Annotated in this window: 54 protein-coding genes (1 of these 54 running past the window's edge); 18 read left to right on the forward strand and 36 right to left on the reverse strand. The window is 43.4% G+C overall.

Annotation, left to right across the window (positions count from 1 at the left end):
• Positions 1–52: 52 nt before the first annotated feature.
• Positions 53–619 (reverse strand): D-glycero-beta-D-manno-heptose 1,7-bisphosphate 7-phosphatase, encoded by a 567-nt coding sequence (gene gmhB / locus PTE_RS04520; protein WP_036843690.1) that lies wholly within the window; start codon positions 617–619, stop codon positions 53–55.
• Positions 620–814: 195 nt separating this feature from the next.
• Here gmhB and metN point away from each other — a divergent pair, with 195 nt between their 5' ends.
• From metN to proS, 6 genes are all read left to right on the forward strand, one after another.
• Entirely contained in the window at positions 815–1,846 is a 1,032-nt protein-coding gene (metN, locus tag PTE_RS04525; RefSeq protein ID WP_036843692.1) for a methionine ABC transporter ATP-binding protein MetN, read from the forward strand.
• Complete coding sequence (locus PTE_RS04530; protein WP_036843693.1) at positions 1,839–2,492, forward strand: methionine ABC transporter permease MetI; 654 nt, start codon at positions 1,839–1,841, stop codon at positions 2,490–2,492. The genes metN and PTE_RS04530 overlap by 8 nt, the downstream gene beginning before the upstream one ends.
• 66 nt (positions 2,493–2,558) lie before the next feature.
• A complete protein-coding gene (locus tag PTE_RS04535) occupies positions 2,559–3,374 on the forward strand; it encodes a MetQ/NlpA family lipoprotein (RefSeq protein WP_036843695.1) in 816 nt (271 codons plus the stop codon).
• A gap of 196 nt (positions 3,375–3,570) precedes the next feature.
• A complete protein-coding gene (gene rcsF / locus PTE_RS04540) occupies positions 3,571–3,918 on the forward strand; it encodes an Rcs stress response system protein RcsF (RefSeq protein WP_269149801.1) in 348 nt (115 codons plus the stop codon).
• Positions 3,915–4,622 carry a tRNA (N6-threonylcarbamoyladenosine(37)-N6)-methyltransferase TrmO gene (gene tsaA, locus PTE_RS04545; protein WP_036843698.1) on the forward strand — a complete coding sequence of 236 codons (708 nt, stop codon included), beginning with the start codon at positions 3,915–3,917 and terminating at the stop codon, positions 4,620–4,622. Before rcsF ends, tsaA begins: the two co-directional genes overlap by 4 nt.
• A gap of 126 nt (positions 4,623–4,748) precedes the next feature.
• Positions 4,749–6,467 carry a proline--tRNA ligase gene (proS, locus tag PTE_RS04550; protein ID WP_036843700.1) on the forward strand — a complete coding sequence of 573 codons (1,719 nt, stop codon included), beginning with the start codon at positions 4,749–4,751 and terminating at the stop codon, positions 6,465–6,467.
• A 120-nt stretch (positions 6,468–6,587) separates the two neighbouring features.
• On the opposite strand, the gene nlpE is transcribed toward proS, so the two are convergent.
• Positions 6,588–7,250, reverse strand: coding sequence for an envelope stress response activation lipoprotein NlpE (nlpE, locus tag PTE_RS04555; RefSeq protein ID WP_036843702.1), 663 nt, complete (start codon positions 7,248–7,250; stop codon positions 6,588–6,590).
• Positions 7,251–7,583: 333 nt separating this feature from the next.
• Here nlpE and rof point away from each other — a divergent pair, with 333 nt between their 5' ends.
• Positions 7,584–7,850, forward strand: a complete 267-nt coding sequence (rof, locus tag PTE_RS04560; protein ID WP_036843704.1) for a Rho-binding antiterminator — start codon at positions 7,584–7,586, stop codon at positions 7,848–7,850.
• A 34-nt stretch (positions 7,851–7,884) separates the two neighbouring features.
• On the opposite strand, the gene tilS is transcribed toward rof, so the two are convergent.
• The 19 genes from tilS to PTE_RS04655 all read right to left on the reverse strand — a co-directional run bounded on the left by tilS (position 7,885) and on the right by PTE_RS04655 (position 30,555).
• Entirely contained in the window at positions 7,885–9,213 is a 1,329-nt protein-coding gene (gene tilS, locus PTE_RS04565) for a tRNA lysidine(34) synthetase TilS (protein WP_036843706.1), read from the reverse strand.
• Positions 9,214–9,416: 203 nt separating this feature from the next.
• Positions 9,417–10,376, reverse strand: coding sequence for an acetyl-CoA carboxylase carboxyl transferase subunit alpha (accA, locus tag PTE_RS04570; protein WP_036843708.1), 960 nt, complete (start codon positions 10,374–10,376; stop codon positions 9,417–9,419).
• A 12-nt stretch (positions 10,377–10,388) separates the two neighbouring features.
• The gene (dnaE, locus tag PTE_RS04575; RefSeq protein ID WP_036843710.1) at positions 10,389–13,871 is read right to left on the reverse strand and encodes a DNA polymerase III subunit alpha; all 3,483 of its coding nucleotides are present in this window, start codon (positions 13,869–13,871) and stop codon (positions 10,389–10,391) included.
• Between the two features lie 57 nt (positions 13,872–13,928).
• On the reverse strand, positions 13,929–14,519 hold the full coding sequence (gene rnhB / locus PTE_RS04580) for a ribonuclease HII (RefSeq protein WP_110742792.1): 591 nt from the start codon (positions 14,517–14,519) through the stop codon (positions 13,929–13,931).
• Entirely contained in the window at positions 14,516–15,700 is a 1,185-nt protein-coding gene (gene lpxB / locus PTE_RS04585) for a lipid-A-disaccharide synthase (RefSeq protein WP_036843716.1), read from the reverse strand. The genes rnhB and lpxB overlap by 4 nt, the downstream gene beginning before the upstream one ends.
• Positions 15,701–15,704: 4 nt before the next feature.
• A complete protein-coding gene (gene lpxA, locus PTE_RS24335; RefSeq protein ID WP_036843719.1) occupies positions 15,705–16,493 on the reverse strand; it encodes an acyl-ACP--UDP-N-acetylglucosamine O-acyltransferase in 789 nt (262 codons plus the stop codon).
• A 3-nt stretch (positions 16,494–16,496) separates the two neighbouring features.
• Complete coding sequence (gene fabZ / locus PTE_RS24340; RefSeq protein ID WP_021324819.1) at positions 16,497–16,949, reverse strand: 3-hydroxyacyl-ACP dehydratase FabZ; 453 nt, start codon at positions 16,947–16,949, stop codon at positions 16,497–16,499.
• A 120-nt stretch (positions 16,950–17,069) separates the two neighbouring features.
• Complete coding sequence (gene lpxD / locus PTE_RS04600) at positions 17,070–18,098, reverse strand: UDP-3-O-(3-hydroxymyristoyl)glucosamine N-acyltransferase (RefSeq protein ID WP_036843721.1); 1,029 nt, start codon at positions 18,096–18,098, stop codon at positions 17,070–17,072.
• A gap of 3 nt (positions 18,099–18,101) precedes the next feature.
• Positions 18,102–18,599 (reverse strand): molecular chaperone Skp, encoded by a 498-nt coding sequence (skp, locus tag PTE_RS04605; protein ID WP_021324817.1) that lies wholly within the window; start codon positions 18,597–18,599, stop codon positions 18,102–18,104.
• 126 nt (positions 18,600–18,725) lie between these two features.
• Complete coding sequence (bamA, locus tag PTE_RS04610) at positions 18,726–21,119, reverse strand: outer membrane protein assembly factor BamA (protein WP_036844239.1); 2,394 nt, start codon at positions 21,117–21,119, stop codon at positions 18,726–18,728.
• A gap of 34 nt (positions 21,120–21,153) precedes the next feature.
• Entirely contained in the window at positions 21,154–22,509 is a 1,356-nt protein-coding gene (rseP, locus tag PTE_RS04615) for a sigma E protease regulator RseP (protein WP_081738156.1), read from the reverse strand.
• A 29-nt stretch (positions 22,510–22,538) separates the two neighbouring features.
• On the reverse strand, positions 22,539–23,387 hold the full coding sequence (gene cdsA / locus PTE_RS04620) for a phosphatidate cytidylyltransferase (RefSeq protein WP_036843725.1): 849 nt from the start codon (positions 23,385–23,387) through the stop codon (positions 22,539–22,541).
• 9 nt (positions 23,388–23,396) lie between these two features.
• Complete coding sequence (gene ispU, locus PTE_RS04625; protein ID WP_240042274.1) at positions 23,397–24,092, reverse strand: (2E,6E)-farnesyl-diphosphate-specific ditrans,polycis-undecaprenyl-diphosphate synthase; 696 nt, start codon at positions 24,090–24,092, stop codon at positions 23,397–23,399.
• Between the two features lie 283 nt (positions 24,093–24,375).
• The gene (ispC, locus tag PTE_RS04630; protein ID WP_036843728.1) at positions 24,376–25,572 is read right to left on the reverse strand and encodes a 1-deoxy-D-xylulose-5-phosphate reductoisomerase; all 1,197 of its coding nucleotides are present in this window, start codon (positions 25,570–25,572) and stop codon (positions 24,376–24,378) included.
• 142 nt (positions 25,573–25,714) lie between these two features.
• On the reverse strand, positions 25,715–26,272 hold the full coding sequence (gene frr, locus PTE_RS04635; RefSeq protein WP_036843730.1) for a ribosome recycling factor: 558 nt from the start codon (positions 26,270–26,272) through the stop codon (positions 25,715–25,717).
• A 119-nt stretch (positions 26,273–26,391) separates the two neighbouring features.
• The gene (pyrH, locus tag PTE_RS04640; protein ID WP_036843733.1) at positions 26,392–27,120 is read right to left on the reverse strand and encodes a UMP kinase; all 729 of its coding nucleotides are present in this window, start codon (positions 27,118–27,120) and stop codon (positions 26,392–26,394) included.
• A gap of 148 nt (positions 27,121–27,268) precedes the next feature.
• Positions 27,269–28,126 (reverse strand): translation elongation factor Ts, encoded by an 858-nt coding sequence (gene tsf, locus PTE_RS04645; RefSeq protein WP_021324811.1) that lies wholly within the window; start codon positions 28,124–28,126, stop codon positions 27,269–27,271.
• 151 nt (positions 28,127–28,277) lie between these two features.
• Positions 28,278–29,003, reverse strand: coding sequence for a 30S ribosomal protein S2 (gene rpsB, locus PTE_RS04650; RefSeq protein WP_021324810.1), 726 nt, complete (start codon positions 29,001–29,003; stop codon positions 28,278–28,280).
• Positions 29,004–29,328: 325 nt separating this feature from the next.
• Positions 29,329–30,555: an RNA-guided endonuclease InsQ/TnpB family protein gene (locus tag PTE_RS04655; protein ID WP_036844248.1), complete on the reverse strand. Its 1,227-nt coding sequence runs from the start codon at positions 30,553–30,555 to the stop codon at positions 29,329–29,331.
• Between the two features lie 58 nt (positions 30,556–30,613).
• On the opposite strand from PTE_RS04655, the gene tnpA reads away from it, so the two are divergent.
• The 5 genes from tnpA (at position 30,614) to PTE_RS04680 (ending at position 36,287) form a co-directional block, all read left to right on the forward strand.
• Complete coding sequence (tnpA, locus tag PTE_RS04660) at positions 30,614–31,000, forward strand: IS200/IS605 family transposase (RefSeq protein WP_051477171.1); 387 nt, start codon at positions 30,614–30,616, stop codon at positions 30,998–31,000.
• A 232-nt stretch (positions 31,001–31,232) separates the two neighbouring features.
• Positions 31,233–32,030, forward strand: coding sequence for a type I methionyl aminopeptidase (gene map, locus PTE_RS04665; protein ID WP_036843737.1), 798 nt, complete (start codon positions 31,233–31,235; stop codon positions 32,028–32,030).
• Positions 32,031–32,168: 138 nt separating this feature from the next.
• Entirely contained in the window at positions 32,169–34,817 is a 2,649-nt protein-coding gene (glnD, locus tag PTE_RS04670) for a bifunctional uridylyltransferase/uridylyl-removing protein GlnD (RefSeq protein WP_036843739.1), read from the forward strand.
• 49 nt (positions 34,818–34,866) lie between these two features.
• Complete coding sequence (gene dapD / locus PTE_RS04675) at positions 34,867–35,691, forward strand: 2,3,4,5-tetrahydropyridine-2,6-dicarboxylate N-succinyltransferase (RefSeq protein ID WP_036843742.1); 825 nt, start codon at positions 34,867–34,869, stop codon at positions 35,689–35,691.
• 209 nt (positions 35,692–35,900) lie between these two features.
• Positions 35,901–36,287, forward strand: a complete 387-nt coding sequence (locus tag PTE_RS04680; protein WP_023044746.1) for a DUF3461 family protein — start codon at positions 35,901–35,903, stop codon at positions 36,285–36,287.
• A gap of 59 nt (positions 36,288–36,346) precedes the next feature.
• On the opposite strand, the gene PTE_RS04685 is transcribed toward PTE_RS04680, so the two are convergent.
• Complete coding sequence (locus PTE_RS04685) at positions 36,347–36,796, reverse strand: flavodoxin (protein ID WP_036843744.1); 450 nt, start codon at positions 36,794–36,796, stop codon at positions 36,347–36,349.
• 543 nt (positions 36,797–37,339) lie between these two features.
• Here PTE_RS04685 and PTE_RS04690 point away from each other — a divergent pair.
• A complete protein-coding gene (locus tag PTE_RS04690) occupies positions 37,340–37,702 on the forward strand; it encodes a hypothetical protein (protein WP_036843746.1) in 363 nt (120 codons plus the stop codon).
• A gap of 541 nt (positions 37,703–38,243) precedes the next feature.
• On the opposite strand, the gene truC is transcribed toward PTE_RS04690, so the two are convergent.
• The 4 genes from truC to PTE_RS04715 form a co-directional block, all read right to left on the reverse strand.
• Positions 38,244–38,990: a tRNA pseudouridine(65) synthase TruC gene (gene truC / locus PTE_RS04700; RefSeq protein ID WP_036843750.1), complete on the reverse strand. Its 747-nt coding sequence runs from the start codon at positions 38,988–38,990 to the stop codon at positions 38,244–38,246.
• Position 38,991: 1 nt separating this feature from the next.
• Entirely contained in the window at positions 38,992–39,324 is a 333-nt protein-coding gene (locus PTE_RS04705; RefSeq protein WP_036843752.1) for a YqcC family protein, read from the reverse strand.
• Positions 39,325–39,859: 535 nt separating this feature from the next.
• On the reverse strand, positions 39,860–40,411 hold the full coding sequence (gene syd / locus PTE_RS04710) for a SecY-interacting protein (protein ID WP_036843755.1): 552 nt from the start codon (positions 40,409–40,411) through the stop codon (positions 39,860–39,862).
• A gap of 118 nt (positions 40,412–40,529) precedes the next feature.
• Positions 40,530–40,739: a hypothetical protein gene (locus tag PTE_RS04715; RefSeq protein ID WP_036843757.1), complete on the reverse strand. Its 210-nt coding sequence runs from the start codon at positions 40,737–40,739 to the stop codon at positions 40,530–40,532.
• A gap of 197 nt (positions 40,740–40,936) precedes the next feature.
• Here PTE_RS04715 and queF point away from each other — a divergent pair, with 197 nt between their 5' ends.
• From queF to xni, 3 genes are all read left to right on the forward strand, one after another.
• On the forward strand, positions 40,937–41,785 hold the full coding sequence (gene queF, locus PTE_RS04720) for an NADPH-dependent 7-cyano-7-deazaguanine reductase QueF (RefSeq protein WP_036843760.1): 849 nt from the start codon (positions 40,937–40,939) through the stop codon (positions 41,783–41,785).
• Positions 41,786–41,894: 109 nt separating this feature from the next.
• Positions 41,895–43,262 (forward strand): nucleotide 5'-monophosphate nucleosidase PpnN, encoded by a 1,368-nt coding sequence (ppnN, locus tag PTE_RS04725; protein ID WP_036843762.1) that lies wholly within the window; start codon positions 41,895–41,897, stop codon positions 43,260–43,262.
• Positions 43,263–43,326: 64 nt separating this feature from the next.
• A complete protein-coding gene (gene xni, locus PTE_RS04730) occupies positions 43,327–44,085 on the forward strand; it encodes a flap endonuclease Xni (protein ID WP_036843763.1) in 759 nt (252 codons plus the stop codon).
• Here the strand turns inward: xni and PTE_RS04735 are convergent.
• From PTE_RS04735 to PTE_RS04770, 8 genes are all read right to left on the reverse strand, one after another.
• A complete protein-coding gene (locus PTE_RS04735; protein WP_036843764.1) occupies positions 44,082–45,458 on the reverse strand; it encodes a TolC family outer membrane protein in 1,377 nt (458 codons plus the stop codon). The genes xni and PTE_RS04735 overlap by 4 nt on opposite strands.
• Before the next feature lie 2 nt (positions 45,459–45,460).
• On the reverse strand, positions 45,461–46,789 hold the full coding sequence (locus tag PTE_RS04740; protein WP_036843765.1) for an HlyD family type I secretion periplasmic adaptor subunit: 1,329 nt from the start codon (positions 46,787–46,789) through the stop codon (positions 45,461–45,463).
• 66 nt (positions 46,790–46,855) lie between these two features.
• A complete protein-coding gene (locus PTE_RS04745; RefSeq protein WP_036843766.1) occupies positions 46,856–48,580 on the reverse strand; it encodes a type I secretion system permease/ATPase in 1,725 nt (574 codons plus the stop codon).
• Between the two features lie 77 nt (positions 48,581–48,657).
• Entirely contained in the window at positions 48,658–49,053 is a 396-nt protein-coding gene (locus PTE_RS04750; RefSeq protein WP_081738158.1) for a protease inhibitor Inh/omp19 family protein, read from the reverse strand.
• A 58-nt stretch (positions 49,054–49,111) separates the two neighbouring features.
• Positions 49,112–50,563, reverse strand: a complete 1,452-nt coding sequence (gene prtA / locus PTE_RS04755) for a serralysin (protein ID WP_274534119.1) — start codon at positions 50,561–50,563, stop codon at positions 49,112–49,114.
• 1,233 nt (positions 50,564–51,796) lie between these two features.
• Entirely contained in the window at positions 51,797–52,897 is a 1,101-nt protein-coding gene (gene rlmM, locus PTE_RS04760; RefSeq protein ID WP_036843768.1) for a 23S rRNA (cytidine(2498)-2'-O)-methyltransferase RlmM, read from the reverse strand.
• Positions 52,890–53,285 carry a DUF423 domain-containing protein gene (locus tag PTE_RS04765; RefSeq protein ID WP_036843770.1) on the reverse strand — a complete coding sequence of 132 codons (396 nt, stop codon included), beginning with the start codon at positions 53,283–53,285 and terminating at the stop codon, positions 52,890–52,892. The genes rlmM and PTE_RS04765 overlap by 8 nt, the downstream gene beginning before the upstream one ends.
• 63 nt (positions 53,286–53,348) lie before the next feature.
• A complete protein-coding gene (locus PTE_RS04770) occupies positions 53,349–54,269 on the reverse strand; it encodes a transcriptional regulator GcvA (protein WP_036843772.1) in 921 nt (306 codons plus the stop codon).
• A gap of 450 nt (positions 54,270–54,719) precedes the next feature.
• Here PTE_RS04770 and csdA point away from each other — a divergent pair, with 450 nt between their 5' ends.
• Together csdA and csdE are read left to right on the forward strand one after the other, a co-directional pair.
• Complete coding sequence (gene csdA, locus PTE_RS04775; RefSeq protein WP_036843774.1) at positions 54,720–55,928, forward strand: cysteine desulfurase CsdA; 1,209 nt, start codon at positions 54,720–54,722, stop codon at positions 55,926–55,928.
• Positions 55,929–55,931: 3 nt separating this feature from the next.
• Complete coding sequence (gene csdE / locus PTE_RS04780) at positions 55,932–56,411, forward strand: cysteine desulfurase sulfur acceptor subunit CsdE (protein WP_036843776.1); 480 nt, start codon at positions 55,932–55,934, stop codon at positions 56,409–56,411.
• Here csdE and tcdA read toward each other — a convergent pair.
• On the reverse strand, positions 56,383–57,195 hold the full coding sequence (tcdA, locus tag PTE_RS04785) for a tRNA cyclic N6-threonylcarbamoyladenosine(37) synthase TcdA (RefSeq protein ID WP_036843777.1): 813 nt from the start codon (positions 57,193–57,195) through the stop codon (positions 56,383–56,385). The genes csdE and tcdA overlap by 29 nt on opposite strands.
• A 48-nt stretch (positions 57,196–57,243) precedes the next feature.
• Positions 57,244–57,671 carry the 3' portion of a murein transglycosylase A gene (mltA, locus tag PTE_RS04790; RefSeq protein ID WP_036843780.1) on the reverse strand. Its footprint extends 670 nt past the window's final position, so the window shows 428 of its 1,098 coding nt (coding positions 671–1,098); its start codon lies beyond the right edge, outside the window; its stop codon occupies positions 57,244–57,246.

Raw genomic sequence — 57,671 nt, forward strand, 5'->3', positions numbered from 1 at the left:
CTTTTATTCGCACACTTTTTCAACAAGGTGATGATATAAAGAACAAAAAAGCCTACTTCCTGATGCTTTTAATCGCTTTAGGCAAGTCTGCAAGGCTATTTATTATCAAATCAGCCGCTTGTTCTGCTTCACTTGTAATTGGTTTACCTGTACGAACTAATACCTTAGTACCCACTTTCGCCATCACCGCCGCTTGCATATCTTCCAATTTGTCACCGACCATATAAGAAGCTGCCATATCAATGCCAAGCTCCTTCTGTGCATCCAGCAGCATACCTGGTTGTGGTTTACGGCAATCACAACTCTTCTTATATTGTTCTTTAGTCGCATCTGGATGATGGGGACAATAATAAATGCCATCCAAATCTACACCGCGATCTGCCAGTGACCAATCCATCCATTCTGTCAGTTGCAAGAATTGTTCTTCATTGAAAATGCCACGGGCAATACCTGACTGGTTTGTGACTAATACCAGTGCATACCCCATTTTTTTCAATTCAATCATGGTTTCAATGGCACCATCGATAAATTGAAAATCATCTACTTCGTGTACATAACCATGATCGATATTTATTGTTCCGTCACGATCTAAAAATACGGCAGGAATACCTTGTGTCACCCGATTGCTCCAAGCAATGTAAGAAGTTCTCAGTATCGCATGATTTAGCCATGAATGAGAATGCAGCAATTAATTTATTCCCAGTTGACTTAGACGTCTAGACACCTTAACATCCGATTTAACTAGTGGTTTGTTTTCTCAAAAATGTTCAAACTATTAATTTTCGAATTTTTATAAGAATAAATAAGAATAAAAATGATAAAACTGTCTCATATCAATAAAATATTCCAGCAGGGTGTCCGTTCTATCAACGCACTTTCAGATATCAGTCTGCATGTTCCGCAAGGGCAAATTTACGGTGTCATCGGCTCATCCGGTGCAGGCAAAAGTACGTTAATTCGCTGTGTGAATATGCTTGAGCGTCCAACTTCTGGGCAAATACTGGTTGATGGTCAGGATCTGACTATCCTATCTGATAGTGATTTGACCCATGCACGTCGTCGTATTGGCATGATTTTCCAACACTTTAATTTGCTGTCTTCGAGAACAGTTTTTGGCAACATAGCCTTACCTTTAGAATTAGATAATGTTCCAAAAGCGGAAATAAAAAAACGGGTAGACGAGTTATTAGAACTTGTTGGTCTTGCAGATAAACACGATGCTTATCCAGCAAATCTCTCTGGTGGACAGAAACAACGTGTTGCTATTGCCCGTGCTTTAGCTAATTCACCTAAAGTACTTTTATGTGATGAAGCAACCAGTGCGCTGGATCCAGCAACAACCCGGTCTATTCTGGAATTATTGAAAGATATTAATCGCCGTCTGGGTCTGACTATTCTGTTAATTACACATGAAATGGATGTCGTCAAACGTATATGTGACCAGGTTGCAGTTATCAGCGGTGGGCAACTGGTTGAACAGGATATTGTCAGTGAAGTGTTTTCTCATCCCAAAACACCTATCGCTCAGGCATTCATCCAGTCAACTTTGCATTTGGATATCCCTGAAGATTATGTGCAAAAAATGCAAAGCACCCCAGCCCCAGATCTTAGCCCATTATTGAAACTGGAGTTCACCGGTCAGTCTGTAGACGCACCTCTGATTTCAATGGCAGTACGTCGTTTTAATATTGATATGAATATATTAAGTTCCCAAATTGACTATGCCGGTGGAGTAAAATTTGGTGTGATGTTAGCGGAATTACACGGTGAAAATGGCGGCGTTGAATCAACAATTAAATTTTTACAAGACCATCATGTGAAAGTAGAGGTTCTCGGTTATGTCTGAAGGAATGATCTTATTGCTGGCTAAAGGCGTCTGGGAAACTCTGGTAATGACTTTTGTTTCTGGTTTCTTTGGCTTTATTATTGGGCTGCCGATAGGTGTCTTGTTATATGTCACCCGCCCTGGTCAGATTATGGAAAACAGTAAACTCTATCGTTTTCTTTCAGCGATAGTGAATGTTTTCCGTTCTATCCCATTTATTATTTTACTGGTATGGATGATTCCTTTTACCAGATTAATTGTTGGAACATCTATCGGTTTACAAGCCGCCATTGTTCCATTAACCATAGGTGCTGCACCATTTATTGCCCGTATGGTGGAAAATGCTTTACTGGAAATTCCATCAGGATTAATTGAAGCAGCTCGCGCAATGGGAGCGACTCCGTTCCAGATTGTGAAGAAAATTCTATTACCTGAAGCGTTACCAAGTTTGCTCAATGCAGCCACAATTACCCTGATTACGTTAGTAGGTTATTCCGCAATGGGCGGTGCTGTAGGTGCAGGCGGATTAGGACAGATTGGCTACCAATATGGTTATATCGGCTATAATGCAACAGTAATGAACACCGTATTAGTATTACTGGTTATTTTAGTTTACTTAATTCAATTAAGTGGTGACCGGTTAGTTAAAACCACAACACGCAAATAATAAAATTATTTTAATAGCAGCGCCGGTATCGGTGCTAATAAATCAGTATTCAATAGGGGTGAAAATATGTCTGTTAAATTAAGAACCATCGCAACTATCAGCGCTCTTTTAGGTTCATTAATTCTGGTTGGTTGCGGGCAGGAAAAACAAGATCCAAACCATATTAAAGTAGGTGTTATTGTTGGTGCAGAACAGGAAGTTGCTGAAATTGCAAAAAAAGTAGCTAAAGACAAATATGGTCTTGATGTAGAACTGGTCACTTTTAATGATTTTGTATTACCAAACGAGGCTCTGAGTAAAGGTGATATTGATCTGAATGCATACCAGCACAAACCTTACATGGATCAACAAATCAAAGATCGTGGTTACAAACTGGTCACTGTTGGCAACTCTTTTATTTATCCAATTGCTGGTTATTCCAAGAAAATTAAATCCCTGGATGAATTACAGGATGGTTCTCAAATTGCTCTACCAAATGATCCAACGAACTTAGGCCGTTCTTTATTACTGTTACAGAAACAAAACTTAATCAAACTGAAAGATAACATAGGATTATTACCAACAACTCTGGACATTGCTGAGAATCCTAAAAATCTAAAATTGGTTGAGCTAGAAGCACCACAATTACCACGTTCATTGGACGATCAAAAAATTGCTCTGGCAATCATTAATACGACATATGCCAGCCAAATCGGCCTGACTCCGGCAAAAGACGGTTTATTTGTCGAAAATAAAGATTCTCCCTATGTAAACCTGCTGGTTAGCCGTGAAGATAATAAGGACGCTGAAAACGTTAAGAAATTCGTTAAAGCATATCAATCCGATGAAGTTGATGAAGCTGCCAATAAAATTTTTAACGGTGGTGCGGTGAAAGGCTGGTAATCTTTCATATTACACTCATCGATATTAGAATAATCAGGCGGATAGATTGTCCGCCTGATTTGTTATGGCATCATGTTTTCGATATTTTTTTGTTAACCTGATTCTATTCTCTTAACTCTGACAGTAAAAATTCGAGGATCTATTAATGCGTAAGCTGTTTATCTCTTTGCTAACTCTATTCATAACAGGATGTTCAATGCAACAGACAGCATTTACTGACTCTTCTCAGTTATCGGATATGAGGCACAAACAAACATTAACCGAAGAAAAAAAGAATCTTTCCTCATCCGTAAAGTTGTATACCAAGAGTGAAGAGTTAATAAATACCGCATTTAAAGATTTAGGAATTGTTTCTGGTCAATCATGCCGTGGTTCTTTACAGGATCCACCAGCTAATATCGCCGTAGCACGTAACCAGATGATAACGAAGGCCGCTCATTTGAATGCTAACGCAGTTTTATTACATCAGTGCGAGATGTTATCAGGTCAAGGATGCTATCAGATAGCAATATGTGAAGGTTCAGCTCTGCTTATTACTCAATGACCGATTTTCATTTCACACAAATAGGGGTTATCCACTCCCCTTATAAAGAAAAATTTGCCGTTCCACGCCAACCAGGTCTTATTAAAGATGGAGGAGGGCAATTGGTACTTCTTCCACCCTATAATCAACCAGATGCAGTTCGTGGTTTGGAACAATTTAGTCATCTATGGGTTATTTTTATTTTCCACCAAACAATGGATGGCGGCTGGAAGCCAATGGTACGCCCTCCCCGTTTAGGCGGCAATGCAAAAATGGGCGTATTCGCAACCCGTTCAACTTTCAGACCGAACCCAATTGGTATGTCTCTGATTGAACTTAAAGGTATTAAATACAGAAAAGGCAGTGTTACTCTGGAATTGGGCAGCCTGGATTTAGTTGATGGCACACCGGTTATTGATATCAAGCCTTATCTGCCTTTCGCTGAATGTCAGCCGCACGCTGTGGCATGTTTTGCTCAAGAAGCACCTTCTGCCGGTATGAAAGTGATATTTTTACCTGCTGCCGAACAACAGCTCATCTCAGTTCAAAACACTTACCCAGATTTACGCCGTTTTATCAGTCAAGTCTTGGCCCAAGACCCTCGTCCTGCTTACCGGAGAGGAGAACAGGAAAATCGAGAATATGCCGTTCATTTACTGAATTTTAATGTACGCTGGAGAATCTATGGCACACTGACTGAAGTGTTTTCCATTGAATCCCTTTAAAAATCAGTATATGCCCTTTTGACATCTTAAACTCGCTGGTAGACTAAAGGCTTATTTTCGTTTTTTTATTAGCTGGCAAATTACTGCCAGTCAGAAGCAATTTGCTGCTCTAATGGAACCCTAACAATGCGCACTAGCCAATATCTGCTCTCTACATTAAAAGAGACTCCTGCCGATGCAGAGGTTGTCAGTCATAAACTGATGCTTCGTGCGGGCATGATCCGTAAGCTCGCTTCAGGTCTGTATAATTGGATGCCTACAGGTGTCCGCGTACTAAACAAAGTTGAGAAAATTGTTCGTGAAGAGATGAACAATGCCGGAGCAATTGAAATATCTATGCCCGTCGTACAGCCGGCAAATTTATGGCAGGAAAGTGGTCGCTGGGAACAATACGGCCCAGAGTTACTGCGTCTTGCTGACCGAGGTGATCGCCCTTTTGTGCTGGGTCCAACTCATGAGGAAGTCGTTACTGATCTGATCCGCAATGAAGTCAACTCATACAAACAGTTACCACTGACTTTATTCCAGATCCAGACTAAATTCCGGGACGAAGTTCGCCCTCGCTTTGGTGTAATGCGCTCCCGGGAATTTTTAATGAAAGATGCTTACTCTTTCCATGCTACCCAAGAGTCACTGCAAGAAACTTACGACAACATGTACAAAGCCTACAGCAAAATCTTTACCCGTATTGGTTTGGATTTCCGCGCTGTTCTGGCAGACACCGGTTCTATCGGCGGTAGTGCTTCCCATGAATTTCAGGTTCTGGCTGCCAGTGGAGAAGATGATATCGTTTTCTCCACTGAATCTAATTACGCAGCTAATATTGAATTGGCCGAAGCCGTCGCTCCTGCTTATGATCGTGCAACACCAACAGAAGAGATGCATCTGGTAGACACCCCAAATGCAAAAACAATCGCTGAACTAGTTGAACAATTCAATCTGCCAGTTGAAAAAACGGTTAAGACTCTGATGGTTCATGCAGCAGAAGATACAGGCCATAAATTGATCGCCTTACTGGTCCGCGGCGACCATGAACTTAATAAAATCAAAGCAGAGAAATTACCTTTGGTTGCCAACCCTCTGACTTTTGCTACCGAAGAAGAGATTCGTACAATTGTAGGTGCTGGTCCAGGCTCACTGGGACCTGTCAATCTGACAATACCTGTTATTATTGACCGCAGTGTGGCGGTGATGAATGACTTTGGCGCAGGTGCCAATATTGATGACAAACACTATTTCGGTATCAATTGGGGACGTGATTTACCAATACCAACAGTCGCTGATATCCGTAATGTTGTTGAAGGTGATACCAGCCCGGATGGTAAAGGAACATTGCTCATCAAACGCGGCATTGAAGTTGGTCATATTTTCCAGCTTGGCACCAAATATTCTGATGCAATGAAAGCAACCGTTCAAGGCGAAGACGGCCACAATCAGACCATCACTATGGGTTGTTATGGTATTGGCGTTACCCGTATTGTCGCCGCAGCGATTGAACAAAATCACGATGACCGCGGTATCATCTGGCCTGATGCAATTGCACCATTCCAAGTCGCTATTCTGCCAATGAATATGCATAAGTCATATCGTGTTAAGGAAGTTGCAGAGAAACTGTATGCTGATCTGCGCGCCAACGGCATTGATGTTATTTTCGATGATCGTAAAGAACGCCCAGGCATGATGTTTGCTGATATGGAGCTTATTGGCGTACCACACACTATCGTTATCGGTGACCGTAATCTTGATAATGGCGAAGTAGAATATAAATATCGTCGCAGTGATGAAAAACAGATACTGAAGCTAAACGATGTTGCTGATTATCTGAAGCAACAGCTTGGTTGTTAATTAGGGTTATTACAATAACTCATTGAGCAGTATGGTGATAATGGTCAGATCATAAAGACGCAGTAAGTGAACTCGTTTTACTCTTCTGGCTCATTATCACCATTCATATTGAAGCTAGAATTATTTCTTCATACAAGATTTCGATTTATCGAAATGAATTTTACCTGTCTGAACCAAGGCAGAATTAAATAGCCCATCCTCCATTGAAGGACTCACGCTATAATAGCCTTCAACTTCAACATAAACTGGTGTTCCACCTTCTACGCCAACTTGATGATAGCCTTGCTCCAAATCCAAACTTTCCGGCACGTCATAACGCTTACCTGTACTACAATCAGTAAATGAAGCAGCATCAGCCATGTAACTGTATTCACCCATCAATTTTTTCGGTTTTACCCGTTTCAGCTCATAGTTGAATGACGATTCAATTGTGTTGCCTTCCATATCCAGCATTACCAGATTTCCATCCTTCGGCAGATAGTAATATTTCTGGTCATCTGATTTTGCCAGACGGATTTTTTCTCCATCTTTCGCCCATTGCCCAAATTCAAAGAATGACTGATCACCATCACGAGAACCAAGATAAGTTTGTTCCAGAATATAAGTACCATCATCATCCAATAACAGTGTGGTATCAATACCAGAGCAATCAGCACAAGGAAGAACACCATGAAAAGTCTGATCCACTGGCTGTGAACTTGTTTGCTGTGCCAAGTTACCTTTACATCCCACCAGAGCAGATACGCCCACAGCAACTAACGCTGTTAAAAGTTTTTTATTCACATTTATCTCCAAACAGTATAATGAGCTCTGTGACTCATCTTAATTAGTAACACAATAGAACATAAGATTCTTGCAGCTTAATAACTCAAATACCGTCCTTTTTAAGGATGTTACCCAATAGTAGCGAAATACTATGAGCTGATTTTAATACTTTTGTCAGGAACTTGCTGTGAAATAAGACTTTTATTTATTTACCGTTCAAAGGAAACAACCAAAGTTATTCATTAATCACGATTGATTTCCTGTGCTATAGTCATTAATAGTGCTTTTGAGTTACAATTTTTAACAACCACAGGCGGCAATAACCGCCACTAACCATAGTGGTGAGCAAATATGTCTATAAATACTGAATATCAACCAATTAACTGTGACGACTATGACAACCTTGAGTTGGCTTGCCAACATCAGCTCCATCTACACATAAAATTACGAGGTGGTGAAGTTATTGAAGGGAAAGCCTGTGATTTGATTTTGAGAAAGAAAGTTGAATACCTGATAATCGAAGCAGCAGATAATCCCCGAGAATTGCGGTTGGATCATATCGCCAGTTTCAGTCACCCTGAAATCGGTACTGTTATTGTTGAACATTCCGAATCCTGAGAAGAAACAGCCGCCTCTGGCGGCTTATAACACTTTATTTTAACAACGTTTTATTCCAATTAATTGTCAATATTTTCTGCCCTTCTGCCGCTTTGCCTTCTTTGGTGATAAAAATACCTAATGCAGCTATCAGTAGTTCGTTGTAATAAAGCAATGGAATTCTCTCTCTAAGCCATGGAGCAACCCCAAACTCCTGCCACAATTTTTTACTGTGCCGGGAATGTTGACGACCCACAATACTCATCATTCCCTGAACACCAAAGCGGATAGTCACCCGCTCATTATTAGCTGGAGCCCTTACTTGAATACCACGATCAGAAATATTCAATTCTCCCAAACGATCCGGTAATACCAACGTATTGCAAATATCCCACTCAAGAATAGTGTCTCTCAAAGATTGTAATTGAGGAACCAACCAAAGTTTTTGCTTATAACGACGTACATTATATTGACCAAATTGTAGCTGGGGCTCAGCATCAGTGCGAGCAAGAGCCACCTCATACCAAAGCCTGTGAAGCTGCTCCCGTGAGGGCATTTTCATGTCATGGTAACCAAACCAACGGCGTAACAAAGCATTTCGTTTAGCTTCTGAGCACGTTGCCAAAGGCGAAATACCTAAAGCGCCATCCCGAGTTATCAGCGCTTTCAGAAACTCATTCAACAACTCATCCAGAAGCTGCTCCTGCTCACCACATAAACTAGCACTGCGAGCAACAGATTGTCGAAAATGCGGCCAGCGTTGATTCAGTAACGGCATAACATGTAAGCGCAGAAAATTCCTGTCATAACGATCATCCTGATTACTGTCGTCTTCAATCCAACTCAGACGATGTTCACTAGCATATATTTCCAACTCATTCCGACTATAACCAAGCAGTGGGCGAAATAATAAGGTATCAGCAAATATTGCGACTGGAGGCATAGAAGCAAGGCCAGCCGGGCCACTGCCACGCTTTAGTGCCAATAAAAAAGTTTCCGCCTGATCATCAAGATGCTGAGCAGTTACCAGAATTTCGTCTTTTTGTAATTCACGCCTGAACATCTGATATCTGGCATCACGAGCAGCAGCTTCAATGCCCTTTTCACGGGCATCTATCGTTACTCTTTCAAAACAAAATTCCACTTGCCAGTCATCACAAATCTGTTGGCAATGTTTAACCCATTGATCTGCTTTCGGATTTAAACCATGGTGAATATGCATTGCTCTCAGTTGAACTTCCTGATTGTGCTGACTACGCCAATTGACCAACAAATGCAGCAAAACTGAAGAATCCAGCCCACCACTGAATCCAACCAGGATTTTCTTATGTTCACCAAGCTGTTTAGCTAAAGTGAAGAATAATCGCTCATCAATTTTTGTCATTACAGACTCAAGAGTTCCTTAATTTGCAACAATCATGAATTCATTATCATCTGTGTTATTAATCAAAGAACCACTGCCTCTCAGATAATATTTTCCAACAATATGAAATAGCAAAAAAAGTTAGAAACAGTAAGGGATGGGAGTCGCTGAAATTTATCAATTCCAGTGACTCCCATCCCTTATGCAATCAGTTAGTTCAGATCTCAACAATAACCATATTGCATCAGGCGCTGATAACGACGGTTCACCAATTCTTCAGGTGCTAAATGATCAAGAGCTGCCAGATCAGCCAATAACTGAGCTTTTAGTGATGCTGATATTGCTTCGTAATTACGATGCGCACCACCTAATGGCTCTGGGATCACGGTATCGATTAATTCCAGCTCTTTCAAGCGAGGAGCAGTGATCCCCATTGCTTCTGCCGCCAGAGGCGCTTTTTCCGCACTTTTCCACAGAATAGAGGCACAGCCTTCCGGGGAGATAACAGAATAAGTACTGTATTGCAGCATATTCACTTTATCACCGACACCAATTGCTAACGCACCACCGGAACCACCTTCACCAATCACAGTACAAATAACAGGCACAGACAAACGGGACATTTCACGCAAATTGCGGGCAATAGCCTCAGACTGACCACGTTCTTCTGCACCAACGCCAGGATATGCGCCAGGAGTATCAATGAAAGTGATAATTGGCAGTTTAAAACGTTCCGCCATTTCCATCAGACGCAGAGCCTTACGATAGCCTTCCGGCGCCGGCATACCGAAATTACGGCGGATTTTTTCTTTCGTTTCACGGCCTTTTTGATGACCAATAATCATCACTGGACGCCCATCAATACGAGCCAAACCACCAACAATTGCTTTGTCATCAGCGTAAGCGCGATCACCCGCCAGCTCTTCAAAATCAGTAAAAATATGCTGAATATAGTCCAATGTATAAGGACGACGTGGATGACGGGCAAGTTGAGCAATTTGCCAAGCACCTAAATCTGAAAAGATTTTGCGAGTCAATTCCAGACTTTTTTCCCGCAAACGTTGTACTTCTTCATCCAGATTTATATCTAATTTTTCATCTTGACGGCTAACTGCGGTTAGCGAATCAATTTTCGCTTCCAGCTCGGCAATCGGCTGTTCAAATTCAAGAAAATTCAGACTCATAACATTCCTATTTTAGTCAAATTCTAATTCTACCTGCTCATTACCCAGCAGAGTTCGCAAATCTGTCAGAAGGTTATCCGTTGGCGTTACCCTCCACGTCGCGCCAAATCTTAAACGGGCGCGGGCGTCTTCCCTCTGGTAATAAAGATGAACCGGTATCGTTCCAGAACGATGTGGTTCCAAGGCACCACGAAGACGGTTCAACAATTGATCATCAATTTGCCTGTCTAACAGCGAGATAGCAAGCCCACGCGCATATTTTTCACGCGCTTCACTAATATCCATTAATTCACGGACTGTCATTTTAAGACCACCGTTGAAGTCATCAAAGCTGACCTGCCCCGTAGCTATCAATATCCGGTCCTGTTCCAACAAATGCCGGTATTTCTCCAAGGCATCGGAAAATAACATGACTTCCAGACGTCCTGAACGGTCGTCCAATGTACAAATACCAATCCGGTTACCCCGTTTGGTTATAATCACTTTGGACGCCAGCACTAAGCCTATCACCGTCGTTACTTGACCACGCGGTGTCGGATTCACATCTTTTAACCGTAATCCATTAGTATAGCGCTCAATTTCTTTTAAATAACGTGTGATCGGGTGCCCAGTTAAATAGAGTCCCAGCGTTTCCCGTTCACCATCAAGAACAACCTGTTCTGGCCATTGAGAAATATTGGCATAAGAACGCTCAACTTCTTCCGGCGCTTCAGCTAATACACCAAACATATCAGTCTGACCAATGGCTTCTGCCTTAGCATGCTGATCCGCTGCTTTCAGGGCATCTTCCAGAGAGGACATCAGTGCCGCACGGTGCGGCCCCAGACGGTCAAACGCCCCTGACATAATCAGCTTTTCCATCACCCGACGATTTAATTTCTTGGTGTCAACGCGGGCACATAAATCAAATAGCTCTCTAAAATAACCACCTTTCTGACGAGCCTCAATGATCGCTTCAATCGGCCCCTCACCAACCCCTTTAATGGCACCAATCCCATATACGATCTCCCCGTCATCATTAACGTGGAAATGATACAGGCCGCTATTAATATCAGGTGGTAATATTTTCAGCCCCATACGCCAACATTCATCAATCAGCCCAACGACTTTTTCTGTATTATCCATATCAGCCGTCATTACCGCAGCCATGAACTCAGCTGGATAATGTGCTTTCAGCCATAAAGTCTGATAAGAAACCAATGCATACGCAGCAGAGTGAGATTTGTTAAACCCATAACCAGCAAATTTCTCTACCAAGTCAAAGATTTTTATTGATAGTTCGCCATCAATGCCGAGTTTTTTGGCTCCATCCTCAAATACGGAACGCTGCTTCGCCATCTCCTCCGGCTTTTTCTTGCCCATTGCCCGTCGGAGCATATCTGCACCACCGAGAGTATATCCCGCCAGCACCTGAGCAATCTGCATCACTTGTTCCTGATAAAGGATAATGCCGTAGGTTGGCTCCAAAACAGGTTGTAAAGATTCGTGCTGCCATTGTGCATCTGGGTATGAGATCTCTTCCCGACCATGTTTGCGGTCAATGAAGTTGTCCACCATACCTGATTGTAAAGGACCCGGCCGAAACAGTGCCACAAGCGCAATCATGTCTTCGAAGCAGTCAGGACGCAGGCGCTTGATAAGATCCTTCATACCACGGGATTCGAGCTGGAATACCGCTGTTGTTTCAGCGCGTTGCAGCATATCGAAGCTGTTGACGTCGTTCAGCGGAATCGCTGCGATATCAATTGGGTCCAGATCTTTCTTTGCCCTGCGTGCGTTGATCATTTCCAACGCCCAATTGATGATAGTCAACGTCCTCAGTCCGAGGAAGTCGAATTTCACCAACCCAGCATATTCCACATCGTTTTTATCAAACTGAGTAACCGGGTTCAAACCTTCCGGGTCACAGTAGAGAGGCGCGAAATCCGTGATCTTAGTTGGGGCGATAACAACCCCACCCGCGTGTTTCCCCGCGTTACGAGTAACCCCTTCCAATTTACGCGCCATATCTATCAGCGCTTTAACTTCCTCATCCGCTTCATAAATTTCAGGAAGTTGTGGCTCTGCGATAAATGCCTTTTCCAATGTCATACCTGGATCAAGCGGTATCAATTTGGAAATTCTGTCAACAAACCCGTATGGATGCCCCAGCACACGGCCAACATCCCGAATGACGGCTTTCGCTGCCATAGTACCGAATGTGATGATCTGAGATACGGCATCACGACCATATATATCAGCCACATGATCAATCACCAGATCACGTTTTTCCATACAGAAATCAACGTCAAAATCGGGCATGGAAACACGTTCAGGATTAAGGAACCGTTCAAACAGCAGGTCGAACGCCAAAGGATCGAGATCAGTTATTTTCAGAGCATAAGCCACCAAAGAACCGGCACCAGAACCACGTCCTGGGCCGACAGGAACACTATTATCTTTCGACCACTGAATAAATTCCATCACGATCAGGAAGTAGCCAGGGAATCCCATCTGATTGATAACCCGAAGTTCAACATCAAGCCGCTCATCATATTCAGGACGCTTTTCTGCCCGTACTTTAGGATCCGGGTAGAGAAATGCCAAACGCTCTTCTAACCCTTGTTTAGATTTATCGACCAGATAATCTTCAGTGCTCATTTCTCCCGTCGGGAATTGCGGCAAGAAATACTCACCAAGGCGGATAGTGACATTACAACGCTTAGCAATTTCTACACTGTTTTCCAGTGCTTCGGGAATATCAGCAAATAGTTCACACATCTCCTGTTCACTACGCAGATATTGCTGAGGACTGTAATTTTTCGGGCGTTTTGGATCAACTAATGTATAGCCATCATGAATCGCCACGCGGATCTCATGAGCATCAAAATCTTCACTGTCGATGAAACACACATCATTAGTCGCAACAACAGGCAAGTTCTTTTCTGTCGCCAGTGCAACCGCTGCATGAAGATAACTTTCTTCATCTGCACGGCCAGTACGGATTAGCTCCAGATAATAACAGTCGGGGAAATGCTCCTGATAAAACTCAAGGCATTGGTCCACCATAACCTGATTACCACGTAACAGGAATTTGCCAACGTCTCCCATACGGCCACCAGAGAGCAGGATCAACCCTTCCTTATGGTTTATCAGCCATTCCTGTTTAATTGTCGGACCAACAGCACCATACCCCTTCTGATAAGCCTCTGATATCAGTAACGTCAGGTTATGATAGCCAGTATTATTGCGCGCAAGAATGGTCAGGTTAGCGTACTCATCACCGAGCAACTCGCTTTCCATATAGAAATCAGCACCAATAATCGGTTTTATTCCCGCCCCATGAGCACTGCCGTAAAATCTTACCAACCCACACAGGTTAGTAAAATCAGTGATCGCAAAAGCTGGCATACCTAATTGAGCAACCTTTTTCACTAAAGGGCTGGTTTTGGCTAAGCCATCAATCATTGAATAGTCGCTGTGGACACGTAAGTGTACAAAACGGGGTTCGGCCATGTGTTTGTCCAGATGATATTGATTTGAAGAATAGCTGTATTCAGTCAACAAGTTAACTTAAAGGCCAATTGCTCTTTTAACCGGCGCAAAACTTTTACGGTGATGTTTTGTCGCTCCCAACAGAGCCAGCTTTTCTAAATGAAATGCCGTTGGGTAGCCTTTATGTTTAGCAAATCCATATTCAGGAAATAATTGGTCAAGTTCAGCCATTTCCCGATCTCTAGTCACTTTCGCCACAATAGAAGCCGCACTGATTTCAGCAACCAGCCCATCACCTTTTATCACCGCTTGTGCAGGCATTGACAATTTAGGGCAACGATTGCCATCAATCAGCACATATTCAGGCGAAATAGACAAGCCAGCCACAGCCCTTTGCATCGCAAGCATAGTTGCGTGCAAAATATTCAGTTGATCAATTTCTTCTGGCTCTGCGCGCCCCAGGCTCCAACACAACGCTTTTTCTGTAATCTCCAGATACAATGCTTCACGGCGTTTCTCACTGAGTTTTTTAGAATCAGCCAGCCCGGCGATCGGCCTGGATGGATCTAAAATAACAGCCGCGGTCACAACTGCACCTACTAATGGGCCTCGGCCAACTTCGTCAACTCCGGCAATCAGATTTGCCTGAGGATATTTAAATTCCATCATTTTCCTGCTAATTCCAGTACAGCTTGTGCAGCTTGTTCATCAGCATTACAGCGGATGCTTTCGTGCAGATGTAAAAATGTCTGTTTCAATGCTTCAACTTTTTCACTACCTTGCAGTAATGACAACAATTCATCTGCAAGTTTCTGCGGCTGACACTTTTCCTGCAATAATTCTTTAACCAGCTCTTTACCGGATAGCAAGTTCGGCAATGAAACATAAGGTGTTTTTACAAGACGTTTTGCCAGCCAGAAAGTAAAGGGTTTCATCCGGTAACCCACGACCATCGGGCATTTTGCCAGCATACACTCCAGAGCAGCCGTGCCAGATGCCAAAAGTGCAGCATCACTTGCGATCATAATTTCACGCGCTTTACCATCCACAAGGTGGACATTCAGATCTGGCGTAGTTTCCTGTTTGATTCGCTCGAATTGTTCACGCCGTTTAGCATTCACTAACGGCACAACCACATGCAAATTTAGAATCTTTTGCCGCAATAACTGAGCTGTTTTAAGAAAATCAGCACCCAGCATCTCAACTTCAGAATGGCGGCTCCCTGGCAACAAAGCCAGGCAAACGGACTCTTGCGGGATACCTAATAGCTCACGTGCTGCCGCTTTATCCGGCTGTAACGGCATAGCATCCGCCATTGTATGCCCAATAAACCGGCAAGGGACATTAAACTTATCGTAAAACGCTTTTTCAAAAGGCAAGAAGGCCAGAACCATATCTGTGGCTTTACCAATTTTGAAAACACGTTTTTGACGCCAGGCCCATACCGACGGACTGACATAATGAAGAGTACGGATGCCCTGCTGTTTTAACCGGCCTTCCAATGTAATATTGAAATCCGGCGCATCAATGCCCACAAATACATCAGGTTTCAGTTCTGTGAAACGGGTTGTCAAATCCTTACGGATTTTCAGCAAACGAGGAAGACGTTCAAGAACTTCGACAATCCCCATTACAGCCAGCTCTTCCATCTCATACCAGGCTTTACAACCTTCAGCCTGCATAAGAGGGCCTGCAACACCAACAAAACGGGCATTGGGTATTTTGGCTTTTAATGCACGAATCAAACCTGCCCCAAGGATATCACCGGAGGTTTCTCCGGCGACTAATCCAATCGTCAGCGGGTGCAGACTATCAATAGAAGAAATGGTAGCCAAAGGAGTATCCTTCATCTACTTAACGGATAATGCCACGAGTAGAATTTGCCAGAAAATCGCTGAAGATTTTGACATGCTGATTATCTTCAGCCAACTTAGCAATTTCCTGCTGTGCTTCTTCTAAAGTTTTTCCATTACGATACAATAGCTTGTATGCACTTCTGATTAAATGTAATGAATCTTTATCAAAGCCACGGCGTTTCAAGCCTTCAATATTAATGCCAAAAGGTGTTGCATGATTACCCTGAGCAATAACATATGGAGGAATATCCTGTACCACACCAGAACAACCACCCACCATAGCATGAGAGCCAATCTGACAAAACTGATGAATCGCGCTCATACCACCGATGATGACATAATCCCCCAGAATAACATGCCCCCCCAAAGTACCATTATTAGCAATGACACAACGATCACCGATAATACAGTCATGAGCGATATGAGCATTAATCATCAACAAATTATCATTGCCGACTTTCGTTAAACCACCACCTTGCTCAGTTCCACGATGAATGGTCACACTTTCGCGGATACGGTTACGATCACCAATTTCAACTCTGGTTGGTTCACCGTGATATTTCAGGTCCTGATTCATTTCCCCAACAGAGGCAAACTGAAAAATCTGATTATCACGGCCGATTTTAGTTATTCCATTGACAACAACATGAGATTTCAGCTCTGTACCTTCGCCAATTTCAACCTGAGAACCAATGCAACAAAATGGGCCAATACGAACATTGGCACCAATAACCGCGCCATCTTCTATAATAGCGCTAGGATGTATATAAGCGGTTTCATCAATCATAGACTAGACCTCACGACGGCGAGCGCACATCATTTCTGCTTCGCAAACTACTTCTCCATCGACTTTTGCTACGCCTCTGCAACGAGCAACCCCTCGACGCTCTTTTATAAATTCAACTTCTAAAATCATTTGGTCCCCAGGCACTACCGGGCGTTTAAAACGGGCACCATCGATAGCGGCAAAATAATAGAGTTCATTTGGCTCCAGTTTACCCACACTCTTAAATGCCAGAATTCCAGTGGCCTGTGCCATAGCTTCAAGGATCAAAACACCAGGGAAGATAGGTTTGCCTGGAAAATGCCCCTGAAAGAAGGGTTCGTTAAAAGATACATTTTTAACTGCACGTAGGAATTTACCTTCTTCAAAATCAAGAACGCGATCCACCAATAAAAACGGATAACGATGCGGAAGCAGATCTAAAATTTCTTCAATGTGCAGAGTATGATTATCACTCATCTAAATACTCTTCCTGTCTAAAAAGGACTAATTATATTAACGACACGGCCCGCTTAAACCCCAAATCCAGAGTTCCCAGGCAGGCCGCAAAAATAAAACACAACCAAAAATATAGTGCAATTACTCGTTTTTGCCTTCCAGCTTACTCTCCAGTGACTTAAGACGTTTATTCATTTCATTGATATTCATGACTAAAGCTGCTGTCTTACGCCAAACTTTATTTGGTTGTAACGGAATGCCAGAGGAGTATACACCAGGTTCGGTGATTGGGCGCATCACCATACTCATCCCCGTGACGGTTACCTTATCACAGATTTCCATATGTCCATTAATGACACTGGCACCACCAATCATACAATAACGACCAATTTTCAGACTACCGGCCATGATCACACCGCCAGCAACTGCGGTGTGATCACCAATGATAACATTATGGGCAATCTGACACTGGTTATCGATAATGACGCCATTACCGATAATGGTATTATCCAGAGCTCCCCGATCGATAGTTGTGCAGGCACCAATCTCAACCCGGTCACCAATAATGACTGAACCTAATTGAGGGATTTTAACCCAATTACCGCGATCATTCGCATAGCCAAAGCCATCAGATCCGATAACAGCCCCTGACTGAATCAAACACTGCTCACCAATTTCAACATTATGGTAAACAGAGACATTCGCCCAAAAGCGACTTCCCGCACCAATATGTGTATTTTTGCCAATAAAGCAACCCGCACCGATAACAACGTTGTCGCCAAGAACAACGCCGGATTCGACAACAGCATTAGCGCCAACAGCAACATTTTCACCCAGTGTTGCCTGAGGTGAAATCACTGCGGAAGGGTGAATATCCTGTGCGGGAACCGGTGTTGTATCCATAATCTGAGCCATATAGGCATAGGCCAGATAAGGATTGGCAACAACCAATGCCGGAACATTACAATAAGGAAGATCTGACTCGCGGAGAACGACAGCGGCAGCCTGACATTCCCCTAAACGTTCACGGTAACGGCTGTCAGACAAAAAAGTGATCTGTTGGTTATTGGCCGAATGCATTGGGGCAATACTGGTGATGACCACATCGCCATCACCATGTAATTGTGCATTCAACTGCTGAGCTAAATCAGCCAATCGAATTGAAGACATCTATTATTTAACCTGTTTCAATACACTTGCCGTAATGTCTTTGCCAGATACTGAATAAGCAACAGCATTCGCATCAACCACAACGTCATAGCCTTCTTTACCTGCAACTACTTTGATTGCGTCCTGAATACGGCTCAGAATTTTGTTGCGCTCTTCCATTTGGCGACGACGATTATCTTGCTCAAAAGCCTGGGCTTTTTTGCCGAATTCTTCACGTTTAGCCATAACATCTTTTTCCAGATTAGCGCGCTCGCTGGATTTCATGGTAGAACCATCGCGCTGTAATTTCTGAATTTTGGTCTGCAAATCAGCTTCCATTCTTTGCAGTTCAGATGCGCGGCTTTTGAACTCATTCTCCAACTGTTTCGCAACAGCTTCACGGGCAGGCAACTGCTGGAAAATCTCACCGACATTTACAACAGCAATTTTGTCTGCTGCCTGAGCACCAGCAGAGAAAGCTAATGCAATACCGAGGCTTGCTGCACACAACAATTTCTTCACTATAAACTCCTTAAACCACGCTATCTGTAACATGTTGGAAAACTTCGTTAATACCCTGAAACCAATGATTTCAAAGCTTGCTTTATCAATAACCTGTTTTATCAATAATAAGATAAAAACGCATTATCACCAGGTTTTGCCAATATTAAATTGGAATTGTTCTGATCTATCACCTTCGTAGTCTTTGATCGGCTTAGCATAAGAGAACACCAGCGGCCCCAAAGGAGATATCCATTGCAATGCAATACCCGCCGAAACACGGATATTACCTGGTTTACTGTAATCAGGTATACCTTTGGCTTTCATTACCGCAGAATCACTCCAGTCAGTATCCCAAACCGTACCTGAATCAATAAAGAATGAAGTTCGGACAGAATTCGAGTATTTACCATCAAGGAATGGCGTTGGCGTGATTAACTCAAGGCTGGCGACTGCCATTGCGTTACCACCCACAGCATCACGGGATGGGCTATTTTCCTTAGGACTCCCGTCCTTATTCAGGTAAATAGCTTTAGGACCGATATTGTTGGAACGGAAACCACGGACAGTACTGGCACCACCTGCATAGAAGTTTTCATAGAATGGTAACTCTTTACCACCTACCCCATCACCATAGCCTAAACGGCCGCGGCCCAAAATCACCCAAGTACGCGCATCATTAATTGGATAGTACGCAGACGTATCAAAAGTCACTTTATAGAATTCGTTATCCGAACCAGGGATGGTCACTTTACCGTTCAGAGTCGATTTCACACCCGATGTTGGGAAAAAACCACGGTCAAGGTTGTTGTATGTCCAACCTACATTCAGAGAGAAATCATCTGCTTTAAAGTCAGCTTTACTTTCAAGACTTGGATTCTCACCCATAGACTTCAGATAGCGCCACATTGCTGCCTGAGGGAGCATTTCGGACAGAGAGTTATGAATATAACCCAACCCAAAACGCAGGGAGTTATTTTCATTAATCGGAAAGCCAAGGAAACCATCTAAGCCATAGCTTTGGTTGGTATAACCGGACAAATCAGCATCATCAGCTCTGAAATCGTTGTAGAATACCCGACCTCCGAGACTCACCCCATTAACCGTAAAATAAGGATCGGTGAAAGAGATTTCTGCATAGGTTGAGTAATCATTCTTACTGGCATTAACCCCAACAGAGTTACCTGTTCCCAACCAGTTATCCTGCTGAGCGCCAATCTGGAAACTGACGCCACTTTCAGTACCGAAACCAACCCCAAAGTTCAGAGAGCCGGTATTACGCTCTTTAACTTTATAAACGATATCTACCTGATCAGGGCTACCGGGTATACGCTGAGTTTCAACATCTACAGTTTCAAAATAACCCAAGCGGTTAAGGCGTTCTTTACCCAATTCAACCAAATCACTCCCCAACCATGCTCCTTCCATCTGGCGCATTTCACGACGCAAAACGGAGTCTTTACTAGTATCATTACCAGAGAAACGGATTTTACGAACATAGAAACGGTTACCTGCATCAATGTTGACATGCAGTTTTACTGTTTTGTCCTGATCATTGATTTCAGGTTGAGTCATCACCCGTGGATAAGCATAACCATAACGGCCAAGCAAGTTTTTGATTTCACTTTCCATTTTAGTCACCTGAGTCCCGTTATACAGAGAACCAGGCTTAATATTAGCCAGTTTAGTGATTTCTGACTGATAGCCCGCCATATTACCGTTCAGGTCAATACCAGATATTTTGTATTGATCCCCCTCAGTAATATTCAACGTGACATAAATACCTTTTTTATCTGGCGTCAAACTGACCTGAGTCGAATCAATGTTAAAACGGGCATAACCGCGATCAAGGTAAAAACTGCGCAGCGCTTCAAGGTCACCCGCCAGTTTTTGTTTCTGATATTTCTGATCAGCAGTCAGATTCCACCACGGCACATCATCTCTGAGTTGGAAACGATTCAATAACTCATCAGAAGAAAATGATTTGTTACCTACGATGTTAATCTGCTGAATTTTTGCCGAAACACCTTCAGCGAAAACCAGTTTTAAATCAACACGATTACGTGGAAGTGGCGTAACAACCGCTTTTACACTGGCGTTGTATTTACCGACACTGTAATAGAAATCCTCCAGCCCTTTTTCGATATTGGACAACATAGTACGGTCAAGAGCTTCACCGACCCGAACATGAGATGCCTCAAGGTTCTGTTTCAGCATGTCATCTTTCACCGATTTATTTCCAGAGAAAGTAATACTGGCAATAGTCGGCCGTTCTTTTACCTGAACAATAAGTGTATTGCCATCACGCAGGACACGAACGTCTTCAAAGTTACCAGTAGCAAATAGTGCATGAATGGTACGACCGATATCTTCATCGCTGACCGTATCACCTACGCGAACTGGCATGTTCAGTAATGCTGCACCTACGGCAACGCGTTGAAGACCTTCAAAGTGAATGTCCCGAACTACGAACCCGTCTGCACCGTACGCAGTGGCGCTGCCAAACAGCAGCGACGCTATGAGTAACTTTTTCATCGCCATCGTTGTAATGCGTCTTCCTAACCAGTCTTCCGCTTTAGAAGCGGGAGAAATCATTGAAAAGTGCAAGCCCCATCAATAACACCAGTACTATGGCACCGATGCGATAGCTGAAGTCTTGTACACGCTCGGAAACTGGCCCACCTTTTATCTTTTCGATAATCAAGAAGAGCAAGTGTCCACCATCTAACACAGGTAATGGAACCAGGTTAATGATCCCAAGATTGACACTTATTAGCGCCAAAAACATCAAATAATACACCAAGCCTGAATCAGCCGACACCCCTGCCCCTTTGGCGATAGAGATTGGTCCACTCAAGTTGTTAACTTTCACATCACCAACGATCAACTTACCCATCATATTGACAGTCAACCGCATCAACTGCCAAGTCTTGTCTCCTGCCTGATAAATGGCAGAGAAAGGCCCGTATTGCTGAACCATTTTATATTCGTCTGCTAATGGTATAACCCGCAGTTCCACACCGGCAAAGCCAACTTCCTTACCCCTGGCTTGCTGTCTGACTTCCGGCGTCATAGAAAGAGAAATAATATGACCAGCCCTATCCACTGAAAGTTCCAACGGAACATTCGGATTATTGCTGACAAAGGATGTAAAGGTATGCCAGGCATCTATTTCCTGACCATTGACTTTAACTATCCTATCTCCCTTTTGTAAACCAGCCTTCTCTGCTGCGGTACCGGGAGTCACATTCTCCAGCAAAGAATCCAAACGAGGACTGACAGGCATAATCCCTAATGACAACACGGGATCCTGTTTATCGGGGTTAAAGCGCCATTGCCGCAAATCCAGAATTTTCTCTACCGGATGCGATGAACCTGGAGGTATGACCTGAACAGTCAGGTTCTCATCACCTATCTTACCTATCAGAGCAAAACGAACTGAATTCCAGTCAGGCGTTTCGATACCATCTACGGATTTTAGTTCCATTCCTGATGAAATATTTGCTTGTGCCGCAATAGAATCGGGTTTGATATCTGCAACGACAGGACGTATTGCCGGCACACCAATAATAAACACCAACCAATAAACCACAACCGCCAGTAAAAAGTTAGCAATTGGCCCTGCACTGACAACCGCAGCACGCTGACCAATAGTTTTATTATTGAATGCCATATGACGGTGTTCAGGAGAAACAGGTGAAACACGCTCATCAAGCATTTTCACATATCCCCCTAGTGGGATAAGGGCTATGACATATTCAGTTCCCTGACGATCCGTACGCCGCCATAGCGCTTTACCAAAACCAATGGAGAAACGTTCAACATGAATACCACACTTTCTGGCCACCCAAAAATGACCGAACTCATGCACAGTGATCAATATACCTAGCGCAATAATAAAAGCCGCCAGATTCCAGAGAATTCCCATCATATTCCTTTAAACGCCGTCAAACAGAGAAATCAAAATACCAGCAATATCAGGCCGGCAAAGACAGGGATCGCCGCAGTCAGGCTATCAATACGATCCATAACACCGCCATGTCCCGGAATTAGCTGACTGCTGTCTTTAATACCAGATTCACGTTTGAACATACTCTCAGTCAAATCACCAAATACAGAAGCGATAACAACAATAGCAGAACACAACATGAGTTTTTCAGGCATTACTGGTACTGGCGCATATTTACCAAATAACCATGAAATAATAGCCGCAGTTATTAAACCACCAACTAATCCTTCCAACGTTTTTCCTGGCGAAACTTTTGGTGCCATTTTGTGTTTACCTAAAGTCCGTCCGAATAGATAAGCACCAGAGTCAGCTCCCCATACCAGCAACATGACATACAGCAACCACCATGCACCATGATATGCATTATCATCATATCCCTGAGTCCGCAAGACCATCATTCCACAGTAAAACGGCACTAATGTCAGGGCTCCAAACAAAAGGCGCAATAACATGGATTTCTTCCAGATTAAAGCGGAAGAAGGATAGGTAATAACCAGAAGAGTCGCAACGATCCACCAAATCATCCCCATCCATAAGATAAAGATGATTTGCTGTTGTTCAATCAAATCAGTGAAATCTGGCAAAGTATATTGTAAGGCCAATAAACCGATAGCAAATAGAACAGCCAGAATAACCCGTTTCTTTTGGCTAAATAAGCTGGCGAATTGCCCCCACTCCCATGCAGCAAGGACTGAGACAGCTATAATAACCAGCCCGAAAGCGGCTGGTGGCAGCAAGAACAGAGCGGCAATCACAAGAGGGATTAATATCACAGCCGTTATAAGGCGGTACTTCAGCAAGAGTTCCTCCTATGATCCCACATCGGCATCGTCTGGTATTGTTCCGCCAAACCGGCGTTCTCTTTTGGCAAAGGCATTAATTGCACCTTCAAAAACGGTTTCATTAAAATCAGGCCAGAGTATATCGGTAAAATAGAATTCTGCATAAGCTATCTGCCATAACAGAAAATTACTTATACGATGTTCACCGCCGGTTCTGATGACCAAATCAACCTGAGGCTGCTGGCTCAGATTAATGTAATTATTGACTAATTCCTCAGTAATATCCTGTGGTTCAAGGGAATTATCCTTAATCTGCCGGGCAATTTTCTGAACACTTTGAACTATATCCCAACGACCACCATAATTTGCAGCAATATTGAGTTGCAGACCAGTATTATTAGCAGTCAACTTAACCGAGCGACAGATACGCTCCTGTAAACGCTCACTGAACCGGCTGATATCACCAATAACAGATAATCTAATATTATGTTTATGTAAGCTTTTGATTTCGCTATCTAGTGCAAAAATAAACAACTCCATTAAAGAGCTGACTTCCTGCTCCGGCCGATTCCAGTTTTCACTGCTGAAAGCGTACAGAGTCAACGACTCAATTTTGTGTTTAGCAGAGAAACTCACCGCACTCCGTACCGCCTTAATCCCTGCACGATGACCAAAGACTCTTAATTTCCCACGTTTCTTTGCCCAACGGCCGTTACCATCCATAATAATGGCAACGTGTTTAGGTAATAATGACGACAAATCGTTCTGATGATGATCACTGGATAATATCACTCAATTAATCCTTTACTGGTTAGGGTAATTCTCTTACAAATTCAGGCAGCCAAACATAAAAAAGCCGTGTCTTGTATCACGACTTGGGTAAAGACCTAATTATCTGAAAGAAAACCCTCCAAAATCTGAACTGTTAATTATACCAACCAACAGTTATACGAAAACTATACCATCAGGTAAAAATGCGAACAAATACCCATTTGCCAAAGCAATACTATCTAATAAATGAACTGATAGTGTTTATAGCTAAATCTCTTGCGAGCTTATCAATCTGTAAGACTTCTTCAATGCTCTGAGGTTCCGGTAAATTTAATTTTTCTACAACCTGCCGGTTTATAATAGCAATATCTGTGAAAGAGATTCCATTTTGTAAAAAAACTTTAACGATTTCTTCATTCGCTGCATTCAGCGCTGTAGTTGCAGCCTGGCCTTCGTGGCAAGCTTCAATAGCCAGCTTCAAACAGGGGTACCGTTCATAATCTGGTTTCGAAAAAGTCAACGTGCCTAAAGAACAAAAATCAAGAGGTTCAACACCAGAAGCAATACGATTTGGGTATGCCATTGCATAAGCAATCGGCGTACACATATCCGGTGTTCCTAGTTGAGCGATAACGCTACCATCCTGATAGCGGACCATCGAGTGAATGACAGACTGAGGATGAATCACCACTTCCATTTCCGCAGCAGATGCATTGAACAAACAACACGCCTCAATGTATTCCAGACCTTTATTCATCATTGTCGCAGAATCTACAGAAATCTTGCGCCCCATCGACCAATTCGGGTGAGCACAAGCCTGGTCCGGTGTCATAAAAGCCAACTGTTCCAACGGGGTATGACGAAAAGGCCCACCCGATCCCGTCAAAATAATATTAGCAACCCCGTGTTGTTTCAGATCCCCGCACCCAAGATTCTGTTGTATTGCCTCAGGTAAACTCTGGAAAATAGCGTTATGCTCACTGTCAATGGGTAACAATTGAGCATTATGTTTTACCACGGCATCCATAAAAAACCGGCCGCTGGTGATCAGCGATTCTTTATTCGCAAGTAAAATCTGCTTACCCGCCCGGATAGCGGCCAGTGTTGGCAATAAACCCGCAACACCGACAATCGCAGACATTACCTGATCAACATCATTCAAAGCAGCCAGATCACATGCAACCTGTTCGCCGAAAAGTACTTCGGTCTTACAACCTTGTTCAATAAGCAACTGTCTAAGCTCTTTTGCGGAAACTTCATCCGCCATCGCAGCATATTGAGGCTGAAATTCCAGACATTGTTCAGCCATAACCTGAATATTCTTCCCAGCGACAAGCGCCGTTATTTCAAATTTATCAGGATGATTGCGAACTACAGTAAGTGTACTTTTGCCTATGGAACCTGTGGAACCAAGGATGGTCAACCTTTTCATACTGATGCTCTGAATTGCTCTGTTTGATGTGTATTAATACTTGTCTGATTTGCCTGGCTATGAATGCCTATGGCCTCAGAGAAATGCCGGATAAAAAATAGCGCCGCACGATAGCGACGCTTGATATATCTCACGAAAGAGATTAGAACTCCATCAGTTCTTCTTCTTTCTTAGCTAAAGCTTCATCAACTTTTTTGATGAAATTATCGGTCAACTTCTGAATATCATCCTGTGCACGACGCTCATCATCTTCACTGATCTCTTTATCTTTCAGTAAGGCTTTGATTTTATCGTTAGCATCACGACGAATATTACGCACAGAAACACGTCCTTGTTCAGCTTCGCTACGAACCACTTTAATCAGATCTTTACGACGTTCTTCTGTCAATGGGGGCAAAGGAACACGGATTGTTGTACCCGCAGAGGAGGGGTTCAGACCTAAATCAGAAGCCATGATTGCCTTTTCAATCGCCGGAGTCATAGTACGATCAAATACCGTGATAGCCAGAGTACGTGCATCCTCAGCGATGACGTTAGCAATCTGACGCAGAGGTGTAGGCGCACCATAATACTCAACAGTGATACCGTCCAACAGACTTGGAGAAGCACGGCCAGTGCGAACCTTACTGATTTGGTTTTTAAGTGCTTCGACGCTTTTTTCCATACGGTCTTGTGCGTCTTTTTTAATTTCATTAATCACGTTACAAACCCTTGGGAACTGGTTGTTTTTCAAGTCATAAGTCATTATGACCATGTTTGTTAAATTTGACGTATCAGGCGACTAATCATACCGCCAAACATCTCTGGTGTCTCTGAACATTATTCGTGGGAAATCAGGGTACCTTCATTTTCACCCATCACCACACGACGCAACGCACCCGGTTTATTCATATTGAATACACGAATGGGTAAGCTATGATCACGAGCCAGAGTGAATGCCGCCAAATCCATGACTTTTAATTCACGCTCTAATACCTGCTGATAAGACAGCTTATCAAACAATACCGCTTCTGCATCTTTAGCCGGATCAGCAGAGTAAACACCATCTACTTTAGTTGCTTTTAGCACAACATCTGCTTCAATCTCAATACCACGCAAACATGCTGCCGAATCTGTCGTAAAGAACGGATTGCCAGTACCCGCAGAGAAAATAACAACCCGACCATGACGTAACAAACTAATCGCTTCTGCCCAACTATAGTTATCGCAAACGCCATTTAAAGGAATGGCAGACATTAGACGGGCGTTCACATAGGCGCGGTGTAATGCATCCCGCATTGCCAAACCATTCATCACTGTTGCCAACATGCCCATGTGGTCGCCTACTACACGGTTCATTCCTGCTTCAGCCAAACCCGCGCCACGAAACAGGTTACCCCCGCCAATGACGACACCGACCTGTATGCCTAACTCAACCAGTTCTTTGATCTCTTGAGCCATGCGGTCTAAGACGCTGGCATCTATACCAAAACCTTCTGCACCTTGCAGGGCTTCGCCACTGAGCTTAAGCAGGATACGCTGATATACGGGTTTTGCATTGGTTGCCATGATGTTCTGTCCTAAAGCAGAAAAGTATATTGGGGATTTACATACATCCAAGCCACTCTGACCAGATGCAAAAACTCAACGCCTACTGGAATAGACGGTTTAGATTAGATAAAACAGAACCGCCATTTGGCGGCTCTGTTTATAGAAATTAAGACTGTTTACTCATTGCAGCAACTTCTGCTGCGAAGTCAGCCTCAACTTTCTCAATACCTTCACCAACTTCATAACGGATGAAGTCAGTCACTTTAGCATTGTTCTCTTTCAGCAGATCGCCAACCGTTTTGCTTGGGTCCATCACGAAATGCTGACCAGTCAGAGAGATCTCGCCGGTGAATTTGTTCATACGGCCAGAAACCATTTTCTCTGCGATTTCGCGTGGTTTACCAGACTGCATTGCGATATCCAGCTGGATTTGGTGCTCACGCTCAACAACGTCAGCAGGGACATCACTTGGGTTAACATATTCTGGCTTGCTGGCGGCAATGTGCATAGCCACATGCTTAATCAGCTCTTCATTAGCGCCTTCAGCCGCAACCAGAACACCGATACGCGCGCCATGCAGGTAAGTCCCCAGTTGTTCACTTTCTAATACAGAAACGCGACGAATGTTGATGTTTTCACCGATTTTAGCAACCAGTGTAGTACGTTGTTCTTCGAACTTCGCTTTCAGAATTTCAATGTCAGAGACTTTATCAGCCAATACTGCTGCCATAACTTCTTTACCAAAAGCGATGAAGCCTGCATCTTTAGCAACGAAGTCAGTTTCACAGTTCAACTCAACCAAAGCACCGAATTTGCCATCAGCAGCCACTTCCGCCAGGATGATACCTTCAGCTGCAACACGGCCAGCTTTCTTAGCCGCTTTCGCCTGACCTGATTTGCGCATATTGTCAATGGCTAACTCGATGTCGCCATTAGCTTCAACCAGCGCTTTTTTACATTCCATCATACCTGCGCCAGTACGCTCACGCAGTTCTTTTACCAAAGCAGCGGTAATTCCAGACATTTGTTTTATTCCTCGATGTATCCCGCAGGAAGATAATATCCCACATGGATAGTTCTTATATCAGATACGTAAAAGGGGGGCCATAACAGGCCCCCCTAACCAATATATTTCAATACCTGGTTAATAAGGGCTCAACAATGAGCTTGCCTTATTATTCAGCTTCTACAAAGCTTTCTTCTGCCTGAACAGCCAGATCTTGAGAACGACCTTCACGAACAGCGGTAGCAACAGCACCCAAATACAGTTTTACTGCACGGATTGCGTCATCGTTACCAGGGATGATGAAATCAACACCATCTGGATCAGAGTTAGTATCAACAACAGCGAATACTGGGATACCCAGATTGTTCGCTTCTTTGATAGCAATGTGTTCATGTTCAGCATCGATAACAAACAGAGCGTCAGGTAAGCCGCCCATATCTTTGATACCACCCAGGCTGTTTTCTAACTTACCCAATTCACGAGAACGAATTAACGCTTCTTTCTTGGTCAGTTTGTCAAAAGTACCGTCCTGAGACTGTGCTTCTAAATCTTTCAAACGCTTGATGGACTGGCGAACGGTTTTCCAGTTAGTCAGCATACCGCCTAACCAACGGTGATTAACAAAGAATTGATCACAGCTCAGAGCTGATTCTTTAACCGCTTCGCTTGCAGCACGCTTAGTACCAACGAGCAGGATTTTACCTTTGCGTGAAGCAATTTTGTTCAGTTCAGCTAACGCGTCGTTGAACATTGGAACAGTTTTTTCCAGGTTGATGATATGCACTTTGTTACGAGCACCAAAGATGAATGGTTTCATTTTTGGGTTCCAGTAACGAGTCTGGTGACCGAAGTGAACGCCCGCTTGCAGCATATCGCGCATGGAAACAGTTGCCATTGTAAACCTCTGTAAAATATTAAGTTGGGGTTATGCCTCCACGAGCCCCATAACACCGACTCTTTAGCTGCATGTTCTGCATGAGAGCACCCCGGTGTATGTGCCGACCCGTGTGTGTTATTTACACAGTGAGTATATTTAACGCCTCTGGTGTTTTGCCTTAGAAACAAATACACAGAACGCCGGCGCGCTTTATATCATAAACCGGCTTAAGACACCAACTTTTGTTGTCATTTTCTGATAGCACAATTATGGAAAGAAAAACGCAGTTATGTTGACATCCTCCCCCACTTTCGCACTTCGTGACTCAAGAGGGGGATCCCCGTTAGTGGGCGACGGCTGATCGCTCTGCGTCTGGTTCCTGCTTCGACGGGCGGCCTGACTGCACCATCCCTCCACAGGCAAGCACGGCATGTCCTGCCGCTAAAATGTTACGAGCGCCGTTTACATCTGCGTTCGCGGTATATCCACACACCTGGCACACGAATTTACTCTGCGACAAGCGGTTCTCTTTTGCTGTATGACCGCAACATGCGCACCGCTGGCTGGTGTATGCCGGAGGGACTGCCAGTACCTGACCGCCGCGCCAGCGCTGCTTATATTCTAGCTGACGGCACATTTCATACCAGCCCTGATCCAATATCGCGCGATTTAAGCCTGATTTAGCCCGAACGTTCCTTCCGGGCTGTTCTGCCGTGCCTTTCGCTGACTTCGACATGTTACTGACCTTCAAATCTTCAATCACGATCATCGCGTGGTTTTTGCTTATTTTCGTGGTGGTCTTATGAAGGTAGTCGCGGCGAATATTAGCAATATGCGCGTGCAGACGCTGAATTTTTCGCTTCTGTTTCTGCCAGTTGGCGCTGAACTTAACTTTGCGGCTTAACTGATGCTGAAGCCTCGCCAGCTTGCGCTGATTGCGCTTAAAACTGTTTACAGGTTCGTATATTGTGCCATCCGAGAGCGTGGCCAGTTTTGTTATCCCCACATCCAACCCAATCATTGAGGAGGATTCATGCTGGGGGTCAGGCGTCTCAATTTCGACCTGAAATGAGATGGACCATTTACCCGCTGACTGGTTGATGGCGGCATTTTTAATTTTTCCGTTCACCTCCTGCGATTGCCGGAATTTAACCCAACCGAGACCCGAAGGCAGTTTTACCCGACGATGTTTAAGTAGACAATATTTCTCAAAATTAACGAAGCGGATCGAATCGCGTCCGTCATTTTTTCTTTTAAATACAGGCGCTTTTGCCGACAATTTTTTATCAAAACAACGTTTCCACGCTCCGTGTAAATCTTTGAGTTTTTGCTGAAGGTTATCCGTGTAGGCTTCCTGCAAAAAGGCGTGTTCCGGCATGTTTTTCCACACCGTGAGCATCCTATTCAGCTCAAAAGCGGAGGGAAGTTTGCCGCCTGACTCAAGAATGCGCTTCGTTTCGTCAAGCCCGTAATTCCAGACGAAACGAGCACAGCCGCATAACTGCCGCAGACGCTGCGACTGTTCTTCGGTTGGCTCTAGTCTGAACTTGTAGGCTTTCAGTATCAGCATTATCATTCAGTGTGTAGTCAGTTTGTTCTCTATCTTACTGTGCCTTCGGCTAACTTCAATGCAAAAATACAAAATGAATCGTTCACGACATGCCGCCTTTCTTTTGCATGTACATCTTGTGTTTGTGACCAAATACCGTAGAAAGATTCTTGGCGAGCGACACTATGCAGGTGAAATCTGCTGTGACTTCGACGCAGAACTTAAAGAGAGTCACGGCGATTTAGATCATGTTCATATGCTGATTGAGTATCCCCCGACCGTTCAGCTATCGGTATTGGTTAACTCGCTGAAAGCGGTAACCTCCCGTCGCTTACGTAATGAGTTTCTGGACTTACGCGGAGCATACGGAAAGGCCGTTCTCTGGTCTCGCTCCTACTTTGCGGGTTCATGCGGTGGAGCACCGCTGGAAGTGGTGAAACAATACATTCAACATCAGCGTGGCTGATGATTCTACGGGCTTTTCAAGCCCGTCCAAATTCCCCTCCCACCTGATGTCGGCGGGAGTACCCTTTGGAGATAAAGATGGATATTCCTAATAAATACAAATAACGGGGGAAATATGGCTACCAACGGTTATTGGCAGATATTCTGTAGGCTGATACCATTGGTTCAATAATTTTTTCCCTATTGATAATCATACAACCAGCAGATTTGCTGGCTTTGAATGGACAAGTTTCATGGCAATCTCAATTAAAACCTCTGAAGATATTGAAAAAATGCGCGTCGCCGGCCGCCTGGCGGCGGAAGTACTGGAAATGATTGAACCTTACGTCAAACCCGGTGTGACAACAGGTGAATTGGATCGCATCTGTCACGATCACATCACCAATAAACAACAGGCTGTTTCAGCTTGTCTTGGTTATCACGGTTTCCCAAAATCTGTTTGTATTTCTGTTAATGACGTCGTTTGTCACGGTATCCCAAGTGATGATAAGGCTCTAAAAAATGGCGATATCGTTAATATTGATGTGACTGTCATAAAAGAGGGCTTTCACGGCGATACGTCAAAAATGTTTATTGTTGGTAAGCCAACCATTCAGGGTGAGCGTCTATGCCGCATCACTCAAGAAAGCCTCTATCTGGCACTGAAAATGGTAAAACCAGGTATTCGCCTGCGCACTCTTGGTAAAGCCATTCAACAATTTGTTGAAGCCAAGAATTTCTCTGTGGTTCGTGAATATTGTGGTCACGGCATCGGCGCAGTCTTCCATGAGGAACCTCAAGTACTGCACTATGATGCAGATGATGGCGGTGTTGTACTGCAAAAAGGGATGGCTTTCACTATTGAACCTATGGTTAACACTGGCGATTACCGCATCCGTACCATGAAAGATGGCTGGACAGTCAAAACCAAAGACCGCAGTTTGTCTGCTCAGTATGAACACACAATTGTTGTAACTGATAACGGCTGTGAAATCATGACCTTGCGAAAAGAAGAGGAACCCGTTCTTTCCGCCGTCCTGGTCAATGAATAAGTTAGACGCTAAATTGTGAAGCCTTAGTGAAACCATACAGGGCTTCCAATCTCTTTCTCTAGCAATATCTCCTGTTCAACACGATATTTTCTCAGTAATCTGGCCGTTATGATTCGCCTTTCTCACGGGTTCATACTTATGCCAGCAGATATCGCCACCATTAAGGCTCCTGTCCCGCCACTTTCTCCAACTGATTTTTCCTGTGATGATCTTCACTACCCGGTGCTGAAACGACACCTCGAAGAATTTCAACTTTGGCTAGAACATGCATTTAAAGCAGGAATTTCCGCAGAAGCCTTGATTTCAGCCCGCAGTGATTACATAGATCAGTTGCTGAAACAGTTATGGAATGTTTATGGGTTTGACAAAATTTCATCACTTTCATTGATTGCGGTCGGCGGATACGGCCGACGGGAGCTGCACCCGCTATCTGATATTGACGTGCTGATACTCAGTGAGCAACCTCTCACACAACATCAAGCTCAGAATATCGGACAATTTATCACCTTATTGTGGGATATCCGGCTGGAAGTAGGCCATAGTGTTCGTACATTCGAAGAATGTTTGCTGGAAGGGCTGTCAGACCTGACTGTTGCGACAAATTTAATCGAATCACGGTTAATCTGCGGCGATCTGTCACTTTTTCTTCGATTACAGCGACATACCTGCAATGATGGTTTCTGGCCTTCCACTGAATTCTTTGATGCCAAAATTGTCGAACAACATGAACGCCACCAGCGCTATCACAGCACCAGTTACAATCTGGAACCGGATATCAAAAGCAGTCCCGGAGGGTTACGGGATATCCATACCTTACTGTGGGTTGCCCGCCGCCATTTTGGAGCAACCTCAATAGATGAAATGGTCGATTTCGGCTTCCTGACAGCGGAAGAACGTAATGAATTGAATGAGTGCCAAAGTTTCCTTTGGCGTATCCGCTTTGCCCTTCATCTGGTCGTTAATCGTTATGATAATCGCCTGTTGTTTGATCGCCAATTCAGCATTGCTCAATTACTGGGCTATCAAGGAGAACGTAATCAGCCGATAGAGCGGATGATGAAAGATTTCTACCGAATGACACGCCGCGTCAGCGAACTCAACAATATGCTGCTGCAACTGTTTGATGAAGCTATTCTGGCACTGGAAACCAGTGAAAAATCCCGCCCACTGGATAGTGAATTCCAGCTACGTGGACAATTAATTGATCTGGTCGATGAGACGCTGTTTATCAAAGATCCCACAGCAATTATGCGGATGTTTTATCGCATGGCGGAACATGCCGAAGTTCAGGGCATCTATTCTACTACGTTACGCCAGCTCCGTTATGCCCGCCGCAATTTGAATCAGCCATTGTGTGAATTACCCGAAGCCCGCCAAATCTTTATGGATATCCTGCGTCACCCAAGGGCGATTGAAAGCGCATTTGTCCCCATGCACCGTCACAGTGTTCTTGGCGCCTATACACCGCTTTGGGGCAACATTGTCGGCCAGATGCAATTTGATCTGTTTCACGCATACACCGTCGATGAGCATACAATCCGTGTGCTGAGAAAATTGGAAAGTTTTGCTGATGAGAACAACCGTGCAGCCCATCCGCTCTGCGTTGAACTATACCCGCGTTTACCTCAGCTTGAGATCCTGCGCCTTGCTGCGTTGTTTCACGATATCGCCAAAGGGCGTAATGGTGACCATTCTGAACTTGGCGCTGAAGATACGCTGGCGTTTTCACTGCAACATGGGCTTAACTCACGAGAAGCTGACTTGGTGACTTGGCTGGTGCGTCATCATCTATTAATGTCAGTCACGGCTCAACGGCGAGATATCCAGGATCCAGAAGTCATTAAACAATTTGCCCATGAAATACTCAATGAAACCCGGTTACATTATCTCATTTGCCTGACAGTCGCTGATATCTGCGCAACCAACGTCAACCTATGGAATAGTTGGAAGCAGAGCTTATTACGGGAACTCTATTTCTCTACAGAGAACCAATTGCGCCAGGGAAATACACCGGATTTGCGGGAACGCATCCGTCATAACCGTTTTCAGGCTCTTGCGCTTCTGCGCCAGGACAATATTAACGAGCAGAAACTGCATCAGCTTTGGAGCCGTTGCCATGCAGATTATTTCCTTCGCCATACACCAAGGCAACTGGCATGGCACGCCCGCCATCTGGTGGCACATGATTCTCAAGAGCCGCTGATACTGATCAGTACTAAGCCAACTCGCGGCGGTACCGAGATTTTTATCTGGAGTCCGGACCGCCCTTCCCTATTTGCAGCGGTTGTCGGCGAACTGGACAGACGCAATCTCAGCGTTCATAACGCTCAGATATTTACCAACCGTGATGATATGACGATGGACACTTTTGTGGTACTGGAGCCCAATGGTCACCCTTTAGCACCAGATCGTCATGAAATAATACATAACGCACTTTTGCGGGTCGTTCTGGATCCTTATACCAAAACACCCAAAGCACGAAGATTACCAACCAAACTACGTCACTTTAATGTACCCACAAAAGTGAGCTTCCTGCCTACCCACAATGAACGGCGAACCTATATGGAACTATTCGCACTGGATCAACCAGGATTACTGGCCAGAGTCGGCAATATTTTTACCGAAATGGAAGTTTCACTGCATGGTGCACACATCACTACGATCGGCGAACGTGTCGAAGACTTTTTTGTTCTAGCGGATAAGGACCACAAAGCATTAAATAAAAAAATCAGAGAAGAATTGTCAGAAAGGTTGACAGAAACCCTAAATCCAAAGGATAAAATGTAACTGAATACAAGCCCCCATGATTCGGCTGATAACCAAGGAAACAGATGTAATGCAGCAATTAAAATCCATTATCGAAAGTGCTTTTGAAAATCGCGCAACTATTACTCCAGCGACAGTCAACCGTGAAACACGTGATGCCGTTACTCAGGTCATCAATCTGCTGGATAGTGGAAAACTGCGTGTTGCAGAGAAAATTGACGGTCAGTGGGTCACTCATCAATGGCTGAAAATGGCGGTACTGCTCTCTTTCCGTATCAATGAAAATCAGGTCATGGATGGTACCGAAAGCCGTTATTTCGATAAAGTCCCGATGAAATTCGCTGATTACGATCAAGCGAGATTTGAAAAAGAGGGTTTTCGCGTGGTGCCTCCTGCGGCAGCGCGGCAGGGAGCCTTTATCGCCCGCAACTGTGTGCTGATGCCTTCGTATGTCAACATCGGCGCCTATGTCGATGAAGGAACAATGGTAGATACCTGGGCAACTGTTGGCTCCTGTGCCCAAATTGGTAAAAACGTCCATTTATCCGGGGGTGTCGGTATCGGGGGCGTGCTGGAACCATTGCAAGCCAACCCGACCATTATTGAAGATAACTGCTTTATCGGCGCCCGTTCTGAAATTGTAGAAGGTGTCATTGTCGAAGAAGGTTCTGTGATTTCAATGGGCGTCTACATCGGTCAAAGCACCAAAATCTATGATCGTGAAACAGGCGAAATCCATTATGGCCGAGTCCCTGCCGGCTCTGTTGTTGTCTCTGGCAACCTCCCATCGAAAGATGGCAGTTACAGCCTATATTGCGCTGTCATTGTAAAAAAAGTGGATGCTAAAACACGGGCAAAAGTGAGCATTAATGAACTCTTAAGAGCGATAGATTAAACTTCAAAATAGCGGATAATAAGTCCGCTATTTTTTTGCTTTTTATCATCATTACCGACCTCAGTCAGTGTTATTAATATAGGTAGTTTGAACGTGGGCACTGTGCATAATCCCGAACGTACACCGAGTACATAAGGAGTTTAAGCACGATCCAAATTCAAAATAACGCATTAATAACCTACTGGGAAAAATACCCTTAAGGTGGTGCCATGTACGATAACTTAAAGAGTCTGGGGATCACATATCCCGAAGAGATTGACCGCTACAGTCTGCGTCAGGAAGCTAACAATGACATCCTGAAAATCTATTTTCGCAAAGATAAAGGAGAATTCTTTGCCAAAAGCGTGAAATTCAAATATCCACGTCAACGCAAAACGGTTGCTTCAGACAATGCAGAGCAAGGATACAAAGAGATCAACGAAATCAATACTAACCTGCGTTATGTGATTGAAGAGTTGGATCAAATTTGCAAACGTGATCAGGCAGACGTCGATTTGAAACATAAAATCCTTGATGACCTGCGCCATCTTGAACACGTTGTTGCCAATAAAATTGCCGAAATTGAAGCCGACCTGGAAAAATTAACCCGTAAATAAAGCGGTTCATATATCACTACACCGCTTATATCCTATCCGGTATAAACGGTGTATTAAGATTATTCAACTAATTCGCCCCACTGTTTGATCCAGGACTGAGCAAAAACTTCCGGTTCAGCTTCTTCTATTGCATCCACCAGAAGAACCTCACCGATTCTTATTGCTCCCTGCTCGTGTAACAGCTCATCAAAAGTACGACCACCACCACAAAAATTCTCGTAACTGCCATCACCCAAAGCAATAACGCCATAGCGTAATTCCGGCTGATAACCTAATTCATCCCGCAAAGCACAATAAAGCGGCTGAATATTATCAGGCAAATCCCCTTGTCCAGTCGTTGAAGTGATAACTAAAATTACCTGATTCAGATAGGATTGCCACTGTTCCAACTCCCCCTCTTCAAATACTTCTATCTCATGGCCTTGTTGTTCAAGGATTAGCTGTGCTTCTTCTGCAACTGCCAGGGCATTACCGTAAACAGTACCAACAAAAATACCAATCTTCGCCATCGCCTATTATCTCTTTTTAAAGGAATTATTAATTATCCTCGCTGGCAACCACAGAAAATTCAACCCTTTCCAAATCAGGGATAATTACTTTGCCAGCTAAGTCGTCGCACCAATCAAATGTTGCCACTGTTGGGCTGCCTCTGTCATGTAAACAATATCTCATCAGCACTAATAACTAATGATATATCTGTCAGGCTAATTACGGACAGATGCACTGATCAATGACTGTAGCTATTCTACATAAAACGGTAACAAGTAATCACCAACATTGCATCTTTAACAATTCCTGCAAAATTAAATATAATTCAAATAGATAACTTAAATTTCCTCTAAAAACCGCCATGAAGCAGCAAAATAAAGTGGTATTAAACTAAGTTATTCAGCCAATAATAATTTAATATTAACGTTACTTTTTGGAAAAATTTTAGCTGATAATATTTTCATTGGTATTAAAAATTACTTATACTCTATTTCAATGAAAATAATAGTAGAATGAAATTACTAGAATGGCAGAAGTAAATATGCATAAGGAGGACGATCACCATGTTTAATAATAGGGCTGTCGTGCTTAGTGTGTTATTAAGTGCTGCAAACATCACCGGCTCATCGGGTCTAATGATCTGGGTAGATACCGTACTTAAAGATGGAAGCATAGTTTTAAATGCTTATATTCCTGTTTTTTCCTATTTATTAGGGCTCTCTCTGGGATGTATAACAATATCCTTTGTCATCCGAAAAGCGAATACTATTTTTTTCAGAAAGAATCTCTTTGGATTACTCTTATTATTAGCAACTATCAATTGCATTCTCTTTTCAGAAGGGGAAACATTTATTCCCGTTTGGTTGGATGCTCTCCATAGAATATTATGGGGAGTAATCAGTGGATTTATTGTCATAACTTGTTGATTATATGGTTCCCTTGTGCAATTGCGATCATTAAAGTGATGAAACCCGTACCTTTCAGAAAAAAAATTATAGTAGGTAATATCATTCAATTATTTTCTCTTGGATTCTGTTTACTTGGCATTATTATGGGCTCGGGTATATTCTACTTGTTATTTACGAACCTGGTATTTTTAGCTAATACACTGATGCAACCCGTTTTTTTCTCTTACCTGGGTTTATATTCTAAAGATTCTCTTTATACCTTGGGTATGCAATCAGGCGTTTATGTATTTATTACTATGATTATTCTTTTTTATACTATTTATTTAGGTGCTGAAATTGAAGAAATAGTTACTGGATTCACAATATTATTAATTTCCTCAGTAGGAACATCAACTGTTTTTCATTCAATAATTAACTCTAAAAAATAATGACATTAACCAGAGCAAACCAATAATATCATATATTAAAAATTTCCATTTATAATATTTTATTTATTCTTGCCTTTGTCTCTTAATTACCTCAATCAAGAGACAAGGCAAACAGGTATTCTTTCTTCGTCCTAATGACTTTCATATTCCAAATCGGGAACAATGCCTTGCCAGCCAAATTGTTGCATCAAATGTTGCCATGACGCATCCCATTTTGCCGTAAGAGATAGCTTCTCACCGGTCACAGGGTGATCCAATTCAAGCAAACTGGCATGCAGCATCAACCGGCTGGTTTGATAATGAACGGCAATCCCTCTGTTCTGCCGTAAATCACCATGTGTCGTATCACCAATAATTGGATGACGAATATGTGCCATATGCCGTCTTAATTGATGTTTTCGGCCTGTTTTCGGTGTCAATTCCAGCAGACTAAAGCGTGATGTAGGATAACGTCCAATCTCTACCGGACATTCTACTTTCGCCAATGGTCGGTAATAAGTCACACTGGGTTGCGCCTCTTTATCACTGTCTGCAAATTTATCGGCAATTTTATCCAACTCTTCAACCAGAGCATAATCGATAATATCGGGTTCCAGCACATAGCCACGCACGACAGCATGATAAGTTTTTTGCAACTGATGATATTCAAACTGTTGGGAAAGCTGACGAGCAACATCACTGGAAAGCGCCATTAACAATACGCCTGATGTCGGCCTGTCCAGACGGTGTACAGGGAAAACATGCTGACCAATCTGATCACGCAATGTCTGCATAACAAAGCGTGTTTCGTGGCGCGCCAACCAGCTACGATGAACTAACCAACCAGCCGGTTTATTAACCGCCACAATATACTCATCTTGATATAACACTTCCAACATATCAGGAATCACCCTGAATAAATAAGCGATCCAATGCACGAAGATGTTCAAGCAGTTGCTGATAACGCCCGGTAGCCTCTTCTTTATAAGACTCTTCAAAATAAGGAGCGATAGAGAATGCCGTGGGTAATTCTGTGCCCTGTTCCAGCAACGCATACATTTGCGGAATTAATACCCACTGCAACCACTCTTCGGCCAGCATCGTATCAATTGAAAATGGTTCAACACTTTCGAAAGCTTCTGGTTTAGGCGGGTGATTCTGCCATAGGTCAATTTCCCTCATGGCGTGTTCAATTAGTTGTAATTTATGCAGAATTTGTTTTTCAATACTCATGTTTTCAGCCTGATAAATATTTATTCAAAGCTACCAAGTTCATAAGAATATCATTGATAACCCTTAAGCTGAAAATTTGCTTATTCCATCAATCAAATAAAGAGAAGGGAGCGAACCAGCGCTCCCTTTAAATTGTGCTGTTATAGCAGTCCGGCTAATAGTTTGCTCCCTGCTCATTCCCTGACAGATTATCCTTAATTGGTTATCCCTTACCCATCATTTTTATTTATATTGCATACAATCCTGTTATGCATTGCATCAGTCATCCTGACCATCATCACCCTATTTGTCCTTGAGAAGTTATGCGCAATGATTCCTTTCCTGCGAGGGACAGAATGAATTAATTCGCTGTATGAAACAAGCCATACAAATGGAACCGATAAGTCAGTAAAGCAAATGAAATCTGTAATTATTTATAGGCTATTGAAATAACATAAAAATAATAAACCGATGTGAAGCTCACCAAAGTAAACAATGACATCTCTTACATAAAGTGTAAGAGATGTCTCACAAATTCAGAGTTAAAAATCCGGGCCTAAAGAGTGAAGACGGGCTCAATTGCGCCAAGAAACTCAATTAAGTCAGTAGATAGGCGAGTTCGTTTGTTACTGCCAAACTGTTCCAGAATCACTTCACCGGTCAAATTACATAGAGAAATGATACTCATATCCGAATCCATAGTAGCGATAAATGCCGTTGGCGATAGTTTCAGCCGCTTTTGCGTCACCAGATGCCCTATCAGGTTCTCCTGTAAACGGATAAAATCATCCTCACTCCAGACCTGAATCAAACTAACCTGCTGACTTTCAAACATTACCGTCATATCACCGGCTAATTGCGATGTATAGAAATCATGAATTGCTGGCTGTAATTGGATATCCAGTGCAACTTCAACTCTATTCAGCTTATCTTCTGAAAGAAAAGGCTGAGGAAGCCAGTAAACCATGTCATTACCAGTACGGGTAATACAAGGTGATGGCACACCATAAAGTTCTCTGCTGGCAGGTGAGGCTCCGGTTTCCTTTTGCCACAAATCCACATAACGACGGGTAAAATCAGCCAACGCCTCTGTAACATTAGAAATCATATTATTTTCAACCAGTCACTGTTAGGGTGTACTTAATGTTATTGTAAACCAAATATTCTGACTGCTTCCCTGCCTAAAGGCTATAGTATTCTCCACCAAACTAGTTACGGCATGGGTATCATGCTGCACTATAAGCGCCTTCTGGGGTATGGCTAATCAGGACACCTGACAACGCCCCGATAAATTTGGCTGTCTGGGTTTTGGCTTCATTACCCGTCAGCGCTTCCTGAAGTTTATTAAAAGGATGGAAATACTCTTTTTTAAAACAATAAAAATTCTTTTGATTTTTTAATGGTATGACATCCCCAATCCAGCAGATGTGTGGCATTCTGCTTATGTATTTGGGGATGTTTTTAAATGGGTTGGTCAGTATTCTGAAAGCCCTATCGGGCTTTTCACCTAAAAACAGAGGTTCCCCAAGGCTGATTAATAAAACAGGCCAACAAATAAAATTCTGACAAACACCATAACTTGCTACACTTGAACGATGACTACTATTACTACGATCAAATTTTAAGGAATAACATGTCGTTATATCAGGATCACCAAGCTCTTGAGCAACTTACATTGGGTAAAACCACTTTCTATCGTGACCAATATGATGCCAGCTTATTGCAAGCAGTACCCCGCAGTATGAACCGTGAGCCGCTGAAAATTTTCTCTGATAATTTACCGTTTCACGGTGCTGATATCTGGACATTATATGAACTGTCATGGCTGAATAGCCGTGGCCTGCCGCAAGTTGCGGTCGGGCATGTCAGCTTAAATGCAACGAGTAAAAACCTGATTGAATCTAAAAGTTTTAAACTCTATCTGAATAGCTTTAACCAGACCCGCTTTGAAAACTGGCAAATTGTCGAAGAAACACTACAGCGCGATCTGGCCGCTTGTGCTGAAGGTCATGTGGAAGTAATACTTCATCATTTGGATCATTTCAGTAACCAACCCATCTCCGCTTTTACCGGTGAATGTATTGACGATCAGGAGATTGAAGTGACTGAATATAATTTCAATCGTGATTATCTGCAAGGTGCAGCACAAGGCCCACTGGTGGAAGAAGTTTTGGTTAGCCATCTGCTGAAATCCAACTGTCTGATTACCCATCAACCTGATTGGGGGTCTATCCAAATTCGCTACAAAGGACCCAAAATCAATCGGGAAGCATTGTTACGTTACCTAATATCATTCCGGCATCATAATGAATTTCACGAGCAATGTGTTGAACGAGTTTTCAATGATTTACAACAGTTATGTGTTCCAGAAAAGCTCTCAGTCTATGCGCGTTATACCCGACGCGGAGGATTAGATATCAATCCGTGGCGCACAAATAATGAAGACTTTGTTCCAACAACAGGCAGACTGGCACGTCAATAAATCACTTTTCTGAGTGCCGTTTGTACAAAATAAGCTGAAATAGGCAATGTAATAGATTCAGTTTAGTGATATTGATGTGTAACCCATACACGGTATAAAGGAGTCATTCTTGATTACACATATCAACCCACTCGGCTCAATGGATTTATTATCCCAACTTGAAGTAGATATGCTAAAGAGTACCGCAAAAAGTGATCTGTATCGCCTGTTCCGTAACTGCTCACTGGCTGTACTCAATTCAGGTAGCCAAACCGATAATAGTAAAGAGCTGCTCTCTAAATACACAGATTTTGAAATTAACGTATTGCGCCGTGAGCGCGGGGTAAAACTGGAACTGGTGAACCCACCAGAAGATGCATTTGTTGATGGGAAAATTATCCATTCACTACAAGCTAATTTATTCGCAGTACTTCGAGATATCCTGTTTGTTCATACTCAGATTACCGATTCAGAACAACAGCATTATCTCGATCTGGAAAATAGTGCACATATCACCAATAGAGTATTCTCTATTCTGCGTAACGCCAGAGCACTACATACCGACGAAGATCCCAATATGATCGTCTGTTGGGGCGGCCATTCAATTAGTAAGCTAGAGTATCAATATGGCCGTAAAGTCGGTAATCAGCTTGGGTTACGTGGGCTCAATATCTGTACCGGCTGCGGCCCTGGCGCAATGGAAGCACCGATGAAAGGCGCGGCGGTAGGACATGCCCAACAGAATTACAAAAATAGCCGTTTTATCGGTATCACTGAACCCTCCATCATTGCAGCCGAACCCCCTAACCCACTCGTGAACGAACTGGTTATCATGCCAGACATAGAAAAACGTCTGGAAGCTTTCGTTCGCATTGCTCACGGCATCATTATTTTCCCAGGCGGTGTCGGCACAGCAGAAGAATTACTCTATCTGCTCGGCATTCTGATGAACCCGGAAAACCAGGGGCAAGTGCTGCCATTGATTCTTACCGGCCCGAAGGAGAGTGCAGACTATTTCCAGGTCATGGATGAATTTATTATTCACACATTAGGAAAAGAGGCACGACGCTACTATCACATTATTATTGATAATGCGCCGGAAGTTGCCCAAGTAATGAAAAAAGCGATGCCATTAGTGAGAGATAACCGACACAGTACCGGTGATGCATACAGCTTTAATTGGTCAATGAAGATCAACCATGATCTTCAACAACCATTCGAGCCAGCGCATGAAAACATGGTTAATCTCAATCTCTATCCCGATCAGTCGCCGGAAAAACTGGCGGCATCGCTACGCCGTGCTTTCTCTGGGATTGTTGCAGGTAACGTGAAAGAGATTGGTATTCAAACGATTGAAAAACATGGCCCATTCAAAATCCACGGTGATACTGAAATAATGCGCCATATGGATAATCTGTTGAAAAACTTTGTAGGGCAACACCGAATGAAACTACCGGGTGGCACAGCCTACGAGCCATGCTACGAAATTATCAGTTAAAATGACCCAAGAAAAAGACGTCTGCTCCACGGATGGAGCATAACTCGGCTAAATAGTGACCCATATGATACACCTTCTGATTGTTGACGCTCTTAACCTTATCCGCCGTATTCACGCTGTGCAGGGTAGCCCATGCATTCCCGCTTGTGAACATGCGTTAAGGCAGTTGATCCAACATACCCATCCCACACATGCGGTTGCCGTATTCGATGAAGAAGATCGTAGTAATAGCTGGCGCCACCAAATATTGCCTGACTACAAAGCTGGCCGTTCACCAATGCCTGATGATTTGAAACAAGAAATGCCACAGATCAGAGCGTCATTTGAGCAACAAGGGGTTGCCTGCTGGCATGCCCAAGGGCATGAAGCCGATGATCTGGCAGCAACGCTGTCAGTAAAAATCGCTTCCTCTGGTCACAATGTGACAATTGTTTCTACCGATAAAGGTTATTGCCAGTTACTTTCACCGAATATCCGTATCCGGGACTACTTCCAGAAACGCTGGCTGGATATGCCATTTGTTCAACGAGAATTTGGCGTTTTACCGGAGCAATTGCCTGATTACTGGGGCCTGGCGGGTATCAGCAGCAGTAAGATCCCCGGGATCCAGGGAATTGGCCCTAAAACCGCAGCCACTTTATTGCAACAGGCCGGTACATTGGATAACCTTTTCCAGAATCTCGATCAACAGCCCGATAAATGGCGCAACAAACTGGAATCAAATAAAGCAATCGCGTTTATCAGCCGGGAAGTTGCGTCATTACGTACCGATCTGGCTTTAACCGGCAATCTGCAACAACTCCGGCTGACAACTGCAAACTAGCGAAAATAACCCGCTATCTTATCCAGATGTTCGCCTTTTAATTCTCCGGCCTCGTTAAGCAGGCCGATCCAGGCTTTAATATAGTTATATTTTGCCTGAGAAAGATCACGCCGGGCAGTATATAACTGTTGCTCTGCATTCAGGACATCCACATTAACCCGCTGTCCGAGAGCAACACTTTTACTGGTCGCATCTACCTGCAAGCTGGCTGATTCAACGGCTATTTCATAAGCATTAATCCGTTTTTCGCTATTCAGGTACTGATTATAGTTGCGTCGTAATGCATTAAGGATTTCCCCCGCCTGAGCATCAAGATCATATTTAGTTCTGCCATATTGTGCCGCTGCCTGACGCACAGCGGCAGACGTCCCGCCACCATTATAGATATTCATACTCATCCGCACGCCAATAGTATCGGTTCGATATTTTTGATCTACCGTATTATCGCTGCTGGATTCGTTTTCAGAATGGGAGGCATAGAGTTCCAGCTTGGGTAAATAACCTGCCCGGTTACGTTGCACCTCATGATACGCGGCTTTCACTTCCTGACGGGAAGCGGCCAGAGCCGGATTGTTAGCTAAGGCCAATTTTTCCCATTCTTCATAACGGCCAGGCGACAACTTCGATATCTGAAATTGTTTTTTATCCAATAATCGTTGTACCGGTAAATCAACAGGCAGAGGAACACCGACAATCAGTTGCAAACTTCGGATTGCCGCATCCAAATCGTCGTTGGCCGCTATCTCATCGGCAACAGCCTGACTGTAACGGGATTGTGTTTCCACTACATCAGTACGAATCCCTTCACCAGAAGTAAACAATTTCTTATTCAGTTCCAGTTGTTTTTCATAAGCCATTTTTTGCCGCACGACTAAATCAATCTGATCCTGCGCATAAGCCACATCCACGTAAGCATTCACTACCCGGACAACCAGTTGCTGAAAATCTGCCCGAAAACGTTCATTACTCATCAAGGTGTGAGCCTGACTGGCTTTATAACGCGCCAATATTTCAAAATCCATCAATGGCTGAGTTATCACAATCGCTGCGTTATAACTGCGATATTGGCGATCCCGGGTTTCAGTGACCCTATTTCCCCGGCGATCATAGCCAGCAGGATATTCCGTATGTTGCCAGTTCCTCGGTGAATTCTGATAAGACATCATCACCTTAGGTAACAATTCTGCTCTGCCAATTTTTTCGTACTCCGCCCCCCCTTCCTTCTCTTTTATTGCAGCAAGAAAAGTAGGATCATTTTCTAATGCCAGCGCATAAGCCTCTGTCAAACTTAGCGACCATGCAGGAAAAGAGAATAAACTGACGCTGAAAAGAATAAGCAAACTCACAGATAAAGAAGCATGATTCAATTTCATAATTACTCCTCTATCAACGATGTTGAAGCCCGATCCACCAATGGCTTAAACAGATAACTAAACAAGGAGCGGGAACCCGTTTTAACAAAGACCTCAACCGGCATCCCTGGCCTGAGATCCAACCCTTTCAGTTTTTCCATCCCTCCAGGAGAAACCACGGCTCTCATCTGATAATAAGGCTGGCTGGTTGCTGGATCCACCAACCTGTCTGCGGAAACCATGACCACTTTTCCTTCAATTTTTGGCGTCCGGTTCTGATTAAAAGCAGTGAACATCAGATCCACATCCATCCCTTTGCTAATCTTATCTGCCAAATTAACCGCAACACGGGTTTCTACCTCAAGCGCCATCTGGTCCGGCAGGATTTCCATCAGTTTTTCGCCGGGAGCAACAACACCACCTTGCGTAAAAATATTTAATCCGACAACCGTGCCATCAACTGGCGCGACAATTGAAGTATGGGTAAGTTCGAATTGTGCTGTATCCAGCTTATTTCTGTATTCGCTGGCAGCAACCTGCACATCCGCCAATTGAGTACGAACTTCCCGCTGATAGTCTGCTCTGCGCTGAATAATACGCTGCTGCGTTTCCTGTAACTGTTTTTCAAGCTGACCAGCACGCCCTACCATTTCCGCTATGCCGCTGTTGAGTTCAGCCTGCTCACGCAACAGCTCCAGATAACGGTTACGCGGGAAATAGCCCTCATCCGCTAAAGATTTAAGATTAGTTATCTGTTCCTTAAGCGCCACCTGCTGCACACGCTTGCTGACAAGAGAAGATTTCAACCCTTTAATCTGAAAATTTGTGCCTTCAACAGACTGTTCAAGCCCTTCCAAGTCGCTTTGCAACATTTCACGACGTGATGCAAACAGTTGTTTTTGCAGTACGATAATCTCTTTCACCCGGGGTTCAGATTGTAATTGCTGTAATATTTCAGGGAAAATCAGAGTTTCATCACCATGCTGTTCCGCTAATAAACGCGCTTCCGTTGCCAGTGTGGTATGCAGTTGATCCTGAAGCGCATCGACTTGGGCTTTTGCCTGCACCTGACTGAGCTGAACCAGTGTCTGACCCGCTTTGATTGTTTCGCCTTCAACAACCTTAATCTGGCTGATAATACCGCTTGCCGGGGCCTGAACTGTTTTACGGTTGCCATCCACCACCACCACGCCTGAAGAGGCAACCCCTTTATCCAACGGCGCTAATGCCGCCCAAATAAGAAACCCCAGGATCCCCACCCCAATCACTAACCATCCTAGTCGTAAAAAATGCCTTTCTTCCAGAGGCAGCAATCCTTTTCCATCTCTTACCGGCGTAATCTGATCAGACATATCCACTCCCGGACAGAAATCTCCGTCTCAGCTATTTAATATTATTATGATTGAATGCCTATTTACTTATGATGCCTGTGCTACTGCCTTGGCCGCAGAATGTTCCTGATTTTGTTGCGATAAAGCCGCTATTACCTGCTGAGATGAGCCAAACATCTTCATTTTTCCCTGAACCAGCAACAATATTTTATTTGTCTGTGACAACAATGACATGCGATGAGTAATCACAATCACTGTTTTTCCTTGCGTTTTCAGTTGGGCAATAGCCTCATTCAGTGCTCTTTCCCCTGCTTCATCCAGGCTGGAATTAGGTTCATCCAAGACCACTAATGACGGCTCATCATATAACGCACGGGCAAGACCAATTCTCTGCTTCTGCCCACCCGATAACCCAACCCCTCCAGCACCAATAACCGTGTCATAACCCTTATCAAGAGCCAATACCAGCTCATGAACACCCGCTTTCTGTGCCGCCTTAACAACCTTTTCCGGCTCCACTTCATTAAAACGGGCAATGTTCTCAGCAATAGTGCCGCCAAACAGCTCAATATCTTGCGGCAAATAGCCTATTGAGGAACCCAGTTCATCTTTATTCCATTGATAAATATCGGCATTATCCAAGCGTACAACACCTTCCTGTGCAGGCCATATGCCGACAAGTAACCTGGCAAGGGTCGATTTCCCGGAAGCACTGGGGCCAATTAATCCCAGCACATCTCCCGCATCCAGCGTAAAGCTGACATCCTGTAAAACAACCTTGCTGTTTCTTCCCGGAGGCGCGGCGGAAACTTTATCCACAGCTAAATTGCCTTTTGGTGCGGGTAATGACATTCCCAGTTTCCGTTCCGGTTGTTGTTCTAACAGGTTTGTTAACCGTTGCCATGATAGACGGGCACCACTCCAGCCTTTCCAGGCTTGAATAAGCTGTTCAATCGGTGAAAGCGCACGCCCCATCAGAATTGAAGCCGCAATCATCATTCCCGGTGTAATATGCCCACCAATCGCCAACCAGCCCCCCAACCCGAGGATCAGCGACTGTAATGCCATACGCACGGTTTTAGTGACTGAATTAATCACTGAAGCCCGTTCACTGGCAATGCGCTGGAAATTCAGAAAACGTTCATGCAACCCAAACCATCTCCGACGAAGCACCGGCAACATGCCTAACGCTTCTATCACTTCTGCGTTACGTAAATTAGTGCTGGCAAGGCTGGCTGAATGCAGAGAGAGTTGACTTGCTTCGGATAAAGGCTGACTTGATAACCATTGATTCAGCGCAGCAAGGGCAATTAATACCAGAGCACCTACCAATGCCAACAAACCAAGCCAAGGGTTAAAAAGAAAAATAACCAACAGATAGATTGGAAACCAGGGAGCATCAAAGAAGGCAAACAGGGCATTGCCGGTCAAAAACTGACGGATATTTGCCAAATCATTGAGCATTTGACCCGCATCTGTTGTGCCATTTTTCAGATTTGATTCATAAGATGCGGTATAAACACGATTATTCAACTTCATATCAAGCTGGCTACCGATACGAATGACAATCATGCTGCGGATATATTCCAGCATACCCATCATGGTAAACATGCCAAGAGTAATCAGAGTCAACATCAGCAAAGTGATTTCATTGCCCGATGGCAACACTCTGTCATAAACCTGCAACATATAAACAGATGGAACCAACATCAGCAGGTTAATAAAGGCAGTGAACAACCCGATAGTCCAGAACACCCGGCTACGGGCACGAATGACATCAGTAATTTCATCCTTCGGGAGATGTAATTTCACAGTATTTCCTTAATAACTGTTTGATATATTTTTTATCTTTCTAAAAAAATCGCCATCTGACGTTAACGTTTCCCGCCCTATCCACTTTTCTTATTGGGCTTCATCATCAATTCCCGGCCACCAGCAAAGCGGGCAAACCAGCCATCTGACTCCTGAGCGAAGAAAGCCAAACCACTGCCCTGCTCATCGGTAATCGTGATGCCATCAGGAGTAGGCCGCCACCCGGCAGGTACTTCGCCAAACATATCGGTCAAGCAGGCGTTATCACCGTTAAGTGACCAAATTGAACCCTCAGGTAATGGTTGGTCAGTCAATGAGACATCACATTGCTGATGTTCATCCGACAGTTGCCACACGCCTTTTAATTCACTGGCGTATGGGAGATGAAGACTACTTGCCATACTTCCTCCGATAACACTGAATACAAGAGAAACAAAGAGCACAAATTTCAGATACCAGGCTGAACAAGTCATTCCGCCTCCAAACTAATAACCGCATCCAGTCAGATGCGGTTGTGTTGTTATGCTATTGCTACGCAAGGATAAAATCAGACTCCAATATCGGCTCTCCGACAATCTTCACCCAAAAATCATCGTAGGAGAATTTATCGCCCAGATTAATAGCGAAATCATTCACCTTATTAACCGTATCATAGCGAAGCACTGCTTCTCCGACTTCGCCAGTAAATTCCCTGACAAACTTAACGCCACCTTTCCCTGCTTCACCCAGATCGAACAACGACACATCAATCTTGTCCTCACCGGAAACGAAGTCATGGATCCAATCACGCTCAAGAGGTGGTGATTCTTTAGCGCTCAGGTAGACAAATGTATCTTTGCCTTCCCCGCCCCAAAGCTGATCTGCGCCCAGGCCACCGTAGATAATGTCATCACCGGCACCCCCCTTCAGAATATTCTCTGCGTCATTCCCGATCAGAATGTCATTACCACTGCCACCAATCGCATTTTCAATCGTTACGCCACGGGCAATAGAGACGTTTCCTTTCAGGCCACCGACATCTGAGAAGGAAGCTTCATTCAGATTGATGCGCTGATCCTGAGTAAAACCAGAGAAATCAAATGTGTCATTACCACCGGCATCCCAAGCGGTGAACAACAATTTGCTGTTCTCATCTTTTGCTGTAAAGAAGTCACGATCAGTGTTGGAATTAAAACCATATACAGTGTCATCTGTACGGGTCGTATTATTAGCACCATACACTTCCTGAATGGCGGAAATATCGTTAAGTAATGGTGCGGAAGAATAAATACCTTTAAAGTCCTGCCCGGTATTTTTTTCACCGAAATAACTCATGACAGTATAAGCGCGGCTATCTTCAAAATAGGTGGCGCTCTTCTTATAAGTCGGTCTTTCCTTATCAGACGCATTATAGTCAGCGGGATGCTCTAACCCCAGTGTATGGCCGATTTCATGAGTAAAAGTCTGACGGCCATACCCGTTCACACCAATATCATTTTCTGAGAAAGTGTGGCTTTTCAGGTTATACCAGGTTCCTGATTGTTTCGACTCAGGGCTAGGAAGATAAGCAAACGCGTAGCTCCCTCTCAAACTAACGTCAAAGAAACCAAAGGTAATGTGAGCCTTATCCGAATCAGTTGTTTCAGTGAAATTAATATTAGCGACATCAGTCCAAGATTGTATTGACAGTTTCGCAGCAGCTTTTTGTTCTTCATTAAATGCTGAAAACCCAGCAATATGCCAAGGCATATTATCCGGTTCACTCTCCAGGAAACTATAAGTTAATTGGAAAGTTTCAGACTTATCGTCGCCCTGATGCCCCCAGCGATAATCACCTCGAATTAATTCTTTTGCAGCATTTTTACTTGGCTCATGCTCAACAACAATATTAGGATCCTTGCCTGGTACATAAGCCTGTAACTGTGTCTGAAGCTCATTTGCCTTTGCAGAGCCGATAAGTTCCGAGTATGAAATTTTCTTCTTTAAAGACATATATCTCTCCATAAATGCAGGACTTAGAATTTTTATTTAATTAAATACAAGTCAATAAAACCTGAGAACAATAGGCCCTCCTGGCCATACAAATAACAATGAAAATCCCTTTCACAACAACGTAACACTAAAGTTAATTATGTAAAAAGCAATTAACATATTTTTTTAATATAAACGTGATAAAAATAACATAAAACAAATAAGCGATTGTTTTATATCACATAACTATTTAAGGCAAAAAAAACACCGCTAATTTCTTATTGATATTTTATTATAACTAAATTATCTATTATTTAACTATCCATAAAGTAAAATTTAAAAATTTTATAGAATTCTTATGGATAATTATAATTAGCAATTATCACCGTTAACTAAATAAACAGACCAAATACGAAGTAATAAACTCCCTCTGCTTACAATGTTAGGCGTTCTGGGGCACCTGAAAGTAAATTGAGTTAGGGAATATCCATACAAAACCAATATGTTATTATTAATAAAAGTAATAACAACTTCAAGAAATCAATAAATAAAATATATATAATAGGACAATTAATAATTCATTTATTCTTAAGAGTTTCACAAAAATACAATCAAACTATATTTATGATTTTCAAATAACAGATGGAGGCATCAACATAGTTGATTGAATAAAATTAAAAATAGAATATAGAAACCAATAATTAATACTTTGCAATATGCATTGAAAGAATATTATATTTATCTGAATACCTATCGCAACGACCATTTAACAGAAAGAAAATATCTCAATAAAATAGCCTAATTAACCAATATAAAATAGACATCCAATTAATATATATTCATAAAACAAACCAAAATTACAACCAAATAAAAAACAAGAAAACATAAGTTATAATTTACAGTCTTAATGCATTTAATTATTTCATATTAAACCAATATATCATTAAATAATCATGATAATATATTGAATTTATTATTTACCTTAAGTCAAGTAAAAAAACAACATTTACCAGACAAAAATCATACAATATTAATTATTACATTAAATCATGATGACCTCACCATAGAATATGGTGTAATAATTTCTTTGTTGAATAAATGGGATAAATCATTTTATTGCACTACTTTTATTCCGCATAAAAATGAGAAATAAAATACAATAATGTCAACTAATACTGAAAAATGAAATCGCCTCAGAATATCTGAGGCGATTTGGGAAGCTTTATTTTCGGCATTTATTCCGGGATATGGATGAACATAAGTTAATCAATAATCATCCCGGTTGGCTGCATAAGCAGACCAAATACGGCGGACATGAACAGTTATTTCTTCCCTGTCATGATAAAGATGCTTTGCTTGAATTTGCGCATTGATACCATTTTCCTTTAATTGCAGATGCATTTTCTGCAAATTATGCGCCACTTCTTCATAACGCTTTTTCATGGGTAATTTAAGATTAAAAATAGCTTCCCGGCACCAGCCATTAACCAGCCAATCTGCCATCAGCTGAGTGACTTTCGCTGGTTTTTCCACCATATCACACACCAACCAGTAAATATTTTTTGTCGAAGGTACAAATTTAAAACCATCAATTTTGTGATGTTTAACCTGCCCCGTATCCATCAAACTTTCCGCCATCGGGCCATTATCTACAGCATGAACCATCATACTGCGTTTCACCAGTTGATAAGTCCAGCCCCCAGGACACGCGCCTAAATCAACAGCATACAAACCACTCGCCAGACGCTCTTCCCATTCGTCATAAGGAATGAAAACATGAAAAGCTTCTTCCAATTTCAATGTTGAGCGACTTGGTGCATCTGAAGGAAATTTCAGCCGGGGAATGCCCATATAAAATGGCGAGTTATTATTACTGTAAGAATAACCAACATAACAACAGCCCGGAGCAATAAAGAAAACGTGTATGACCGGACGGTTAGCGTTTTCTCTAATCAGCAAGATCTTTTCCTGACGCATCGCATTACGCAGCGGAACAGTGAATTTCCGGCAAAATTTCAGTAACTCTTTGCTTTCGTTGGTATCAGGCACTTCAACCCGCAACTCACCTGCACGTTCCATAACGCCCTGTAACATCCCAATAATCGGGCTTATCCGATCTTCAGGAGATAAATCCCGCAATAATTCACCCACGACCAACATTTGACGGACAAAAATCAGCTCCCGGAATGGTATCTCGCGAATAAGCCGATCCGCGTCTTCATGTTGATAACACTCAAACAGGACATAGCCACTGTTATCTTTTACCCGGGCGAAACCGTAAATCTCTTTTTGACCCGCTTTATCGGTGATTTCTGCTGCGCACTCTTTTTCAAAACCAGGGCGGCAATATAAAGCAATTTTATTCATGGCGAAGCGCCGATTTCCTTAGACGCAAAGCGCCAATTAACACTAAGAGCCAGCCGATAAGAAAGCTGAACCCTCCAACTGGGGTAATATAAGTAAAAAATTTAGCTTGCAATAAAGCCATACAATAGAGACTGCCACTAAACAACAAAATGCCTACCGCGAAAAAGACCCCACTCCAGTAAAACCAGAGAATAACTCTACGCATCAGCATGGCAGACATCGCCATCATTGCCAAAGTGTGGATACCTTGATATTGCAGACCGAGATCAATCCAACTTATCTGATATTTTGCCATCATCGGGGATAAGAAATGCGACCCGACAGCACCAAATGCCACATAGAAAAAACCACTTAAGCCAGCAAAGATAAGCATTAAACGACTATTCACTGTTATCTTCCTTTTTCACATTATATCTGAGAGTTCTTACAGCCCGAATACCTTATTCTTTTCTTATTCATTGGTAATAAAGCCCAGTTTCTCTTGCTCACTGGCTGCCTGTGCCAGCACCCATTGCCGGAATGCTGCGATTTTCCCCAACTCAGCCTGATTGTCATGACAGACAAGGTAAAATGCATTCTTACTCACTAATACATCATTAAATGGACACACTAAACGCCCGGCATCAATTTCAGTCCGAGCCATAACATTATTTGCCAGTGCAATCCCCTGACCATGCACCGCAGCCTGGATCACCATTGCACTATGGCTGAATATCGGCCCTTGCTGAACATTTATCTGCTGCTGCATATCAAGCTGGCGTATATAAGCCTGCCAGTCACGGCGGGAAGAATCGTGTAACAACATATGGCGTGCCAAATCTGCGGGAGTTTTCAGCGGGTTTTCCCCGGTCAGTAACGAAGGTGCACAAACGGGGAGCAAATATTCCGCATAAAGACGATCCGTTCGCAACCCCGGCCAGTTTCCACGGCCATAAAATATAGCCACATCAACATCATCAGCGAGTTTATCTTCTTCTCTGTTTACTGCCTGTATCCTGACATCAATTCCCGGATAAGCTAAATTAAAGCTAGATAACCGTGGAACCAGCCACTGGATAGCAAAACTGGGTGAAAGACTGACAGTCAAAGCACCTTTAGCACTTCGTGCCTGAAGTTTACGCGTTGCTTCATTTATTGATGTGAATATTTCTTTAATATCCAGATAGTAACTTTGTCCCTCTTCAGTCAACAATAACGATCGGTTGCGACGACGAAACAACTTCAACCCAAGGAAATCCTCCAGACTTTTCATCTGGTGGCTAACTGCGGCCTGCGTCACAAATAACTCTTCAGCCGCCTTAGTAAAACTCAAATGGCGCGCCGCAGCATCAAAAACCCGCAACGCATTCAATGGTGGTAAACGTTTGGACATGTGAGCCCTTATGCAATGTTGGTGATACCGGTAACTCTTTATATTTAGTTATTAGTTTTTGTAATCCGAACCATTATAAATTGTCCATTGAGGATACACCAGTAAATCCCTATAGTGGCGCCACTTCCTAAGCCGGAACGAAAAGTGAATTAGTTGTAACGCTATGAAACTTTTGGCTTTGTGGTTGTGATGTTGTGTTTGCAAGTTGTCTGGGAAACCAGACTATGTAGCTTAAGCTACTGTTTTTTTCACTTCCTGTACATTTAACCCTGTCTGTCCATAGTGATTTTTAATGCACCGCGCGATTGCGGTGCTTTTTTTTGTCATAATAGCCGGAACATGGCAATATTATTCGATGTAACAACCTATCCATTTTCAGCCACAAGCAAGCGGATCATCATCACCAACAGAATAATCTGATCAATAACCACGAAACCTAATTAAAACACTATGAAAAAGTTCGAACCAGAACAGTTCCGCCGGCAATTCCCAGCCCTGCAACAACAAACTGTATTCCTGGATAGTGCAGCAACTGCCCTGAAACCACAAGCCATGATAAAGGTAACTCAGGATTATTATCAATACAGTAGTACTACTGTACATCGCAGCCAACATCACACAGCGCTGGAAATCACCTCTCGCTATGAAAATGCCCGGCAACGGGTTGCTGAACTCATCAACGCCCCAAAAGCCGAAAATATTATCTGGACAAAAGGCACAACAGAATCTATCAATCTGGTTGCCCAAAATTATTTCCGTCCCCATCTCCAGCCCGGTGATGAAATTATCGTTAGTGAACAGGAGCACCATTCCAACCTGATCCCCTGGTTAATGCTGGCGGAACAAATCGGTGCCAGGGTGATTAAATGGCCTTTAGGCAACGGCAAATTGCCGGATATCAACACGCTGCCTGCACTTCTGAACCAACACAGCCGATTGATAGCGATCAGCCAAATGTCCAATGTGACCGGTGGAGCTGTCGATCTGACTGCAATAACACAAATAGCGCACCAACATGGTTGTCTGGTCGTTGTTGATGGTGCTCAGGGAGTTGTTCACAATCCCGTTGATGTTCAGCTATCAGACATCGATTTCTACGCGTTTTCCGCTCATAAGCTCTATAGTTCAAATGGTGTTGGTGTACTCTACGGCAAAAGTGAGTTACTTGATGCGATGTCTCCCTGGCAAGGCGGAGGAAAAATGCTTACCCACGCCTCATTCAGCGGTTTCACACCGGAAGCTGTACCCTTCAGGTTTGAAGCAGGGACACCGAATATTGCCGGTGTTATTGGTTTTTCTGCCACGCTGGAATGGCTAAAAGATATTGATATCGTCAAAGCGGAAGCCCATGCCGTCACACTCGCTGACTACACCGAACAACAACTTTCCGCTTTACCCGGATTTATCAGTTATCGCATTGCCGGTTCCAGCCTGTTGGCTTTTAATTTTGCCGATATTCATCACAGTGATCTGGCGGCTATTTTAGCAGAACAAAATATTGCCTTACGCTCCGGTCAGCATTGCGCTCAACCACTGATCGAAGCTTTAGGTATCAACGGCTGTTTGCGAGCTTCTTTTATGCCTTATAATAATCAGCAGGATGCCGATTCTTTAGTTCAGGCTGTGAAATTTGGCCTTTCTCTATTACAGGATGAATAAAATATGGCTCAAGCAGCAGAAAACCTGACCGCACCACATCCATTTGGCAAGGAAATTAGCCAGCAACAGTTAGTTGAAATCTTTAACCAATGTCGCCAATGGGAAGATCGCTATCGCCAGTTAATCCTGCTGTCCAAGAAATTGCCTGCACTACCTGACAACTTGAAACAACAGGATATCGAAATGTCTGGCTGTGAAAACCGGGTTTGGTTAGGACATCAATTACTATCAGATGGTTATCTGCATTTTTATGGCGATAGTGAAGGCCGCATTGTCAAAGGCTTGCTGGCGGTGATATTGACCGCGGTGGAAGGAAAAACACCGCAACAAGTTTTGGAAACTAACCTGTTGACGCTGCTCCACCAACTTGGGCTGGAGCAACAGTTAAGCGGCTCACGGTTGAACGGCGTGAAATCGCTGATCCATACAGTGCAAAGCGCCGCAAAAAATTATATTAAAACGAGCCCTGACGTTGCGCTTTAGCAACCATCTTTTTCAGTGCATGGGAAACCGCAACAAATCCGAATGTCGCCGTGACCATTGTTGCGGCACCAAAACCCGATGCGCAATCCATACGTTTCGTCCCCTCCGCGGTGCTTTTAGCGGCACAAACAGAGCCATCACTCTGTGGATAAACTAGCTGCTCAGTTGAAAACACACAATCAATTCCCAACTTGCCTTTACCATTCTTCACAACGTGATAATCAGATTTCAACCTTTCCCGCAACTTAGCCGCTAAAGGGTCCTGAATCGTTTTCGCCAAATCAACAACCTGAATTTGCATAGGATCAAGTTGCCCACCCGCCCCACCGGTTGTGACCAACGGAATTTTATAACGACGACAATAAGCCAACAGCGCCGCTTTTGGCCTGACACTATCGATAGCATCAATGACATAACTGAATCCAACCGCCATCATCTCTGCAACATTATCCGGCGTGAGAAAATCATCAATACACGTTACTTTACACTCAGGATTAATCGCCAGAATACGTTCAGCGATCACTTCCGTTTTTGGTTGCCCAATATGCTGTTTTAAAGCATGTAACTGGCGGTTGGTATTGGTGATACAAACATCATCCATATCAATCAGGGTAATCGCGCCTATTCCTGTACGCGCCAACGCCTCAGCGGCCCAAGAACCTACCCCACCGATACCCACGACACAAACATGGGAATGAGAAAACAAAGAAAGCGCTTTTTGACCATATAAACGGGCTGTACCCGCAAAGCGCTGCATATATGCATCAGAAAGAGAAGTTTGCATCACTGAATATCAATCCTGAAAACCTGTTATAAAATTTGTGGAAAGGAATTACTGATTTACCGTTAGCATAACAGGCTGCTCTTCTTTCAGCACCCAAACCCGGCCGTAGTGATTATAGAAACCCGCTGCGATACCAGCCTCATCACCAATACCATGATAGATATCGAAATGATGTCCCTTTATTGCGCCGCCGACATCCAGTGCAATCATCAGGCGCATCTGGTACTGACCGGTAAATTTACCCTGGTTATCCAGCAAAGGTATCTCCGCCAACAATGTTGTTCCTGGTGGAACAAGCATTTTATCAGCGGCCACAGCGGCTTTTGCAATCAGAGGAACGCTACTCGCGCCCCGCACCGAGGCATACACTTCGGGTTTAAAAAAGACAAATGATGGATTCTGTTCTAGCAGCTTACGAACCTCTGCCTCACTGTGCGATTCAGCCCATTTGCGAATCGCCAGCATAGAGATATCTT

Source organism: Photorhabdus khanii NC19, from assembly GCF_000517265.1.
Taxonomy (GTDB): domain Bacteria; phylum Pseudomonadota; class Gammaproteobacteria; order Enterobacterales; family Enterobacteriaceae; genus Photorhabdus; species Photorhabdus khanii.

Coding starts and splice junctions, on each gene's coding strand:
- metN (WP_036843692.1), top strand. CDS start 815: ATGATAAAACTGTCTCATATCAATAAAATATTCCAGCAGGGTGTCCGT.
- PTE_RS04530 (WP_036843693.1), top strand. CDS start 1,839: ATGTCTGAAGGAATGATCTTATTGCTGGCTAAAGGCGTCTGGGAAACT.
- PTE_RS04535 (WP_036843695.1), top strand. CDS start 2,559: ATGTCTGTTAAATTAAGAACCATCGCAACTATCAGCGCTCTTTTAGGT.
- rcsF (WP_269149801.1), top strand. CDS start 3,571: ATGCAACAGACAGCATTTACTGACTCTTCTCAGTTATCGGATATGAGG.
- tsaA (WP_036843698.1), top strand. CDS start 3,915: ATGACCGATTTTCATTTCACACAAATAGGGGTTATCCACTCCCCTTAT.
- proS (WP_036843700.1), top strand. CDS start 4,749: ATGCGCACTAGCCAATATCTGCTCTCTACATTAAAAGAGACTCCTGCC.
- rof (WP_036843704.1), top strand. CDS start 7,584: ATGTCTATAAATACTGAATATCAACCAATTAACTGTGACGACTATGAC.
- tilS (WP_036843706.1), bottom strand. CDS start 9,213: ATGACAAAAATTGATGAGCGATTATTCTTCACTTTAGCTAAACAGCTT.
- accA (WP_036843708.1), bottom strand. CDS start 10,376: ATGAGTCTGAATTTTCTTGAATTTGAACAGCCGATTGCCGAGCTGGAA.
- dnaE (WP_036843710.1), bottom strand. CDS start 13,871: ATGGCCGAACCCCGTTTTGTACACTTACGTGTCCACAGCGACTATTCA.
- rnhB (WP_110742792.1), bottom strand. CDS start 14,519: ATGATGGAATTTAAATATCCTCAGGCAAATCTGATTGCCGGAGTTGAC.
- lpxB (WP_036843716.1), bottom strand. CDS start 15,700: ATGAAGGATACTCCTTTGGCTACCATTTCTTCTATTGATAGTCTGCAC.
- lpxA (WP_036843719.1), bottom strand. CDS start 16,493: ATGATTGATGAAACCGCTTATATACATCCTAGCGCTATTATAGAAGAT.
- fabZ (WP_021324819.1), bottom strand. CDS start 16,949: ATGAGTGATAATCATACTCTGCACATTGAAGAAATTTTAGATCTGCTT.
- lpxD (WP_036843721.1), bottom strand. CDS start 18,098: ATGTCTTCAATTCGATTGGCTGATTTAGCTCAGCAGTTGAATGCACAA.
- bamA (WP_036844239.1), bottom strand. CDS start 21,119: ATGGCGATGAAAAAGTTACTCATAGCGTCGCTGCTGTTTGGCAGCGCC.
- rseP (WP_081738156.1), bottom strand. CDS start 22,509: ATGATGGGAATTCTCTGGAATCTGGCGGCTTTTATTATTGCGCTAGGT.
- ispU (WP_240042274.1), bottom strand. CDS start 24,092: ATGGATGGTAACGGCCGTTGGGCAAAGAAACGTGGGAAATTAAGAGTC.
- ispC (WP_036843728.1), bottom strand. CDS start 25,572: ATGAAAAGGTTGACCATCCTTGGTTCCACAGGTTCCATAGGCAAAAGT.
- pyrH (WP_036843733.1), bottom strand. CDS start 27,120: ATGGCAACCAATGCAAAACCCGTATATCAGCGTATCCTGCTTAAGCTC.
- tsf (WP_021324811.1), bottom strand. CDS start 28,126: ATGTCTGGAATTACCGCTGCTTTGGTAAAAGAACTGCGTGAGCGTACT.
- rpsB (WP_021324810.1), bottom strand. CDS start 29,003: ATGGCAACTGTTTCCATGCGCGATATGCTGCAAGCGGGCGTTCACTTC.
- PTE_RS04655 (WP_036844248.1), bottom strand. CDS start 30,555: ATGCTGATACTGAAAGCCTACAAGTTCAGACTAGAGCCAACCGAAGAA.
- tnpA (WP_051477171.1), top strand. CDS start 30,614: ATGCAAAAATACAAAATGAATCGTTCACGACATGCCGCCTTTCTTTTG.
- map (WP_036843737.1), top strand. CDS start 31,233: ATGGCAATCTCAATTAAAACCTCTGAAGATATTGAAAAAATGCGCGTC.
- glnD (WP_036843739.1), top strand. CDS start 32,169: ATGCCAGCAGATATCGCCACCATTAAGGCTCCTGTCCCGCCACTTTCT.
- dapD (WP_036843742.1), top strand. CDS start 34,867: ATGCAGCAATTAAAATCCATTATCGAAAGTGCTTTTGAAAATCGCGCA.
- PTE_RS04680 (WP_023044746.1), top strand. CDS start 35,901: ATGTACGATAACTTAAAGAGTCTGGGGATCACATATCCCGAAGAGATT.
- PTE_RS04685 (WP_036843744.1), bottom strand. CDS start 36,796: ATGGCGAAGATTGGTATTTTTGTTGGTACTGTTTACGGTAATGCCCTG.
- PTE_RS04690 (WP_036843746.1), top strand. CDS start 37,340: ATGTTTAATAATAGGGCTGTCGTGCTTAGTGTGTTATTAAGTGCTGCA.
- truC (WP_036843750.1), bottom strand. CDS start 38,990: ATGTTGGAAGTGTTATATCAAGATGAGTATATTGTGGCGGTTAATAAA.
- PTE_RS04705 (WP_036843752.1), bottom strand. CDS start 39,324: ATGAGTATTGAAAAACAAATTCTGCATAAATTACAACTAATTGAACAC.
- syd (WP_036843755.1), bottom strand. CDS start 40,411: ATGATTTCTAATGTTACAGAGGCGTTGGCTGATTTTACCCGTCGTTAT.
- PTE_RS04715 (WP_036843757.1), bottom strand. CDS start 40,739: ATGCCACACATCTGCTGGATTGGGGATGTCATACCATTAAAAAATCAA.
- queF (WP_036843760.1), top strand. CDS start 40,937: ATGTCGTTATATCAGGATCACCAAGCTCTTGAGCAACTTACATTGGGT.
- xni (WP_036843763.1), top strand. CDS start 43,327: ATGATACACCTTCTGATTGTTGACGCTCTTAACCTTATCCGCCGTATT.
- PTE_RS04735 (WP_036843764.1), bottom strand. CDS start 45,458: ATGAAATTGAATCATGCTTCTTTATCTGTGAGTTTGCTTATTCTTTTC.
- PTE_RS04740 (WP_036843765.1), bottom strand. CDS start 46,789: ATGTCTGATCAGATTACGCCGGTAAGAGATGGAAAAGGATTGCTGCCT.
- PTE_RS04750 (WP_081738158.1), bottom strand. CDS start 49,053: ATGACTTGTTCAGCCTGGTATCTGAAATTTGTGCTCTTTGTTTCTCTT.
- prtA (WP_274534119.1), bottom strand. CDS start 50,563: ATGGAGAGATATATGTCTTTAAAGAAGAAAATTTCATACTCGGAACTT.
- rlmM (WP_036843768.1), bottom strand. CDS start 52,897: ATGAATAAAATTGCTTTATATTGCCGCCCTGGTTTTGAAAAAGAGTGC.
- PTE_RS04770 (WP_036843772.1), bottom strand. CDS start 54,269: ATGTCCAAACGTTTACCACCATTGAATGCGTTGCGGGTTTTTGATGCT.
- csdA (WP_036843774.1), top strand. CDS start 54,720: ATGAAAAAGTTCGAACCAGAACAGTTCCGCCGGCAATTCCCAGCCCTG.
- csdE (WP_036843776.1), top strand. CDS start 55,932: ATGGCTCAAGCAGCAGAAAACCTGACCGCACCACATCCATTTGGCAAG.
- tcdA (WP_036843777.1), bottom strand. CDS start 57,195: ATGCAAACTTCTCTTTCTGATGCATATATGCAGCGCTTTGCGGGTACA.